At 63.2% G+C, this 57671-nt stretch carries 52 protein-coding genes and 3 pseudogenes (2 of these 55 cut by a window edge); 43 read left to right on the forward strand and 12 right to left on the reverse strand.

The features are described from left to right. The 3 genes from M1D93_RS00565 to M1D93_RS00575 all read left to right on the forward strand — a co-directional run. Positions 1–113: the 3' portion of a dipeptide/oligopeptide/nickel ABC transporter permease/ATP-binding protein gene (locus tag M1D93_RS00565; protein WP_461173267.1), read on the forward strand. Its footprint begins 1966 nt before the window's first position; the window shows 113 of its 2079 coding nt (coding positions 1967–2079); its start codon lies beyond the left edge, outside the window; it ends in the stop codon at positions 111–113. Next, positions 110–1120, forward strand: coding sequence for an oligopeptide/dipeptide ABC transporter ATP-binding protein (locus M1D93_RS00570; protein ID WP_461173268.1), 1011 nt, complete (start codon positions 110–112; stop codon positions 1118–1120). Before M1D93_RS00565 ends, M1D93_RS00570 begins: the two co-directional genes overlap by 4 nt. Positions 1121–1185: 65 nt before the next feature. After that, positions 1186–3477 carry an alpha-L-rhamnosidase gene (locus M1D93_RS00575; protein WP_461173269.1) on the forward strand — a complete coding sequence of 764 codons (2292 nt, stop codon included), beginning with the start codon at positions 1186–1188 and terminating at the stop codon, positions 3475–3477. Positions 3478–3553: 76 nt separating this feature from the next. Here the strand turns inward: M1D93_RS00575 and M1D93_RS00580 are convergent. Further along, positions 3554–4837 (reverse strand): annotated as a pseudogene (locus M1D93_RS00580) (MFS transporter). A gap of 418 nt (positions 4838–5255) precedes the next feature. Between M1D93_RS00580 and M1D93_RS00585 the strand changes: the two are divergent. Continuing rightward, on the forward strand, positions 5256–5843 hold the full coding sequence (locus M1D93_RS00585) for a hemerythrin domain-containing protein (RefSeq protein WP_461173270.1): 588 nt from the start codon (positions 5256–5258) through the stop codon (positions 5841–5843). Positions 5844–5903: 60 nt separating this feature from the next. Here M1D93_RS00585 and M1D93_RS00590 read toward each other — a convergent pair whose 3' ends face one another. Beyond that, the gene (locus M1D93_RS00590) at positions 5904–6734 is read right to left on the reverse strand and encodes an IclR family transcriptional regulator (protein WP_461173271.1); all 831 of its coding nucleotides are present in this window, start codon (positions 6732–6734) and stop codon (positions 5904–5906) included. Positions 6735–6883: 149 nt separating this feature from the next. Here M1D93_RS00590 and M1D93_RS00595 point away from each other — a divergent pair, with 149 nt between their 5' ends. From M1D93_RS00595 to M1D93_RS00605, 3 genes are read left to right on the forward strand one after another with little or no spacing between them, the layout of a single operon-like run. After that, positions 6884–9625 (forward strand): family 78 glycoside hydrolase catalytic domain, encoded by a 2742-nt coding sequence (locus M1D93_RS00595; protein ID WP_461173272.1) that lies wholly within the window; start codon positions 6884–6886, stop codon positions 9623–9625. Beyond that, positions 9622–10614, forward strand: a complete 993-nt coding sequence (locus M1D93_RS00600) for an alpha/beta hydrolase fold domain-containing protein (protein ID WP_461173273.1) — start codon at positions 9622–9624, stop codon at positions 10612–10614. Before M1D93_RS00595 ends, M1D93_RS00600 begins: the two co-directional genes overlap by 4 nt. After that, the gene (locus M1D93_RS00605) at positions 10611–11552 is read left to right on the forward strand and encodes an alpha/beta hydrolase (RefSeq protein ID WP_461173274.1); all 942 of its coding nucleotides are present in this window, start codon (positions 10611–10613) and stop codon (positions 11550–11552) included. Before M1D93_RS00600 ends, M1D93_RS00605 begins: the two co-directional genes overlap by 4 nt. Here the strand turns inward: M1D93_RS00605 and M1D93_RS00610 are convergent. Both M1D93_RS00610 and M1D93_RS00615 read right to left on the reverse strand, forming a co-directional pair. Then, on the reverse strand, positions 11549–12370 hold the full coding sequence (locus M1D93_RS00610; RefSeq protein WP_461173275.1) for an alpha/beta fold hydrolase: 822 nt from the start codon (positions 12368–12370) through the stop codon (positions 11549–11551). The two genes, M1D93_RS00605 and M1D93_RS00610, sit on opposite strands and share 4 nt — an antisense overlap. Before the next feature lie 379 nt (positions 12371–12749). Beyond that, on the reverse strand, positions 12750–13001 hold the full coding sequence (locus M1D93_RS00615; protein ID WP_461173276.1) for a hypothetical protein: 252 nt from the start codon (positions 12999–13001) through the stop codon (positions 12750–12752). A 400-nt stretch (positions 13002–13401) separates the two neighbouring features. On the opposite strand from M1D93_RS00615, the gene M1D93_RS00620 reads away from it, so the two are divergent. From M1D93_RS00620 to M1D93_RS00640, 5 genes are all read left to right on the forward strand, one after another. Next, positions 13402–14127 carry a TetR/AcrR family transcriptional regulator C-terminal domain-containing protein gene (locus M1D93_RS00620; RefSeq protein WP_461173277.1) on the forward strand — a complete coding sequence of 242 codons (726 nt, stop codon included), beginning with the start codon at positions 13402–13404 and terminating at the stop codon, positions 14125–14127. Positions 14128–14318: 191 nt separating this feature from the next. Next, positions 14319–15197, forward strand: a complete 879-nt coding sequence (locus M1D93_RS00625) for an alpha/beta hydrolase fold domain-containing protein (RefSeq protein ID WP_461173278.1) — start codon at positions 14319–14321, stop codon at positions 15195–15197. Positions 15198–15248: 51 nt separating this feature from the next. Beyond that, entirely contained in the window at positions 15249–16106 is an 858-nt protein-coding gene (locus M1D93_RS00630) for a fumarylacetoacetate hydrolase family protein (RefSeq protein WP_461173279.1), read from the forward strand. Next, positions 16106–17908, forward strand: coding sequence for an FAD-dependent monooxygenase (locus tag M1D93_RS00635; RefSeq protein WP_461173280.1), 1803 nt, complete (start codon positions 16106–16108; stop codon positions 17906–17908). The genes M1D93_RS00630 and M1D93_RS00635 overlap by 1 nt, the downstream gene beginning before the upstream one ends. After that, the gene (locus M1D93_RS00640; RefSeq protein WP_461173281.1) at positions 17886–19127 is read left to right on the forward strand and encodes a DUF3500 domain-containing protein; all 1242 of its coding nucleotides are present in this window, start codon (positions 17886–17888) and stop codon (positions 19125–19127) included. Before M1D93_RS00635 ends, M1D93_RS00640 begins: the two co-directional genes overlap by 23 nt. Before the next feature lie 83 nt (positions 19128–19210). Here the strand turns inward: M1D93_RS00640 and M1D93_RS00645 are convergent, their stop codons facing one another. Continuing rightward, a complete protein-coding gene (locus tag M1D93_RS00645; RefSeq protein WP_461173282.1) occupies positions 19211–20281 on the reverse strand; it encodes a quercetin 2,3-dioxygenase in 1071 nt (356 codons plus the stop codon). 169 nt (positions 20282–20450) lie between these two features. On the opposite strand from M1D93_RS00645, the gene M1D93_RS00650 reads away from it, so the two are divergent. Further along, positions 20451–21983 carry a carboxylesterase/lipase family protein gene (locus M1D93_RS00650; protein WP_461173283.1) on the forward strand — a complete coding sequence of 511 codons (1533 nt, stop codon included), beginning with the start codon at positions 20451–20453 and terminating at the stop codon, positions 21981–21983. A gap of 352 nt (positions 21984–22335) precedes the next feature. Here M1D93_RS00650 and M1D93_RS00655 read toward each other — a convergent pair whose 3' ends face one another. From M1D93_RS00655 to M1D93_RS00670, 4 genes are all read right to left on the reverse strand, one after another. Continuing rightward, positions 22336–23502, reverse strand: coding sequence for an aldo/keto reductase (locus M1D93_RS00655; RefSeq protein ID WP_461173284.1), 1167 nt, complete (start codon positions 23500–23502; stop codon positions 22336–22338). Positions 23503–24183: 681 nt separating this feature from the next. Then, a complete protein-coding gene (locus M1D93_RS00660) occupies positions 24184–25605 on the reverse strand; it encodes an MFS transporter (protein WP_461173285.1) in 1422 nt (473 codons plus the stop codon). Positions 25606–25945: 340 nt separating this feature from the next. Next, on the reverse strand, positions 25946–26515 hold the full coding sequence (locus M1D93_RS00665; protein WP_461173286.1) for an AAA family ATPase: 570 nt from the start codon (positions 26513–26515) through the stop codon (positions 25946–25948). Continuing rightward, entirely contained in the window at positions 26512–27159 is a 648-nt protein-coding gene (locus tag M1D93_RS00670) for a bifunctional 4-hydroxy-2-oxoglutarate aldolase/2-dehydro-3-deoxy-phosphogluconate aldolase (protein ID WP_461173287.1), read from the reverse strand. Before M1D93_RS00670 ends, M1D93_RS00665 begins: the two co-directional genes overlap by 4 nt. A gap of 147 nt (positions 27160–27306) precedes the next feature. Here M1D93_RS00670 and M1D93_RS00675 point away from each other — a divergent pair, with 147 nt between their 5' ends. The 22 genes from M1D93_RS00675 (at position 27307) to M1D93_RS00780 (ending at position 48989) form a co-directional block, all read left to right on the forward strand. Beyond that, entirely contained in the window at positions 27307–28287 is a 981-nt protein-coding gene (locus tag M1D93_RS00675) for a Gfo/Idh/MocA family protein (protein ID WP_461173288.1), read from the forward strand. Then, positions 28280–29275, forward strand: coding sequence for a LacI family DNA-binding transcriptional regulator (locus M1D93_RS00680; protein WP_461173289.1), 996 nt, complete (start codon positions 28280–28282; stop codon positions 29273–29275). Before M1D93_RS00675 ends, M1D93_RS00680 begins: the two co-directional genes overlap by 8 nt. Beyond that, positions 29272–29856 (forward strand): VOC family protein, encoded by a 585-nt coding sequence (locus M1D93_RS00685; RefSeq protein WP_461173290.1) that lies wholly within the window; start codon positions 29272–29274, stop codon positions 29854–29856. The genes M1D93_RS00680 and M1D93_RS00685 overlap by 4 nt, the downstream gene beginning before the upstream one ends. Next, the gene (locus tag M1D93_RS00690; RefSeq protein ID WP_461173291.1) at positions 29853–30758 is read left to right on the forward strand and encodes a sugar phosphate isomerase/epimerase family protein; all 906 of its coding nucleotides are present in this window, start codon (positions 29853–29855) and stop codon (positions 30756–30758) included. Before M1D93_RS00685 ends, M1D93_RS00690 begins: the two co-directional genes overlap by 4 nt. Then, entirely contained in the window at positions 30755–31753 is a 999-nt protein-coding gene (locus M1D93_RS00695) for a Gfo/Idh/MocA family protein (protein WP_461173292.1), read from the forward strand. Before M1D93_RS00690 ends, M1D93_RS00695 begins: the two co-directional genes overlap by 4 nt. 99 nt (positions 31754–31852) lie before the next feature. Then, positions 31853–33214 (forward strand): MFS transporter, encoded by a 1362-nt coding sequence (locus tag M1D93_RS00700; protein ID WP_461173293.1) that lies wholly within the window; start codon positions 31853–31855, stop codon positions 33212–33214. Positions 33215–33332: 118 nt separating this feature from the next. Continuing rightward, a complete protein-coding gene (locus M1D93_RS00705; protein WP_461173294.1) occupies positions 33333–33575 on the forward strand; it encodes a hypothetical protein in 243 nt (80 codons plus the stop codon). After that, positions 33575–34558, forward strand: a complete 984-nt coding sequence (locus tag M1D93_RS00710; RefSeq protein ID WP_461173295.1) for a Gfo/Idh/MocA family protein — start codon at positions 33575–33577, stop codon at positions 34556–34558. Before M1D93_RS00705 ends, M1D93_RS00710 begins: the two co-directional genes overlap by 1 nt. Positions 34559–34693: 135 nt before the next feature. Next, on the forward strand, positions 34694–35443 hold the full coding sequence (locus M1D93_RS00715; protein ID WP_461173296.1) for an SDR family NAD(P)-dependent oxidoreductase: 750 nt from the start codon (positions 34694–34696) through the stop codon (positions 35441–35443). Positions 35444–35829: 386 nt separating this feature from the next. Continuing rightward, positions 35830–36294: a VOC family protein gene (locus M1D93_RS00720; RefSeq protein ID WP_461173297.1), complete on the forward strand. Its 465-nt coding sequence runs from the start codon at positions 35830–35832 to the stop codon at positions 36292–36294. Positions 36295–36603: 309 nt separating this feature from the next. Further along, positions 36604–37785, forward strand: a complete 1182-nt coding sequence (locus M1D93_RS00725; protein ID WP_461173298.1) for an extracellular solute-binding protein — start codon at positions 36604–36606, stop codon at positions 37783–37785. A 163-nt stretch (positions 37786–37948) separates the two neighbouring features. After that, positions 37949–38698, forward strand: a complete 750-nt coding sequence (locus tag M1D93_RS00730) for a carbohydrate ABC transporter permease (RefSeq protein ID WP_461173299.1) — start codon at positions 37949–37951, stop codon at positions 38696–38698. Further along, on the forward strand, positions 38695–39537 hold the full coding sequence (locus M1D93_RS00735) for a carbohydrate ABC transporter permease (RefSeq protein WP_461173300.1): 843 nt from the start codon (positions 38695–38697) through the stop codon (positions 39535–39537). The genes M1D93_RS00730 and M1D93_RS00735 overlap by 4 nt, the downstream gene beginning before the upstream one ends. 21 nt (positions 39538–39558) lie before the next feature. Next, the gene (locus M1D93_RS00740) at positions 39559–40374 is read left to right on the forward strand and encodes an SDR family NAD(P)-dependent oxidoreductase (protein ID WP_461173301.1); all 816 of its coding nucleotides are present in this window, start codon (positions 39559–39561) and stop codon (positions 40372–40374) included. Between the two features lie 34 nt (positions 40375–40408). Then, on the forward strand, positions 40409–41398 hold the full coding sequence (locus M1D93_RS00745) for a Gfo/Idh/MocA family protein (RefSeq protein WP_461173302.1): 990 nt from the start codon (positions 40409–40411) through the stop codon (positions 41396–41398). Further along, entirely contained in the window at positions 41395–42216 is an 822-nt protein-coding gene (locus M1D93_RS00750; RefSeq protein WP_461173303.1) for an IclR family transcriptional regulator, read from the forward strand. The genes M1D93_RS00745 and M1D93_RS00750 overlap by 4 nt, the downstream gene beginning before the upstream one ends. A 25-nt stretch (positions 42217–42241) precedes the next feature. Next, positions 42242–43177, forward strand: a complete 936-nt coding sequence (locus M1D93_RS00755) for a dihydrodipicolinate synthase family protein (RefSeq protein WP_461173304.1) — start codon at positions 42242–42244, stop codon at positions 43175–43177. Positions 43178–43259: 82 nt separating this feature from the next. Beyond that, positions 43260–43766 (forward strand): MaoC family dehydratase, encoded by a 507-nt coding sequence (locus tag M1D93_RS00760; RefSeq protein ID WP_461173305.1) that lies wholly within the window; start codon positions 43260–43262, stop codon positions 43764–43766. Further along, positions 43763–44683 (forward strand): fumarylacetoacetate hydrolase family protein, encoded by a 921-nt coding sequence (locus M1D93_RS00765; RefSeq protein ID WP_461173306.1) that lies wholly within the window; start codon positions 43763–43765, stop codon positions 44681–44683. Before M1D93_RS00760 ends, M1D93_RS00765 begins: the two co-directional genes overlap by 4 nt. Beyond that, entirely contained in the window at positions 44680–45900 is a 1221-nt protein-coding gene (locus tag M1D93_RS00770; protein ID WP_461173307.1) for a CaiB/BaiF CoA transferase family protein, read from the forward strand. The genes M1D93_RS00765 and M1D93_RS00770 overlap by 4 nt, the downstream gene beginning before the upstream one ends. Positions 45901–45949: 49 nt before the next feature. After that, complete coding sequence (locus M1D93_RS00775; protein ID WP_461173308.1) at positions 45950–47026, forward strand: glycoside hydrolase family 88 protein; 1077 nt, start codon at positions 45950–45952, stop codon at positions 47024–47026. A 445-nt stretch (positions 47027–47471) separates the two neighbouring features. Further along, on the forward strand, positions 47472–48989 hold the full coding sequence (locus M1D93_RS00780; protein ID WP_461173309.1) for an aldehyde dehydrogenase (NADP(+)): 1518 nt from the start codon (positions 47472–47474) through the stop codon (positions 48987–48989). A 234-nt stretch (positions 48990–49223) separates the two neighbouring features. Here M1D93_RS00780 and M1D93_RS00785 read toward each other — a convergent pair. Next, a protein-coding gene (locus tag M1D93_RS00785; protein ID WP_461173310.1) for an IS3 family transposase occupies positions 49224–50437 on the reverse strand; the annotation gives its coding sequence in 2 pieces (ribosomal slippage) (positions 49224–50176 and positions 50176–50437; 1215 coding nt in all). Between the two features lie 256 nt (positions 50438–50693). Here M1D93_RS00785 and M1D93_RS00790 point away from each other — a divergent pair. Then, a complete protein-coding gene (locus M1D93_RS00790) occupies positions 50694–50882 on the forward strand; it encodes a hypothetical protein (RefSeq protein WP_461173311.1) in 189 nt (62 codons plus the stop codon). Positions 50883–51234: 352 nt separating this feature from the next. Beyond that, the gene (locus tag M1D93_RS00795) at positions 51235–51414 is read left to right on the forward strand and encodes a hypothetical protein (protein ID WP_461173312.1); all 180 of its coding nucleotides are present in this window, start codon (positions 51235–51237) and stop codon (positions 51412–51414) included. Between the two features lie 413 nt (positions 51415–51827). On the opposite strand, the gene M1D93_RS00800 is transcribed toward M1D93_RS00795, so the two are convergent. Next, positions 51828–52799 carry a phytanoyl-CoA dioxygenase family protein gene (locus tag M1D93_RS00800; RefSeq protein WP_461173313.1) on the reverse strand — a complete coding sequence of 324 codons (972 nt, stop codon included), beginning with the start codon at positions 52797–52799 and terminating at the stop codon, positions 51828–51830. 359 nt (positions 52800–53158) lie between these two features. On the opposite strand from M1D93_RS00800, the gene M1D93_RS00805 reads away from it, so the two are divergent. The 3 genes and pseudogenes from M1D93_RS00805 (at position 53159) to M1D93_RS00815 (ending at position 53963) form a co-directional block, all read left to right on the forward strand. Then, positions 53159–53317 carry a hypothetical protein gene (locus M1D93_RS00805; protein ID WP_461173314.1) on the forward strand — a complete coding sequence of 53 codons (159 nt, stop codon included), beginning with the start codon at positions 53159–53161 and terminating at the stop codon, positions 53315–53317. 168 nt (positions 53318–53485) lie between these two features. Then, a pseudogene (locus M1D93_RS00810) lies at positions 53486–53614 on the forward strand (fumarylacetoacetate hydrolase family protein); the annotation flags it as partial. Positions 53615–53729: 115 nt separating this feature from the next. Next, positions 53730–53963, forward strand: a complete 234-nt coding sequence (locus M1D93_RS00815; protein WP_461173315.1) for a fumarylacetoacetate hydrolase family protein — start codon at positions 53730–53732, stop codon at positions 53961–53963. Positions 53964–55009: 1046 nt separating this feature from the next. Here M1D93_RS00815 and M1D93_RS00820 read toward each other — a convergent pair. After that, a pseudogene (locus tag M1D93_RS00820) lies at positions 55010–55183 on the reverse strand (fructose-bisphosphatase class II); the annotation flags it as partial. A 362-nt stretch (positions 55184–55545) separates the two neighbouring features. Between M1D93_RS00820 and M1D93_RS00825 the strand changes: the two are divergent. The 3 genes in view from M1D93_RS00825 to M1D93_RS00835 are tightly spaced (at most 34 nt apart) and all read left to right on the forward strand, a layout consistent with a single transcriptional unit that may run on beyond the window. After that, the gene (locus M1D93_RS00825) at positions 55546–55968 is read left to right on the forward strand and encodes a YybH family protein (RefSeq protein WP_461173316.1); all 423 of its coding nucleotides are present in this window, start codon (positions 55546–55548) and stop codon (positions 55966–55968) included. Between the two features lie 34 nt (positions 55969–56002). Continuing rightward, positions 56003–57403 carry a purine-cytosine permease family protein gene (locus tag M1D93_RS00830; RefSeq protein WP_461173317.1) on the forward strand — a complete coding sequence of 467 codons (1401 nt, stop codon included), beginning with the start codon at positions 56003–56005 and terminating at the stop codon, positions 57401–57403. After that, positions 57400–57671, forward strand: the beginning of a protein-coding gene (locus tag M1D93_RS00835) for a cyclase family protein (RefSeq protein ID WP_461173318.1). 373 nt of this gene lie beyond the right edge of the window; only the first 272 of its 645 coding nucleotides appear in the window; the start codon lies at positions 57400–57402; its stop codon lies off the right edge, out of view. The genes M1D93_RS00830 and M1D93_RS00835 overlap by 4 nt, the downstream gene beginning before the upstream one ends.

Genomic DNA, 57671 nt, shown 5'->3' on the forward strand with positions numbered 1-57671 from the left:
TCAAGGCGGACGAGCTCGCCGTCGAAGGCCTGGACTGGGTGGCCACCGACGTACCCGGCCACCACGTCCTCAACCTGGTGAAAGCCAGGACTGCCGAAAAGGATCACGCATGAGCACCGCAACCTCGGTCCGCCCGGAAGCACCACTGCCCGCTGCCGCCCAGCCCCTGCTGGAGGTCAAGGACCTGGTGGTCCGCTACGGACGCGGCCGCAAGGCAGCCGCCGCTCCCGCCGCCGTCGACCGTGTCAGCTTCAGCATCGCCCCCGGTGAAACAGTGGGGCTGGTGGGGGAGTCCGGTTCGGGCAAGTCCACCATCGGCAAAGCCATCCTGGGCCTGCAGAAGGTTTCGGGCGGGTCCATCACCTACCAGGGCAAGGACATTACCTCCGCCGGCACGTCCCAGCGCCGGGCTTTGGGCGGGGAGTTGCGGGCCGTCTTCCAGGACCCCAACTCCTCCCTGAACCCACGGAACACGGTGGGCTTCTCACTCGCGGAGCCGCTCCGGCTCCGCGGCGTTGGGGCGGCCGAAGCCCGGCAGCGCGCGGAGGACATGCTGGAACGCGTCGGCCTGCCCCGCGAGGCGGTGGACCGGTACCCCAGCCAGTTCTCGGGCGGCCAGCGCCAGCGCATTTCGGTGGCCCGCGCCCTGATTTGCGATCCCAAGCTGGTGGTGTGCGATGAAGCCGTCAGCGCCCTGGACCTCTCCACCCAGGCGCAGGTGCTGAACCTCCTGGCCGACCTGCGCGACGAGCGCGGCCTGGGCTACCTGTTCATCGCCCACGACATCGCCGTGGTCCGGTTCCTCGCCCAGCGCGTGGTGGTGCTCTACCGCGGGCAGGTGATGGAAAGCGGACCTGCCGCGGCCGTCACCGAGAACCCCAAGCACCCCTTCACCCAGGCCCTTGTCGCCGCGTCCCCTGTGCCGAGGCCCGCGGAACAGGCAGCCCGCAGGGCGGCCCGCGAGTCCCTTGGCGTCCGGACGGGAGCGGCCACCACCCCCGGTCCCGGAGGGTGCCCCTTCCGGCTTCGGTGCCCGCTGGCCACGGACCTCTGCGCCGCCGAACGGCCCGCCCTGCGCACTGTTGGCGGGTCCGACGTCGCCTGCCACTACGCTTCGTAACCTTCAACTCCTGAACCTTCCCCGCCGTCACTCGCCGGCGGCCACTAAGAACGGACTCCCACCCCATGCCACTGGCACCCTGGCACGCAGCCATGATCACCCCGACCGAAGACTTCGACGGCGCCCCGCTCCTGCGGAAGGAATTCCAGGTGGCGGAAGGACACGGTGCCATGGTTAAGGCATCGCTGCGCGCCACCGCCTTCGGGGTCTACGAGACACTGATCAACGGCGTTCCGGTGGGTGAGGATGTCCTGAGCCCCGGTTGGAGCTCCTATGAGTGGCGGCTCCGTTACCGCAGCTACGACGTCACCCACCTGGTGCAGCCGTCCTCTGTGATCGGGGTGTCGCTGGGCAACGGCTGGTACCGCGGACGCCTGGCCTGGCACGGCCTGTCCAACCTCTACGGCGATCAGCTGGGTTTCTTCGGGCAGCTGGACATCGAGTTCGAGGACGGGCACGTCCAGAGCATCGCCTCGGATTCCTCCTGGCAGTCCGGGCCTTCAGCCACCACCGCAGACGACCTCTACGACGGCCAGACCATCGATGCCCGCCGCAACCAGCCCGGCTGGGCCGAGCCGGGTTTCGACGCCGGTGCTTCTGCTGGCGGTGCTTGGGCGGGAGTGCACACACTGGAGTTCGACGCCGGGCGGCTGGCTGAGCCGGTGGGCCCGCCGGTGGTGCGTGCCGGCGTCGTCAAGCCCCAGCGAATCTTCACCTCGCCCAGCGGCAAAACTTTGGTGGACTTCGGCCAGAACCTAGTGGGCTGGGTCCGGTTTTCTGTCCAGGGCGAAGCAGGGCACGCCATCACTGTGCGGCACGCGGAAGTGCTGGAAGACGGTGAACTGGGCGTCCGCCCGCTGCGCTCCGCCAAGGCCGCGGACACCTTCATCCTCTCCGGCGCAGAGGACTTCTTTGAGCCGACCAAGACCTTCCACGGCTTCCGCTACGCCGAGGTTTCCGGCTGGCCCGGCACCCTCACCGAGGATTCGCTGGAAGCCGTGGTGGTCCACTCCGAGCTGGAGCGCACCGGCACCTTCGAGTGCTCCAACGAACTGGTGAACCAGCTGCACCGCAACATCGTCTGGGGGCTCCGCGGCAACTTCCTGGACCTCCCCACGGACTGCCCGCAGCGGGACGAGCGGCTCGGCTGGACCGGCGACATCGCGGTTTTCGCGCCCACCGCGGCGTTCCTGTATGACGTCAAGGGCTTCCTGCAGGACTGGCTCCTGGACCTTGCCGCCGAACAAAAAGCGGCTGACGGACTGGTGCCCATTACGGTTCCGGACGCGCTGAAGTACTGCCCCCAGCCTGCCGAATTCCCGTCGCCGGAGTCCTCCGCGCTGTGGAGTGAGGCTTCCGTCTGGGTGCCGTGGGCGCTGTGGGAGGCCTACGGCGACGACACGGTCCTAAAGAACCAGTACCAATCCATGACCTCACACACCCGCCGGGTGGCAGGGCTGCTGTCTCCCACCGGGCTGTGGGACCAAGGCTTCCAGTTCGGTGACTGGCTGGACCCGGACGCCGATCCGGACAAGCCCTGGGACGCGAAGGCGGACACGGGTGTGGTGGCCACCGCGTGCATGTTCCGCACCGCCACCATCACCGCGAAAACAGCAAGACTGCTGGGACACCTTGAGGACGCCGAGTACTTCGGGCAGCTGGCGGCGAAGGTCCAGGCCTCGTTCCTGGAGCACTATGTGGCCACCGACGGCACCATCCGCAGCGATTGCACCACCGTCTATGCGCTCGCCATTGCCTTCGGCATCCTGCCCAGCACCGAACACGTCAGCTTCGCCGGCGAACGCCTCGCCGGGCTGGTCCGGAAAAACAGCTACCGCGTGTCCACCGGCTTCGCGGGCACCCCCTTCATCACGGGCGCCCTCACAGACACCGGCCACAGCGAGGAGGCCTACCGCCTGCTGCTTGAAGAGGGCTGCCCATCCTGGCTCTACCCGGTAACCATGGGCGCCACCACCGTGTGGGAACGCTGGGATTCCATGCTTCCTGACGGCACCATCAACCCCGGCGAGATGACAAGCTTCAACCACTACGCCCTGGGTGCCGTGGCCGACTGGCTGCACAGGAGTGTTGGCGGCATCAGCCCGGCGGCGCCGGGGTACAGCAAGGTCCGGATCGCCCCTGTCCCGGGCGAAGGCATCGAGTGGGCCAGGACGTCGCTGAAGACCCCGCACGGAACTGTCCGCGTCGAATGGAAGCTCGACGCCGGCGCCCTCCACCTCGAGGCGACGGTACCTGGGGGAGTGGAGGCCGACGTCGTACTTCCGGGCCGTCAGCGCCGCAGCGTTCGGGGCGGTACGCACCGCTTTACCGTGGATGCGGGCCTGTTGGTGACGTAGCCGGCACAACCACAAAGGCCGGGGGGCCGGAACAGAACGTTCCGGCCCCCCGGCCTTTGGGTTTGGCGCTGCAGTGTCAGCGGGCAGCGGTTTCCAGCAGGTACTCCTCGTCCTCCGCCACGTTCGAATTCCGGCCGAGGGCCAGGCCCACCATGGTGAGCAGGCACGCGGCGGTCAGGTAGATGGCCACCGGGAGCCAGCTGTTGAAGGCGCCCATCAGGAGGGTGAACATGAACGGTGCCAGCGCGCCCCCGATAATGCCGGCGAACGTGTAGGCCAGCGAGCTGCCGGTGGACCGCAGGCGCGGGCTGAACTGTTCCACCACGAAGGCGGCCTGGGGCCCGTACATAAAGGAGTGGAACACCAGTCCCAGGACAGTTCCGATGATCAGCACCGTGGGTGACTTGCCTTCCAGGACGATGAAGAACACGAAGGCCCATACCGAGGCGCCCATGGCAGCGGTTCCGTACACGAGCCGGCGGTTGATGCGGTCCGAGATGGCGCCGGCCAGGGGCATCGTGAAGAGCTGGAGTGCCGACCCGATCATCACTGCCACCAGTACCTGGCCGCGGTCGAACCCGAGTTTCTGGATGCCGTATGTCAGCGTGAAGACGGTGCACAGGGCGTACAGGACGTCCGGTCCGATGCGGCTCAGGATGGCTGCGGCCAGCGGACGCCGCTGGGTGAGCAGCACCTCCCGGATGGGTGCGTTGGGCTTTTCGCCGCGTGCCTCGAGCGCCTTGAACACCGGGGTGTCCTCCAGCCTCAGCCGGATCCACAGCCCGAACGCCACCAGGACGGCCGAGATGAGGAAGGCGATCCGCCAGCCGAAGTCAAGGAATGCCTGCTCGGAAAGTACCAGGGTGAGGATGGCGAGTGCGCCGTTGGCCATCAGGTTGCCGGCGGGCGGGCCGATCTGGGCAGCCGAGGCCCAGAATCCGCGGCGGTTCGGGTCACCGAACTCGCTGGAGAGCAGGACGGCGCTGCCCCACTCGCCGCCTACACCCACGCCCTGCGCGAACCGCAGGAGGACCAGGGCGGCCGGGGCGATGATGCCGATGTTTCCGTAGGTGGGGAGCAGTCCGATCAGGAAGGTTGCGACGCCGATCAGCATCAGAGTGATGACCAGAACCTTCTTCCGGCCGATTTCGTCACCAAGCCGGCCGAAGATGATGCCGCCCACGGGCCGGGAGATGTATCCGACGGCGTAGGTGGAGAATGCGAGCAGGGTGCCCGTCAGGGGATCCTCGGCGGGGAAGAAGATGATGGGAAAGACGATCGCGGCTGCCGCCGAGTAGACGGCAAAGTCGTAGAACTCCAGCGCGGTGCCGGTAAGGCTGGCGGCGAAGGCTTTTTACATGTCCTTGCGTCCGACAGCAATTGTCGGCTCGGCGGCAGGTACTGGCGTAGTGGCCATTGGTGTCCTCCAGTTGGATGAGGTGCAGTGCGTACGGCTGAAGATGCCGGCAATGGTGTTCCGACGTCGCCGGGCATGCGGTATTGCCGGGCGAAGACGCTGGGTTTTGCGGGGTCTTACTGCTGCGGGGCATCCGCTGCCGGATGCCCACTTCGCGATTGAGGCTGTTGAAACAATCTGAAGTTGTTGAACAATCTAATGTGAAGTGGGCCACTCCGTCAAGGGGTTCCTGATGGCGTCGCCGGATTCCATTCCTTCCGGAGGCGCAGCGCATTTTTCGCCTATGGATCGTGGTGGTGCCGCATGGTACTTTGACCCTCTTACGTCGCTTACCGGAAGCGATCCAGGAGGAGGCCAGCTCATGAGTGATACCAATTCCGCCGGAACGAACGTGGACGTCGTGGACATCCTGACCAGCGATCACCGGGAGATGATTGCACTGATCGGGCAGATCCACAGCACGCCCGATGGAAGCCAGCGCAGGGATCTCGCGGACACCCTGATCGCAGAGATAATGCGCCATGCGGTCGCGGAGGAAATGTACGTCTACCCCGCCATCGAAGACCACGTGCCCAACGGTAAAGAGGAAGTCGAACACGACAAAAAGGAGCACGACGAGATCGTCAAGCTCATGAAGCGGCTGGAGAAGGAGGAGCCTTCAGGCCCGGGTTTCATGGAACTGGTCCAGGAGCTTGAGGCGCAACTGACCCATCACGCCGGCGACGAAGAGACCGAACAGTTTCCCAAGCTCCGACTTCACATCCCGCGTGAAAAACTCGTTGATTTGGGACAAAAAGTAGAGAAAGCGAAAAAGCTGGCACCCACCAGGCCACACCCGAGTGCACCGCATTCGGAGCTGTTCCACAAGACGGTGGGCCCGGGTGTAGGGATGGTTGACCGGCTCCTGGACAAGCTCACCCACCGGCAGACAGGCTCGAAGGACGACTGACACGTGACTTCCCGTTCGCCGCTCTTCGGCAGGTAGGGAAGGTGCGCCAGTGAGAGGGCGTCACCCCTCGGAGTGGGTCCGCACGTCGGGGCTGACCTCGGCGTGGTGGCCCAGGTTCCTGGACACCGCACGCGCCGTGGCACGGACCGCCGGGGCCAGTACGTTGGGCGGGGTGGAGCCGTCGGGCACCACGATGGACAGGGCTGCCACCACCGAACCCTGCGCGTCGAAAACCGGTGAGGCCACGGATACCGTCTTTGACGGGTACGAGCGCCGGATCATGGCAATACCCGTGCGGCGGACATCGGACAAGGTGCGGCGCAGTTGGCCTTCCGGCATGTTTTCCACGCCGGGTTCGTTCTCCGGCGGCTTCCGCAGCGTGGCCTCCTGGAACTGCTGGTCCGCGCCGGCAAGCAGCACCAACCCTACGGCGGTGGACCGCAGCGGGGCCCGCCCGCCCACCCGGTAGGCCACTTCCGTCGCTTCCTTCGAGGAGAGCCGCTCGATCAGCACCGCCTCCTCGTTGTCCCGCACGGCCAGCAGCACATGGTGGCGGGTCACCTCGAAAAGGTCCTCGAGATAGGGCAGTGCGATCTCACGGACGCCGTGGCCCCGGGGCGACAGGGACGCAACCTCCCACAGGCGCACCCCCACGACGTAGCGGCCGTCGTCGAGCCGTTCCAAGGCACCCCAGGCAACCAGCCGGGCGATCAGGCGCAGGGCTGTGGGTGCCGGCATCCCGGCGTGGCGCGCCAGTTCCGAAAGGGTCAGCGCCCGACGCCGGTCGGAAAAGACCGCGAGCAGGCTCAGCGCCCGGTCGATCACCGGTTCGCCCTGCTTGGGCCGCTTCCCGCGGGCGGGGGTTGTTTCAGTGTCCAAAGGGACAGTCATGCGTGGGGTCCTTGCGCCGTCGAGAGTTCGGACCGAAGTCCGTGAGCTAGACCACAATACTATTCCAACCAATGAAAGATGGGTGTGGACGACGGCCAGCCGGAAACGAAGCTGGAACCCCAGCTACTCCACGTTCAGGAGCTTCCTGCATGACCTCCACCAGTCTCGACGCCGGCGTCGGGGAAACACTCCTGGCCCAGCACGCGCCCACCCGGCTTCGTGTCGAGCACCTCCGCGAGGCAATGGGCATCACCAACACCCGGCCGCGCCTCAGCTGGACTCCGCCGGCAGAAGCCATTGCGCATATTGCCTACCGGATCACAGCGACCAACGGCTGGGACACCGGCCGGGTCGAGTCTGCTGGACACGTCCTGGTGCCGTATGCCGGCCCGGCGCTGGACTCGCGCAGCCGGTTCGACTGGCAGGTGTGCACCTGGACAACAAACGCCGATGGCACGGAAACACAAAGCGCTTGGTCCGAACCCATGCCTGTGGAGCTCGGCCTCCTCCACGCCTCCGACTGGACCGCACAGTGGATCGGCCCGGAGGAACCCACAGTTCCCGCTCCCGGAAAACGCCCCGGGTACGCCCTCGAAAAGACCTTCATGCTGGACCCAGCGCCGGAATCAGCCCGTGCCTATGCCACCGCGCACGGCGTCTACGAGCTGTTCCTCAACGGACAACGCGTGGGCGACCAGCAGCTCGCCCCCGGCTCCACCAGCTACAACACCACCCTGCAGGTACAGGCATACGACATCACGGCGCTGCTGCGCCCCGGCACCAACACCATCCGCGCCGTCCTCACTGACGGCTGGTACCGCGGAACCTTCGGGTACACGCGCGACGCCGACATGTACGGCACGCACACGGCCCTCCTGGCGCAGTTGGAGATGCTGTCCGGGGGTAGCAGGACGGTCATCGGCACCGATGCGTCCTGGCTGGTGTCACCAACGGAGATCCTGAGCGCCGACCTGATGGCCGGGCAGCGGGTTGACTTCCGGGTGCCGGGCAGCGCGGCAGCAAAGGGAAACGGCGTACAGCAAGGGTGTGCCGCCGTCGTCCGGAACGGCAATTACGAGACCCTGACCGGCCCCGTGGCACCACCCACTCGAATCGTGGAGGAGCTCGCACCGGTAGCCATCACGCGTCTCACGAGCGGCCATCAAGTGGTGGACTTCGGCCAGAACATCCATGGCTGGGTGCGCCTCGCATGGCTCGGCGTACCGGGGGAGAAGGTCACCCTTGTGTACGGCGAGGCGCTCGCTGCCGACGGCGACGTGACCCAGGACCACCTGCGCCCGCTCGACTTCCGCAACCCGGGGCAGTTCCTGTCCGCCGGGCAGGTTAATGAGGTGACGGCGTCCGGCGCTCCGGGGGAAGTATTCGAACCGCGGCATACTACGCACGGCTTCCAGTACGTCTCCGTGCGGGGCCTTGCAGGGGACCTCGCGCCGGAGGACATCACCGCCTGCCTGGTCCAGACGGATTTGGAACCCCTGGGCACCTTCACCTGCAGCGACGAGCGGCTGAACAAGCTCTACAACATTGTGCAGTGGAGCTTCCGGGACAACGCCTGCGAGGTTCCCACCGACTGCCCGCAGCGGGAAAAGGCAGGCTGGACAGGGGACTGGCAGCTGTTCATTCCCACTGCTGCATATCTCTTCGACGTTGCAGGGTTCTCCCGTAAATGGTTGAACGACGTCCGCGCCGACCAGTGGGAGAACGGCGTCATCGCCAACATCTCGCCGTCGCCCGGTCCGGACGTTACCTCCGCGGATTTCATGGCCTTCGTCAACGGCTCGGCCGGCTGGGGCGACGCCATCGTGATGGTGCCCTGGGAGGTGTACCTAACCACCGGCGATCCCGCCATCCTCGCCGAGAACTGGGACGCGATGAAACGCTGGCTGGAGTTCGTGACGAGCACCGCCGAATCCTCCCGCCACGCGGATCGTGCGGCCGCCAGTCCAACAGCTGCTCCGCACGAGAAATACCTCTGGGACACCGGCTTCCACTGGGGCGAATGGATGGAACCGGACGGTCCGGAACCGGACCTGTTCGCCGCCCGCTCCGCCGACCACGGCATTGTGGCCACCGCCTACTACCGGAACACCGCGGCCCTGATGGCGAAGATTGCCGGCATCCTGGGCCACGCAGAGGAAGCCGCAGCGCTCGCCGGACTCTCCGAGAACGTCCAGCGCGCCTGGGAAACGGAATACCTTAACCAGGCCGGGCAGGTCACCCAGCCCAGCCAGGCCAACTGCGTGCGTGCCCTTGCCTTTGACCTCGTCAGCCCGGGGCAGCGCGCCGCCGTTACGGCCCAGCTGGTGTCGCTGGTCAGGGCCGCCGGCACCCATGTGGGAACCGGCTTCCTGGCCACCCCCTACCTGCTGCCCGTCCTTGCCGACAACGGTGAACTGGAGCTGGCGTACGAGCTGCTGATGCAGGACTCGGAACCGTCCTGGCTGGTGATGGTGGACCGCGGTGCCACCACCATGTGGGAACTCTGGAACGGCATCGATGCCGACGGCAGCCCGCACCAGTCACTGAACCACTACAGCAAGGGCGCAGTGGTGTCCTTCCTGCACCGCTACACGGCCGGTCTGCGGCAGGCTCCGGGCAGCGCCGGTTACGAGCGGATCATCATTGAACCCCGCCCGGGCGCCGGGCTGACGTCCGCGGCCACCTCGCATCAGGGACCTCACGGCCTGATCGAGGTGCAGTGGAGAACGGACGACGGCGGGCTGCAGCTGCGGGCGACCATCCCGCCCGGCACCACCGCCGAGGTCCGCCTTCCCGGTCAACCTGCCCTCGCCGTCGGACCCGGAAAGCATCATTTCACCGCCGGCGGCGGAACCGTCCCACAACCCGAGCTTGTAAGGAGCGCACCATGAGTGTCAACGAAGCCACCGAGGTCTATGAAACCGAACCCCTGGATCCTGCCCGGCCGGGCGGTGTGGATGTTCCGCCGTTCCCGGTCTTTGACGCCCCGGGCGTGCCACAGGACGTCTCCAGCGTTTCCGCTGTGCACCGCGAAGTCACGTACGCGCGGGCCATCGGCTTCCGTCCGCTCAAGATGGACATCTGGTGTCCGCGCCAGGCCACCGGACCGGTGCCGCTGGTGGTGTGGGTCCATGGCGGCGCCTTCCAACTGGGTGACCGCCGGGAGCTGCCCCCCACCTTCGCGCCCGATTCGGTGTTCCGGCTGCTCAACGAGGCAGGAATTGCCTGCGCCACCGTTGATTACCGGCATTGCCTCGAGGCCCCGTTCCCGGCGCAGCTGCACGATCTGAAGGCGGCCGTCCGGTACCTGCGGGAATACGCAGGGGACCTTGGCGTCGATCCCGCACGGTTCGGCGCCTGGGGCGAATCCGCCGGCGGCCATCTCGTGGCACTGCTGGGCCTGACCGGGGGCCGGGAGGACCTGCACGGCGGGCTCGGGGCGCAGGCGCATTCCAGCGGCATCAGCGCCGTCGTCGATTTCTACGGGGTCTCCTCGCTCGTGGACATCCCGCCCATGAACACCCCGGAGGGCCTGTTTCCGCCCGCTTTGACCGCGGCCGTTCCGGCAGGAATGCCCCTGCAGCCTGAATACATGCTGGTGGGCGGCTCGAACGATCCGGCTCTCCTGGCCGCGGCCAGCCCGGTCAGTTATGTGACCGCTGGCGCGCCGCCGTTCCTGCTGATCCATGGCGACAGGGACGGGCTGGTGCCGAATGCGCAGACCGACCTCCTGGCCGCCGCGCTCGCGGCCGCGGGCGTGGAGCACGAGGTGGTCACCATCAAAGGGGGGGACCACTGCTTCTTCGGCGCGGAGGACCAGCTGGACGCCATCCTTGCGGCCGCCGTCGGCTTCTTCTCGGAGAAGCTGGCCCGGCCATGACGGCCCGGCAGCAGGGGGCAGCCGCCCCTGCCGGGCACGGGACGCTCGCTGCCGACGCAGGCTTCGCCGAGTACCTTGCGGCACCGCTGGGACTGGAAGCCCCTGCCGGACCGGTTGGTCCGGATGTTCCCAGCCGCTCCGTCACGGTTGACGGCCGGCACGGTTCCGTGGCCATCCGGATCTACGGCGGGCCGGCTGCCACGGCCGGACCGGGGCTGGTGTGGTTTCATGGCGGCGGCTTCGTCAGCGGCAGCCTGGACATGCCGGAGTCGGACTACCTGGGCAGGGTACTGGCCTCTCGGGGGACACCGGTGGTGGCGGTCGATTACCGGCTGGCGCGCGACGGCGTGCACTTCCCCGTGCCCCATGAGGACGCCTTGACCGGCTGGTTCTGGGCGCGCAGGAATGCCGCCGAACTGGGACTGGATCCGGATCTGCTGTGTATGGGCGGCGCCGGGGCCGGCGGAAACCTGGCCGTGGGCGCCGCGCTTTACCTGATCGACGCAAGCAAGCCGCTCCCCGCGAAGCTCCTGCTGGCCTATCCCTTCCTCCACGCCGAATTGCCCGCGCCCGCGGGCGGACTGGACGAGGACGTGATGGCGGAGCTCCCCAGGCACCTTCGCTTCACCCCGGAAGACTGCGTGCGGCAGGCGGAAAACTACGTGGGCGGGCCGGTGAGCATGGCGTCCTCGTATGCCATGCCCGGCTACGCCGACCCGTCCGGGCTGCCGCCGACGGCCATCGTTGCGTGTGAATACGACGACGTCCGTGGCTCCTCGGAGCTCTTCGCCGCCAACCTGGAGCAGGCCGGTGTTCCGGTGTCCTTTTTCCTGGCCCGGGGCGCGCTCCATGGCCACCTCAACCATGCCGCGGGCAGCCCGGAGGCGCAGCCCGTCCTGGATTTCCTGGCGAAGGAGCTGGCGTCCGCGAGGCCTTAGCTGACGGCGAGTTCCAGAATGCCGGCGGAGGTGCGGGCAGCCGCGCCCTGCTGGACTGCGTGCGGTGTTCCCGGGATTTCCAGGAAGCGCCCGTTGGGGGCGGTGGCAACCAGCTTTTCGCACCAGGGCCTGGGGGCCACCGGATCCCGCGAACCGCGGACCACCAGGACGGGTTGGGCCACGAGAGCCACCTGCGCCTGCAGGTCGTAGGCCATCATGACGGGAAGCTCGGTGAGGTACCAGCGCAGCCCGGAGCGGGCGTAGTCGCTGAGAACGATGGCAGTTCGCAGGGGGCTTTCCCGCAGCCCGTCAAGACCCAGGGCCAGGGTTTGTTGACGTACGGTGCGGCGTGCGGGGTCCACCACCGGGCCCAGGAGGACCACGTGGGAGACCATGTCGGGGTATTGGACCGCCAGTTCGGTGGCGAACTGTGTGCCCATGGAGTGCCCGATGACCACGGCACGGCTCACACCCATTTTTTCAAGTGTTGCGGCGATGTGGCCTGCGTAGTCGGCGATGGAGAGCTGCCGCTCCGGAATAGGTGTTCCGCCGAACCCAGGCAGGTCGATGGCGTGGGTATCCCCATGCCGGGCCAATAGGACCTGAAGCCGCCGGTAGTAGCGGTGGGACATGCCGATGCCGTGCAGCAGCACAAAGACCGGGCCTGATGATCCGGTAGGGCCGGCCAGGGAATGCACGTGCGAGGTCAAGGACCTGGTGGTGACGATCCTGGGCGTCAGCCGCGGGCGCCGCCCGGGCAGGAGCCCGCTGTACAGCGTTGATTCAGTGTCAGGCAGATGTTCGGACGCGGCGTGCAACGTTTTCCTTTGCAATACGGTTTTCCAATGGGTCTATTAACCCAAATTGGCGAGGGCGGCTGGTGCACATTCGATGGTGGCCAGCGTTAGTCCGGGCCGGATTCCTGCTGTTCACCTGCGTGGTATTCCTTACAGTCGTGCCGGGGGCAAGCATGTGGGAGGGCTGCCATGTACTCCGCTGTGGTCTCCAGTACCCGGGACCGGCGGCACTTGGAACAATTGACGGCCACCGCGAGGATGCCTGCCAGCCGGCCCGGCACGGCCGGTGATTCAAGCAACAGATGCGCGTCAGTGTCGCAGCCTGCACACCAGGGGCGTGTTCCACGCGGCTGATGGGCGTACCTGGGGATGTAGCTCTTCGAGGTTGTGGCGGTGGGGATCAAACCACGGCCGGGTAGCTGGACAGAATGTAGTCGGCAGCCGCCGGTCCCTTCATGCGCAGGCACTGAGCAGGATTGGCGCGCTGGCTCATGGCAGCCCAGAAGACGTGTTCAAGTTGCGGACTCCGGTGGGTCACATAGCACCAACTGGTGTAGAGGCCGTAGAAGGTGTCCGCATCAAGAGTCCAATCGGACTCCTGGTCGGGGTAGGTGGCTTCCTGGAGGAACTGGTCGAACTGTGAATGCGCCATGGTGGCTCTTTTCAACGAGGTGCAATTGTCCGCCGTTCGGCTACAGCGGGCGCAGACCCAGTACCCTGCACGGGGCACTGAGAGGAACTGCCGGTGCACCTCTGCAGGTGCTGTAGGCAGACTGAAACGTTGGGATAGCGGGGTGAGCCTAAGGCCACCCGTCCCCGGGGGCCGCGCCAGAATCAGCGAGTTTCGGCGCTCATTCTGAAATGTGTTGAGATCGATTTTCCTGAGATAACGGTGCGAGCGGCCATCGTGGCCTTGCAGACTTTGATCCATCTACTGAAATCATGTCGACAACCTCTCTACATCGTAGACTTTAGGCGTAGACTACCCAATAAGCAAGCTTACGTATCTCCCAAATGGGTGGGCCTGACGCAACGACCAGGATGGACTCACCATGGCTTCCCCGGAAAAATTCCAACACGAAACGACGCCCCGCAAGGCGCGCCTGAGCAGGGACCTCGTGCTCTCCGCCGCGCTTGCGCTGGTGGACGCCGAAGGCCTCGATGCCCTGACGATGCGGCGGCTCGGCCAGGAACTGCAACGGGACCCGATGAGCCTCTACCGCTACGCAGCTAACCGGGCCGCTCTGCTGGACGGCGTCGCTGAAACGGTCCTGAACGAACTGGCCATTTTTCCGAACGACCCGGATTGGCAGGCACAGCTGCGCAGAATTGCCCACGACCTCCGGCTCCTGGCCCTGCGACACCCCAACGTGGTGCCTTTGTTGGTCACCCGGCCGCTCTCCACACCCCTGGGCATGCGGCCGCTGGGGACGCTGCGGCCACTGGAACAGATCCTGGCGCTCCTGATCGAAGCAGGCTTTGCCCCCGCCGATGCCCTTCACGTCTACCGGGCATACTACGGATTCCTCTACGGACACATCCTCAACGAACTCCAGGAGTACATTGTGGACCCCGAAGAAAACGAAGCCATCCTGCGGCTGGGCCTGCACCGCCTGCCGGCGAAGGACTTCCCCCACCTTCGGACGCTGGGACCGGTACTCGCCGAATACGACGGCGCCGCCGAACTCGACCAGGGACTGAGCATCCTGCTCACCGGCCTCGCCGCCCAACTGTCTCCCAAGCACCGGCAAGCACCCGCCTCCCAGGGGCCGTCGTAGCAGCCTGACCCCGGCGGCCGTTGAGCGGGACCAAGGGCGGACCACTTTTGCCGGCGGTCCCGAAGCTGTTTCATTCAGTGAAACCAGCCACGCGGAGCGGACTCTTGGTGCGCCAGAGTTGAGTAGTGACGCGGTCCACAGTGGTGGCCCGGCGCATGAAAGAAACGGCGCGGTAGGACATGGACTCAACGATGACGGCAGGGAAGGTTCTGAAGGGGATCGAGTTCGCTCATCCCGAGGGGTCACCCCCGCTGCTGCTTGATCTCCACCTCCCCGCGGCCCTGAAGCAGTCCGGCGCTTTGCCCGCAGTGGTCCACTTCCACGGCGGCGGCTGGCGCGTCGGCGGCAGGTCCTCCCTCGGCCCGCACGTGGATTCCCTGCGCCTTAGCCCGATCGAGCGCCTGGTGGACGCCGGTTTCGTGGTGGCCTCCGCCGATTACCGGCTGAGTTCGGTGGCCCGTTTCCCGGCCCAGTTGCTGGACGCGAAGGCGGCCGTCCGCTGGCTTCGGGCGCATGCCGCGGACTACAACGTGGACCCGGGCAGGATCTACGCCTGGGGGGATTCGGCAGGGGGCCACCTGGCCAGCCTGGTGGGCCTCACTGCCGGGTCCAGGGAGTATGCCGATGATGCCGCTGACAACACAGGCATCAGCGACGCCGTGGCCGCGGTCGCCGCCTGGTATCCGCCCACCGACCTCCTTCGGATGGGCGAACAAGCGCTGCCCAATGCGCTCGCCGGCGCTGACGATCCGGGTTCACGCGAGGCACTGCTCCTCGGCGCCCAACCTGCCCAAGCGCCGGAAAAGGCGGCGACTGCCAGCCCGATCTCGTACGCCGGGAATCACGCCCCTCCGTTCTTCCTGGCGCATGGCACCGGTGACCGTTTTGTTCCGGCGGCCCAGTCCACCACGCTGGCCGCGGCGCTGGAAGCCGCGGGCGCCGACGTCGAACTTTTGCTGATTGAGGACGCTGACCACATGTGGCAGCTGCCGGGGGAGGACCCCGCTGCTGCGACAAAAGCCACAGACGCCACCATCGATTTTTTCCGCCGCCAGGCGCGCAAGCCCTGACCCAAGACATCCCGGGCAGTCCAGCCCGGGCAAGACCTGAAAGGCCCTCTTATGCAGTTTGTTGGCATTCATCACCAAGGCGAATCGTGGGCCGCGGCCCTGGTGGATTCGCACCTTTTCCCGCTTGCACCGGTTTCCGAATTTTGGGCTGATCCCGCCGGCTGGCAGGACAAGGCTGTCACCCTGACGGCCGACGCCGGCACCTCGCTTGGGCGCGGCAGCGTCACCGAAGTTCCGCTCGTCCCCGCCTCCGCACGCGTGATCTGCGTAGGGCTGAACTACAAGGCGCACGTTGCCGAGGGCAGCTACAAGGACCAGGACCTGCCGCCGTACCCCACGCTGTTCGGCCGCTGGACGGCGTCGCTCTCCGTGGGCAACGTCCCCGTTCCCGTGCCCGCCGGGGAAGCCGGGCTGGACTGGGAAGGCGAAGTGGCCGCGTACATCGGCCGGCGCGTGGAATCCGCGGACGAGGCCGAGGCCGCGGAATCGGTCTTTGGCTACTCCACCTTCAATGACCTCACCGCCCGCCGCGCCCAGAAGCTGACCACCCAGTGGACGCTGGGCAAGAACGGCGACTTCACCGGACCGCTCGGCCCGTTGGTCAGCCGGGACGAGGTGGGGGACCTCCGGGACGGCCTGCAGGTGCGGACCCGGGTGAACGGCACCGAGGTCCAGAACGGCAACACCCGGGACATGATCTTCTCCGTCCCGGCCATCATCGCCCTGATCAGCCAGACCCTGACGCTCCACCCGGGGGACGTCATTGCCACCGGCACCCCCGAAGGAGTGGGCTACGCCCGTACCCCGCAGTGGCTGCTCCAGCCCGGCGACACCGTAGAGGTGGAGATCGACAAGCTCGGCACCTTGACCACCCCGGTGGGCCAGCTGTCGCTGCGGAGCCGTGCCTGATGGTCACCCATCGTTTCGCCTCCCCGGACACGCTGCCGGCGGAGACACGAGTCCTGATCTCCGGCGGCGGACCCAGCGGCCTCTTCCTGGCACTCGACCTGGCCTCCCGCGGTATCCCGAGCCTGGTGGTTGAACCCCGGGATGCGGTGGACCACGCCCGTCCCCGTGCCAAAACCACCAACGCCCGCACCATGACGCACCTGCGCAGGCTCGGGCTGGCGGATGCACTGCGGGCCGCATCGCCGCTTCTCGTGGACTACTCACAGGATGTCAGCTTCTGTACCGGCCTCACCGGGCCTGGTGCCCATGAACTGCGCAGGTTCCGGAACGCCTTCCAGCTGGTGCCCGGCCGCTACGGTCCCCAGCCGGAGTGCGGCCAGCAGGTCCCGCAGCCCGTGCTCGAGGAAGTGCTGCGTGCTGCCGTTGCGGAGTCGGAACTCGTGACGATGGTGACGGGCTGGAGCGTGAAAACGCTGGAGGCAACAGGCTCCGCGTCCCAGGGGGCTGGCTACGCAGTGACGCTGTCCGAGGGAGCCGGCTACTCAGTGGCGCTGTCCGACGCTTCCGGCACCGGGCACCGCATCGAAGCTGACTTTGTGATCGGAGCCGACGGCGCTTCCTCCGCCGTGCGCCGCAGCCTGGGGGTCCGCCTTGAGGGTGGCTCAGCCGCGCTGTCCAACATCAGCATCCTGTTCAAATCCAACGCACTCGCCACCGCCGTCACGCTGGACCCGGCCGTGCAGTACTGGGTGGTGGGCGCGGACACCTCGGGAATGGTGGGACCGATGGACCTCGACGGTACGTGGTGGGCCATCATCCAGGGCGTGGACCCGCAGGAGACGGTGGATACCGGCCAGGCTGCCGCGTTGGTCCGTTCGCTGGTGGGTGCCGAGGTGGATTTCGAGGTGCTGGCCACCGATCCGTGGACTGCGCGCATGCTGCTGGCCCCGCAGTACCGCGACGGGGGAGTGTTCCTGGTGGGCGACGCCGCGCACCTTAATCCGCCGTGGGGCGGGCACGGTTTCAATACCTGCGTGGGGGACGCCGCCAACCTGGCCTGGAAGCTCGCCGCCGTGTTGGCAGGCTGGGCAGGCGCGGACCTGCTGGACAGCTACGAGGCAGAGCGCCGCCCGGTGGCCGCCCGTACCATCAGCGACGCAGCCTCCAACGGCAAAGCGCTCGCCTACCATTTCGCGGATCCCGCGCTTCTGGCCGGCGGCAATGCCGGCGCCGCCGCCCGGGCAGCGGCGCACGAAGCCCTGGCCGTGAAGCGGAGCGAGTTCGACTCCTTGGGCCTCGTTCTTGGCTACGCGTACGGGGACTCGCCCGTGGTGGTCCCGGACGGGTCGCCGGTTCCGGTGGAGGATCCCGTGGTCTACGTTCCGTCGGCCAGTCCAGGGGCCTTGCTTCCGCACGCGTGGCTTGATGGGACGTCGTCCGTCTACGACCTGTTGGGCAAGGGCTTCACGTTGCTCGTTGATGCTGCGGGGCTGGCCGGCAGGACGGCCGACGAGGTCTTTGCTCCCGTGGCGCAGGCCGGAAGCCGGAATGGCATCCCGGTGGCGCTTGCCGCCGTCGGACCTTTCGACGACGGGAGGGAACCGTCCGAACTGTGGGGCGCCAACGCCGTGCTGGTCCGTCCGGACCAACACGTTGCCTGGCGGGGGAGCTCGGCAGAAGCTGCAGCGGCTGCCCTCGCCGTGGCAGCCGGCCGGCCCCTGTCGGAAGACCGGCAGCAAGAGCAACAGAGCCAGCACATCGAGGAGGAAGGGAAGGCCCGTGTCCGCGTCGTCGTTCCGTGATTATCTTTTTGCCCCTGACCACCCGCGCGTGGCGGACATCCGCGGCCTGACCGCGCGGGAGTACGCCGAGGCGGCCACCAGGGATTCCTTCGCCGGGCCAATGATCGAGGGCTGGAAGGAGCTGTATCCGCAGCCGTTCAAAGGCATCACGAACGACGGCGTCCTCCGGCCCGGGCTGTATCCGCTTGCTCCCGCGCGTGCAGGGGAGGAGGCACCCACCGCAGGGATGGTGGCAGCGGCCCGCAAGCTTTTGGACGCCGTAACCCTCGAGCAGGCATCCCGGCTCAGTTACACCGTCGACGCACCCGAGTGGCAAAGCTGGGCGAACCCGGAGTTCATGCAGCACGATACCGGGCTCCGTCTCGACGAGCTGGAGGGCCCGGTGCGCGACGCTGTGTTCGCCGTCGTGGAAGCGTCACTCAGCCCGGAAGGCTTCGAGCTGGTGCGGAACCTTCTGCGGATCAACGGGTTCCTCGGTGAGCTGGTGGAGCTGCCGCTGCTGATGAACGAGTACAGCTACAACTTTGCGCTGTATGGTGACCCGTCGGAGACGGAGCCGTGGGGGTGGCAGCTGTTCGGCCACCACGCCGCGTTGAACTGCCTGGTGGCCGGGACGCAGCTGGTGATTTCACCGGTGTTTATGGGTGCCGAGCCGGATGTCATCGACGCGGGGCCGTATCAGGGGGTGGCAGTGTTCAAGGAGCGCATCGCCCTGGCCCGCGAACTGATGGCGGCGCTGCCTGCCGGATTGCGGGCCGACGCCACGATGTATGAGGCCATGGTGGACCCCGCCATGCCCGAGGGCCGGATCCACGCGGGCGACGAGCGGCACCTCGGCGGGTGCTTCCAGGACAACCGGGTAATCCCCTACGAGGGCATCCTGGTGGCGGACATGCCGGCGGAAGCCCGGGCCATTCTGGACGCGGTGGTGGACGACTTCATCGCGTACCTCCCGGACGGACCCAGGGCTGCCCGCCGCCGCGAGATCCAGGAGCACTACGGCGAGAGCTTCTTCAGCTGGATCGGCGGGTGGGAGGGGCAGGAGGCCTTTTACTTCAGGCTGCAGAGCCCCGTGGTGGTGCTGGAACTGGACCACCACACAGGCGTTTTCCTCAGCAACGACGAGCCGGCGCCGTTCCACATGCACACGGTGGTGCGTACTCCCAACGGCAACGACTACGGCCGGGAACTGGTGAAGCAGGCGCTCGCCGGCGGCTAGGGTCAACGCTGGCGACTGGACGCTGCAAACAGATGGCCCGGACTTCCTTTCGGAAGCCCGGGCCATTCTTTGCTCCAGGAAGGCTAGGAGATTTCCAGGGCGATCCGGCGCTGCGGCGGCGGGCCCACAACGGTGAGGTCCATCTCGGCCTGGGCGCGGCCGAAGCCTTCCATGTCCATGTAGGGCTGGCCGCCCTCGGTGTACATGTAGTCCTCGGTGGGCTTGTTGAAGTATTCGAAGAAGCCGTTGAAGACCGACGGCGTGAGGAAGCCCAGCATCTGGGTGTTGTGCGAGTCCAGCGCGAAGGAGTGGATGGTGCCGGCCGGGGCATGCACAAAGTCGCCCTTGGTCAGCAGCATTTCCCGGCCGTTGGCGTAGAGCCACATCCGGCCTTCGGTGACCAGGAAGTTCTCGGTGTGCTGCTCGTGGAAGTGCAGCGGGATGTATGGCGTCTTGGCGCCCTTGGTGTGCACCGCGAAGTAGTTCGAGCCGGTGTTGGCGGGCCGGGACAGGTAGGTGAACATGGTCTGGTAACTGACCAGACGCTCGCCTTCGTGCGCGCTCAGGAAGTAGGGGCGCTGCGTGGGCGGCAGGCCGGCGTCGTGCTTGAAGGACGGCTCCACACGCTCAACCTCCGGGAAACTGATGCCGAACTCGGCACCCACCTCTGCCTGTTCCTGGACGCTGGCGCTGTGGCCGGCGCGGACAGGCGGGATGTGGGAGTCGATGGGCGTGCCGACGCGCTCGTAGTAGGCCTCGGCGCCGCCGGGCGTCATCCAGTTGAGGAAGCGCGTGTAGTGGCTGGCCATCCGGTAGGCGTGGGGTGTGTTGGGCGGGATGACCACCGAGTCGCCGGGGGTGAGGATGCGGCTTTCGCCGGGGAGCCAGACGTGAAGGATGCCGTCGAAGACATAGAGGGTTTTGTGTTCCACCTTGTGGCTGACGAACGGCGACTCCGCACCCATGCCGCCGGAGATGTACGCGGCGCTGAAGATGCCGCCGGTGTCCGCCGCGCGGGCAATGACGGTGACCAGTTGGCCGTTGATCTCGTACCGCGCGCCTTCGCCCGACGCCATGTAGTAGGGGACAGCTTCACCGGGCAGGGTGTTGGCCACCGGCAGCTGCTGGTTCATTTCCTCCACGCTGAGGGACATGGTTCCTTCTTTCCAGTCGTCCGGCTGCGCCGGAATGTGACCTCCATCATTGCTTGTGCTTGCCCCGGCAAGGAGTGGGCATTTCAATGGATGAAAGGCCAGTGTGGCTGATCCTGATGGAGCTGGGATGCTGGCAGTTGTCCCTACGCCACCAGGAGTTTTTGCCGGCATGAGCCTTTCTCCCACTGTCACCGTCGCTGAGGGAAGCGTCCGCGGCACCGCTGTGTCCATTGCCGGCCTCGAAGTTCTCCGCTTCCTCGGCATCCCTTACGCAGGCTCACCCGCCGGGGAGCGCCGGTTCCTGCCGCCGGTCCCTGCAGGGGGCTGGACCGGTGTGCGCGACTGCACCGCGCCGGGGCCCGCGGCGCCGCAAAATCCGGAAACCCCCGCCCCTCCGGGCCGGAAGCCCCGCGTGTGGAGCGAAAGTGAATGCCTGAACCTGAACGTCTGGGCGCCTGCTGTGGGCGGCGGGCCGTTGCCGGTGATGGTGTGGATCCACGGCGGCGCGTACCTGTATGGTTCCGGCAGTGACGGGATGTACGACGGCGCCAGTCTCGCGGGTGCCACCGGCACCGTTGTGGTGACCATCAATTACCGGCTGGGTGTGTTGGGCTTGCTGCATTTGGCTGAGCTGTTGGGTCCGGAGTATGCGGACTCCTCCAATGTTGCGCTCCTGGACCAGCTTGAAGCGCTGCGCTGGGTCAGGAGGAACATCGCCGCCTTCGGCGGGGACCCGGGGAACGTCACGGTTTTCGGGGAGTCGGCGGGCGCTGCCGCCGTCGGTACCCTGCTGGGAATGCCGGCTTCGAGTGGCTTGTTCCGCAGGGCGATTATGCAGAGCGGCACCGCGGAAAGGTACCGCAGTGCGGAGGACTCCGCCCGCATCAGCCACGAATTCCTGGAGCTGTGCGGGCTGGACGGCGGCAGCGCTGCGGGGCTCCTGACGCTTCCGGTGGAGCGGCTGCTTGAGGCGCAGGAGAAGCTGGACCAACGGGTGGGGGCGGAAACGTTCGCGGTTTCGCTGCCTTTCCGGCCCACTGTGGGGACGCCGTCTCTCCCGGTGCCCCCGCTTGAGGCGGTGCGGAACGGCCTGAATGCTGAGGTTGACCTGCTGGTCGGGACGAACCTGAACGAGGGGTCCTTTGCTGTGGAGATGCGCCCGAAGAACCCGTCAGATCCCTCGTATGAGCGCCGGGCCGCCTCGTTGCTGGCGGAGGCCGGCGCGCCGGGGCGCGGGGCCGAGTATACCCGGGCCCTTGCCTGCACTCTGGGTGTGGACCCGATCGGGAAACAGCTGTTGGAAGCGGCCATTTCCGACGTCGTGTACCGCCAGCCCAGCAATCGGCTGTTGGATGCCCGGCAAGGCGCCCCAGGGAAGGACTTCTCCTATCTCTTCACGTGGCGGAGTCCCGCCATGGGCGGGAAGCTGGGCGCGTGCCATGCACTGGACGTTCCTTTTGTGTTCCGGCAGCTGGGGAAGCCTGAGGCGGAGTTCCTCACGCGGGGGAGGGCGCCGCAGGGCCTGAGCGACATGATGAGTATGGCGTGGGCTGCCTTCGCGGCTACCGGCCGGCCTGCGGCCCCTGGTTTGCCCGGCTGGCCGGTCTACGCGGCGGGGCGCGCGACGATGGTTTTGGATGAGCTGCCGCGGGTGGAAGAGGACCCGCGCCCGGAACTCCGGGAATTCTGGGCAGGCGGGTAAGCCGCCGGGGTTCTTGTGACGCGGTTTCTTAGCGGCCGTCCACCTTCGCGCGTCGATCCGGGTCCTCGGTAGTGGCGCCTGCGCCAACGGGATGGTCAACGCGGAACTTCCCAGCGTGGGGGTGCTCTACCAGTGGTGGGTGACGGGGGAAGTGTCAGGGTGAAATCTAGGACTTTTCGAAAGGCATGTCTTTAAACAGGACATCGAACCCTATTCTGACGCTCGTTGGACTGGTGCCTGACGTCAGGTTGGGGTGTGCCCTATGCGGATAGCCTCTCTTGGCTGATGATGCCCATCCCTAATCCACAGCTTCCACCGGTGATCAAGGCCGGTTTGCCTTTCAGATCGATATTCATTTCGCTGGGTCCGGGGAACTAGCCAGTTGCGGAGCGGGCCGGCGTCTGGCCTCTGGGGCCAGCCATGGCGGTTGCCAGGCACGATCAAGAGGGTTTAGCGTTTCTCCAGGCCTTACGCACACATCTATGGCGTCCAGCGTGGCTGCATCCAAACGGAGATCGATACTCTCCAACAAACTGGTCATCTGTTCCTCGGTTCTCGGCCCAATCAGGACAGACGAGACGGCCGGATGCTCGGCGGCGAAGGCAATGGCCATATTGGCCAGTGACATGCCCGCTTCAGCGGCGACGACATTGAGTTTATCGATGACGTCGAATTTGCGCTGGTTCTCGGCAACGGACGGATCGAAACGCGCTGCCGTTACTGGCAGGGTGTTTGCCCTTGCATCGGCAGGCGCAGCAACACCACGCTTGTATTTCCCCGTCAGCCAGCCGCCAGCAAGAGGGCTGTAAGTAATGGCCCCCATGCCCTTTTGCAAAAGCACCTTGAAAACATCTCGCTCGTTATGCCGGACCAGAATGGAGTACGGCAACTGCTCCGCCACGAAGCGCTCGAGCCCTCGTTGCTCAGACAACCACGCGCATTCGTTTACGTGAAACGCCGGAAAAGTCGAGCTGGCGACGTAACGCACCTTACCCTGCCGAACGATATCGGTGAGAGCGCGCAACGTTTCGGAAATGTCAGTCTGAAAATCCGGGCGGTGAATGTGCAGGAGATCGATGTGGTCAACGCCCAAACGCCGCAAGCTTTCCTCTACTGCTTTGAATATCCAATAGCGGGAATTGCCCGATCTATTTATCGGATTATTGATCGCGACTTCACCAACGGGGAAGTGGACTTTTGACGAGAGAATAACATCATGGCGACGTGAACCTAGAGCGCGGCCAACAATCTCCTCGGACCGACCGTCAGCATAGTGGTCTGCGGTGTCAATAAGATTGATCCCGGCATCGAGGGCTTGGTCGAGGATCCTCTTGCATGACTTCTCATCGGTGTTGCCGCCGCCGAACATCATCGTCCCTAACGAACGCGCACTCACCTTGACGCCGGTATTGCCGAGCAGCCTGTATTCCATGGGATTCTCCCTCTTGATTTCATCCGCGATACATCTTTCGATGCTGATCTCGACGACTTCACCTGGGTCACGGGTGCCACCAATCATCAGCCGGAAATATCTCGACTCCGATTGCCCCCGAGTGGCCCGCAGCTTCAACCCACGAGCGGATAGCGTGCAGATCGATTATGCCGTCGCCCATCGATGGGCCAGCAGGTTCCGCATCGGGCGCAAGCCAGTCAATAAGTACTGCCCCCAGCCGTACGGACATACTGTGGCAGGGTAGATGTTAGCAATCGGTCTCAGCAATCGATCTCATCCGCTAGGGCAACCTTAGCAACCGGCATTATTCATTGCAACGGATTCAGTGATCTATCTCGCTTTTCGGGGGAAGGGACTTCATCGGCGGGGCCGAAAATGCCTTAGTGCGATGAGCGTGTTCGGCCATATCTGGCCTGGGCTGACCTTTCGCCAGCGGAAATCCAACTTAAAAACAGACGGTCATCGTAAACGGCGTGGACCCACCGTGGCGACTTCCAGCATTTAACAAAGAGACTACAAAGGCCGCAACGTCGTGGAACGAGGCTTTCAAGCAGTTGCGCCCTGGCAATGAGCTACGACAAACCCGCGCTCACCTACCGTGGCGGAACCGTTCTTACAGCCGTCAGCATCTGGCTGACAGTTTAGGAGACGCGCCCTGGGAGCGGGCACCAGCAAGGAGAGGAAAGCCCTCGACCGGAGCGGGTCGAGGGCTTTCCTCATGTGCAGTGTTGTGGAGGAGAAGGACGCCTACGGCTTGGGACCATTCGTCTGGGTCCCGCCGTGTGGAGTATCGAAGAGCAGGTGCTCGCCTTCCAGCACTTCGGGGTCTGTCGGTGCGACGGTGGCACGCGGGCCCCTGCTGCCTGTCTCGGGGAGCGTGAAGTAGACGATGAGGGAGAGGGCGACAATGGCGATCATGTAGTACGCGACGAACATGGGCTGTCCGGCGCCGACGAATGCAGCGGCGATAAGTGGTGCGGTGCCTCCGAAGACGGCGATGACGATCTGGTGTGCGAAACCGATGCCTGCTACCCGGACTGAGGCCGGGAACAGTTCGGCCTGGATTGTCGGGTAGACGGCCTGCCAGATACCGAGAACTACCCACCCGGATGCCGAGACCAGAACGTAGACCCAGAAGCCTGGCTGGTTCAGCAGCAGGAGGAGTGGGTAGAACAGCACGATCATGCCGATGGCGCCGATGATGGGGAAGATCTTGCGGCGGCCGAGGCGGTCGGAAAGGTATCCGCAGACCGGCACGATGATAACGAGCAAGGCCAGGCCGATAACGCTTCCGGCAAGGGTGGAGGACAGGTCCCGGCCGGTGGTCAGCTTGGCATAGGTGGGGAGGAAGGTGGCCCAGGTGTAGTAGGCCACGGCCGGGGCAGAGAGTGCCGCTGCCTGGAGCAGAGCCTTCGGGTGTTCGCGGAGCAGGTCCTTCAGGCGCGCCCAGGCGGACTTTTGATCGACGAGGGCAGCTGCCTCAAACTCAGGGGTCTCATCCGAGCGGGCCCGCAGGATGAGACCGGCGACGCCGAGGACGCCGCCGATGACGAACGGGATGCGCCAACCCCAGGCTGCGAGTTCGGCGGGAGCAAAGGATGATGTCACGATCGCGGCCGAACCGGTCGCTGCGAGGGTCGCGAGGCCGCTTGCCATGTTGGAGAACGAGCCGAACAGGCCCCTCCGGTTAGCGGGAGCGTGTTCGACCATGAACGCGATGGCGCTTTGCTGCTCGGTGCCTGCCGAGATTCCCTGGAGGATGCGTGCAACCAGGAAGAGAACAGGTGCTGCGTAGCCGATCGTCGCGAATGAAGGGGTGAGGCCGATGATCAGAGAGCCGAGCGCCATCCCGGAGATGGACAGCGTCAGGATGAGCCGGCGGCCGTAGCGGTCGGCCAGCGGCGAAATGATGATTCCGCTGAGCGGGCGTATAACAAAACCGACCGCGTAGGTGAGCAGCGCTGCGACAAGGGACGCGAACGGGTTCTCGCTTGGGAATATCTGTCCCGCGAACACCGCTGCCAGCAGCCCGTAGATGTACCAGTCGTACCACTCCACAAAGTGGCCGATCGTGCCGGCCACCATGTTGACGGAGCGCCGGGGCGGCTCGGGCACTTCCGGAAATTCAGAAGGGCCCGAGCTGTCGAGCGCATCTTTTGAGGTCTTCATTGAACTCTCCATATTTTCACGTTTGCTGAGGAGGGGTTAGGGATTGAACCGGAGGCAATCGGTCCTCCGGCTTTTCACCGGAGCCAATAAGATCGATTCCTGAGATCGGTTGCTGAGATCGGTTGCAACAACAGTAAGGGCGACAAAAGAGGCTTGTCAACGTCTGTTGTGAGCCGCCTCGCAGGCTCTGGGCGTTGCGCTTCCGTGCGAGGGTGATCCGCTTTGTGCGCTGTACGCACACGCGCTGCCGCGACCGGGTTAGGAGTCCGTCCCATTCACGCTGCGGGAGTAAGGCGCTATCAGGATAGAACCGACGAACTGACCTGCTCTGGTTCAGCCATCACCCCTCTGCAGGAAGGGGTGTTTCATTTGCAGGAAGGGGTGTTTCGTTGTTGAAGTCCAGGTACTGCACGCCGGACCACGCGCATTCCAAACTCCCGTAGACGGACCAGTACTCATCCCAATGGGAAAGTTTCCACTGGTCCCGTTCCAGGCCGCGGCGGGTGATCCGGTCCCGCAGAAGGTCCTGGGGGACCCTCACCCGCACCACCGTGGTCTCAGAAGGTGGCCACTGGAACTTTTCTGCCGCGCGCGTCAGAAAATCCGGTTCGTCGAAGTAGGCTCCGAAGGGGGCGTCGAGCACGACGGACCGGCCCAGGCGAAGGTTCGCCCCGGCGACGTCCATGAGTGTCTCGTACTCGAGGGGCAGCAGGTTGTCGCGATAGTAGTCGTTGGATTCCCGGTCGGTGGGGTCGTGTCCGGTCGCCTTCAGCGCGAACTCGACAAAGCGGCCGCATACCCGGTCCTTGTCCAGGTATGCCGCGTTGTGTTCTTTTGCTGTTTTCTGCGCGACCGTCGTTTTCCCTGAGCCGGCCGGGCCAATAACAATGAAGACGCTGGGCACCGTCATCGGCGAGCCTCTGCCACCGCTGACAAGAACTCCCCGGCGGCCTTGGTGACGCGGCTAAAGTCGCCGTCCGGCTGCCATGCTTTTGTTACATAGCTGCCGACACCGACACCTGCTACGCCCGCCGCGAACCATTCGCCGACGTTCGCCACGGTTACGCCGCCTGCCGGCATGATCGGCAGGTGTGCGAGCGGGGCGAGTACGGACTTGGCATAGGGGATTCCGCCGGCCTCGGTGGGGAAGAGCTTGAGGATGTCAGCGCCCGCCTCGGCGGAGTTAACAAGCTCAGTGGGTGTGTAGGCCCCACTGATCGTCGGTATCTGGTACCGGTTCGCTGTCCGGATCATCGCCGGATTCAGCTGGGGACTGACCAGGAATTCAGCGCCGGCGCGGATGCACTCGTAGGCCGAGTGCTCGTCCAGCACCGTTCCGGCGCCGATCGCTACTCCATTGGCCCCATGCCTGGCAGAGAGCCGACGGATCACGTCTACAGCACCAGGGATCGACAGTGTGATTTCAAGGGCGCGGAAGCCTCCGGCGATGGCAGCTTCGGCAACGCGTTCTGCCACGTCGGCGTTCTCGAGGCGGACGATGAGGACGGCGCCGGATTCATCGATGGTCTGCAGGGTGCGAAGTTTCTTATACATGGCTGGCCTTTCTCGGGGCCCAGGCGTGTTGATGCTCCTTGTTACCTGGGCCACTGTTGAAGTGTCGTTGACAAACTCTCCCACCATCCATACTGTTATTGCAACCGATCTCAGCAATCGATCTCATACTTAGCAAAGGGGCTGCAGATGAGTGGACCACGCACGATTATTCTTGGTGCTTCCCATTGGCACACTCCGCTCTACGCGAACGCCATCGCTGAAGTGCACCAGGTCGTCGGCGTCAGTGACGAGGACGTGTCCCTCGTGCGGGGGCTTGCCAATGGCTGGGGAGTTCCGGTGGAAGCTGACTGGCGGAAGCTGGTTGACCTTCCTGATATTGGGCTGGCGTACGTTTTTGGCCCCCATGACGGGATGGCCGAGAAGTGTCATGCCCTGATCGAACGTGGTATTCCGTTCGTGGTGGAAAAGCCGCTGGGAACGTCCCTTGCCGAACTATCTGCGGTGCGCAAAGCCGCCGAGGCAGCCGGTGTGCCCGCCACTGTCCCGCTGATCCAGCGGGGCGGCCCCGCCGACCGGTGGCTAGCCAAAGCAGGCCGGCCGACATATCAGCGGATCTCATTTATTGCCGGACCGCCGTCCCGCTACCTCGATAACGGCAATCCGTGGATGCTGGACCCGGGCAGGGCGGGCGGAGGGTGCCTAGCGAACCTGGGTCCACACTTCGTGGACCTGTTCCTGCAGGGCTGTGACGAGACCACGGTTCGTGTGCAGTCCCGGCTTTCGTCAACGTTGCACGGCGGAGACGTGGAGGACCACGCCAGCCTCATCATCACTACGCCGGAGGGACGCGAAGCCATCGTGGAGGTCGGATACGCCTTCCCTGGCTCGCCGCTGAAGCGCTACTGCAGCTACACGTCGGTTGGTGAGGCAGGATACGCCTCCGTTGACTCTGATGGTTCTGCTACTTTCACCGCAGCCGATGGGACCACAGAGTCCGCCAGGATCGACGTGGACAGCGACCCTCTCTACGATCCGTTCGTGCGGCGGGTCGCCCGGACGCTGGAAGATGGATTCCAGGGCTTGCCTACGCTGGCCCAGCTCGAAGACGTCATGCGCCCCATTTGGCAGGCCTATGACGACCAGCACGGAGGAAGAGAACATGCCTGATCTGAGTATCGACGTCGTCGCGAAAGCCGCCGGTGTCCACCGGTCCACGGTCTCCCGGGCATTCTCCCGCCCGGAAGCGGTAAGGACTGAAACCCGCGAGCACATCCTCAGGGTCGCCGAGGGGCTGGGCTACACGATGAGTCCACTGGCCCAGGCGCTTCGGACAAAGACCAGCACCTTCATCCCGCTGATCGTCCCTGACATCACCAACCCGTTCTTTGCCGAACTTGCCAAGACGATGACTCAGGCCGCGGACGAGCGCGGCTACCAGCTGCTGCTCTGCGTCACCAATGGGGACCCTGCCAAAACTGAGGGATACTTCATCGCCATGCAGGCCCTGTATGCCCCCTTCGGTATCGTCGCGCCCTCCACGAAGGTCGATACCGCGGCGCTGAAACGCTTCGATTTTGGCCACAAGGTGGTCGTGATCGACCGGTTGGAAGGCGACGATGCGGTCCCAACGGTCACCGTCGACAGCCGCCGCGGAATCATGCTCGCGCTGGACCACCTGCATTCACTGGGGCACACTTCGATTGGCTATGTTTCCGGCATCGCCGGAACGCACACCGCCCAGGACCGGATGGACGCGTATCTGGAGCTGTCCGCCGAGAGCGGCAGCGCACCTGTGGTGCTGGACAGCGGGTCGGATCTGGATGCGGGCACCCGCGGGGCAGAGCATTTCCTCGAGATGGAGAAGCCGCCGACCGCCATCATCGCGGCCAATGACATGGTGGCCTTTGCGGTCATCTCGGCCCTCGGCCGAAGCGGCGTGCGCGTACCGGAGGACGTGTCGGTCATCGGCTTCGACGGCCTGGCCCTGGGGGCCCGGTTCAACCCTCCCCTGACGACCATCCGGCAACCCATCGCCGACATGGGACACATCGCCATCGAACTGGCCGAGAAGCAGAACATCGACGGCTCCGTGGACCACATCGTCCTCGAACCTGAACTTCTGATCCGTGCCTCCACCTCAGGACCGCGCAAATGACCGCGCAGAGTAACGGCGCCCCGGCAGGAACACTGCGGCGGTTGCCGGGGCTCCAGCACACGGACCACGTCGGCCTGACCGTCCCCAACCTTGAGGAGGGTATCCGGTTCTTCGTCGACGTGCTCGGGGCCGAGGAACTGTACCGCTCAGAGCGGGGTCCGGACGAAGAATTCATGCCCACAAACTTCGACGTCCCGGCAGATGCGAAACTCACGCTCGCCATGCTGCGCCTGCCCCCGAACCTCAATATTGAGCTCTTCGAGTGGAGCAGTGCTGACCGGCGCGACACCCCGCCGCGGCATTGCGATGCCGGCGGACACCACCTGTGCTTCGTCGTGGACGACGTCGATGAAGCGATCGCCGTGCTCCAGGAAACCCCCGGGGTACGGGTGCTGGGTGAGCGCAAAGAAGTCGCAGGCGACAGCCCGCGCGTAGCCGGCAACCGCTGGACCTACTTCCTTACCCCCTGGGGCCTGCTGATGGAGATCGTCGACCGGTCCCGCGTCGCCGCCCCACCCCGGCTGGTCGGTCCTGCGGACTGGGCAGCGGCTCCAAACACTTCCAGAAAGGACAACCAATGATGCGGCTTGCAGGTCACACACTCGGAACCCCGGACCACACGGTTCCCCAAGCACTGGCGCTCTTCAAAGCCGCCGGCCTCGACGCCGCGGAAGTCATCTACCAGGACGACTACACCTCAGGGTTGCCTCTGGGGGACCGGCGCGCCGCGATGGAGGCGTTGAAGGCTTCCGACAGCGAAGGCGTGCCGATCGTAGGCCTTACGCCATACACCACAGCCATCAACTCCCTCGATGACGTGGAGTGGCGCGGCGCGGTCGATGAATTCCGTGGCGCCATTGAAACCGCGCACATGGTCGGGGCTGACCGGGTTCGTGTCTACGCCGGATCCTGGCATGCCGGAGACTCCGACCATGCCCGGCGGTGGGCAAAACTCGTGGATGCGCTGCAAACCCTTGCACCTGAAGCTGAACAGGCAGGTGTGCGGCTGTGCGTTGAGAACCACTTCGGCACAATGACCCAGTCCGCGGCCGAAACCGCAGCCCTGGTCCGCGAAGTCGCGCACCCGGCCATCCGCGTTCTGTACGATCAGGCGAACCTGACATTCACCCACGACGAAAAGTTCGAACAGGCCCTCGCCGTCCAAGGTGACCTGATCGGCCACGTGCACGTGAAGGACCTTGTCTTCACCGATCCCAATGCCGCCTTCCGCGCAACGGAAACAGCGCGCGTTAGCGCTTCCGAGCGGGCCGTGCGGTCCCGCGTTGTAGGAAGCGGCGTCGTGCCCTGGCCCCAAATCCTCGCCGGGCTGGTGCAGCACGGCTACGACGACGTGCTCAGCATCGAACTTGAATACCGCTGGCACCGGCAAGACCTTCCCAAGCCCGAGGACGGATTCAGGGAATCAGCCGACGTCCTGCGCGCCATGCTCTCTGATCCCGCCCATGTAAGGAACGCCCGATGAACACCAACCGCCTCCGCGTCGGCGTCATCGGCGCCGGAAACATCGCAACCATTGCCCAGCTGCCCACACTCGTACAGCGCGATGACGTTGAGCTGGCCGCACTGGTATCCCGCCGTGAGGATCCGAGCAGCCTGGTCCGACGCTGGGGCTTCGGCTCCGCATACAAGTCGGTCGAGGACATGCTGGATTCACAGGACCTGGACGCAGTCTTCGTCCTGACGCCCCGATCCGAACATGCCCACGCAGTCCAACTGTGCCTCAGCCGCGACGTCGATGTCTTCTGCGAGAAGCCGCTCGCTCCGGCCACAGAGGAGGCAGAACGTTCGGCGGACCTGGCCGACGAGCGCGGCCGCATCCTGATGGTCGACTTCAACCGCCGCTATGCCCCCGTCTACACCGCCGGCCGTCAGCTGTTCGGCGCGAAAGGCGCCACCTTCTGCGTCGCGCAAAAGAACCGCCCGGGATCGGAATACCGCGCAACGTTCGAGAACGCCATCCACATGGTCGACCTGCTCCGCTGGTACTGCGGCGGCGAACCCGTGGACGTGGCCGCACACGCCGCCGGTGATGACCCGTGGGAAGAAGACGGCGTCGCAGCCATGATCCGCTTCAGCACCGGCAACACCGGAGTGCTCATGGCAGCCCGGACCGCAGGTGCCTGGAACGAAAAACTCGACGCCTACGGCGACGGCAAAACCGTGGAAGTCAGGGCACCGGAAACCGTCTCGACCACTGTCCAGGGAGTCACCACCTCACGGGAGCTCAGCGCCGAGGCGTACGGCTGGGCAACGGCGACAGCCACTCTCGGATTCTCCGCCGCCGTCCACCACTTCCTGGACCGGGTCGCCGACAGGGCGCAGCCACTGACCTCCGGCCGCGAAGCCGTCTACACCCAAAGGCTGCTTGACCGGATTCTCGCCGCCTCCGGACTGCCCACAGAAGAACAAGAAGGCCGGCAATGGGCAAGCCACGCCACCAGCGGCAACAGCAACTGACCGGCAACGGCAACGTCTCTCCGGCACGTGCTGAGGACTGATCCGGGCCCAGCAGGCGAGCACTGCAATTTGGAGACCGGATAGCCCGAAAAGATGGAGGTGAATGAGATCGCCCTACTGCGCCTCCGCCAACGGAAACCGCACATCGGGGCGGAGGGGAAGCAGTCGCTGCGGGGCCGGAAGGCGGCGCTGATCGGGATCCTGCTGGTGGCGTTCAGTGCCCGGCAGGCGGTTTCGGCAGTATCCCCGCTCCTCCCCGCGATAGGCGATGACCTGCCCTTCAGCGCAGTGTCGGCAGGGGTTCTTGGAATGCTGCCGACGGCCGGCTTCGCCCTGATGGGATTCCTGGCCGTGCCGCTTATACGACGAATTGAACTTGAGCATCTGCTGCTGGTTTCGATCGTACTGGTCACACTGGGCCAGGTCGGCCGGGCGCTGGGATGGACAATCCCGTTGTTTTTGCTCCTCACCGGGATTGCCATGCTCGGCCTGGGCTTGGTGAACGTCGTAATGCCGCCCTTACTGATGAAGTACTTTTCAGATAAAGCCGGGGTGCTTGCAGCCCTTCACGTGACCCTCCTTGGCGTCAGTACAGCCCTTGCTGCCCAACTGGCCATTCCTCTGGCCGGCCTGTCCGGCTGGCGATTCTCGATCGGCGTCTGGGCCGGCGTCAGTGCCGTTGCGGCCATTCCCTGGATGGTCCTCCTTGCGCGCAGACGCAGGGTTACCCGCATCAAGTGTCCACCCCCCAGCATCCAATCATCACCCCGCACGCCCCGGATCAAGCCCTGGAAATCATCAATCGGTTGGGGAGCCGCATTGGTCTTCGCAGGTTGCTCGAGCAACACTTTTGCAGCAGTCACCTGGCTTCCGACCGTTCTTGTCGACAGAGGACTGAGCCAGGAAGCCGGTGGATCGATGCTGGCGCTCTATTCGATCATTGGGCTGCCAACCGGCCTCATTGTGCCACTGATCGTCGTCAGCATGCAGCGGCCGCTGCCCCTGGCAGTCCTGTTCGCAGTCCTGTTCGCTGCCGGTTATGGAGGAATCATGTTTGCTCCACCGGCCAGTGCCGCCATCTGGGTCATCGTTGCCGGACTGGGCCAGGGAGCCTACTCATTTGCCTTCACGATGATCAACAAGCGCGCACGAACGCCCGGAGGCTCTGGTGCCCTCTCCGGCTTTGCCCAGGGGGTGGGTTATACGCTGGCGTGCTTGGGCCCATTGCTCTTCGGGCTCCTGCATCGTGCAGGCGACAACTGGCTCCCGTCGTTCGGGATGCTCGGGGTTTGGCTCTTGGTGCTGATAACAGGAGCCATGTTGATCAACAAGCCCCGCGTCCTCGAAGATACTCTTCAGCGCCCGAATACCGAGTCCCAGCTCGGGGGGCCTGCAGCTGCCTCTGGCGCAGCCGGCCGAAACGAGAGCCCCAGCACCCCGGGCGAGCCCTTTCCCGACTAACCATTGACATCCCCCTGCAGCGATCCTATGTTTATTGCAACCGATCTCAGCAATCGATCTCAATGGGTACTTTTTTCCCTACACGACGAAATGCAACCGATCTCAAAGGAGAGATGCAATGATCAGAACCGCAGGCAGCTTGACTGCAGTCGCCCTTGCCGCGGCACCGCTGACCGTCCTCGCAACAGCGGAAGGCTTGAAGACCGTCCATAACGACACCGTCCCCCACATCTCAACCGGATTCGGTAACTTCTGGGCCTCATTCGGCGTCTTCGTCCGCGCCTTCATACCCTTCTTGGGCATCTTTGCCGCATTCCAACGCTGGTTCATCGCCGGGCTGACTTCCGCTGGTGCGAAATAGTGACCGCAACGACATCTGCTCCGCGCGTCGCCATCGTAGGAGCAGCCGGCTGGGCCGGATCACGACACGCAAGAGCATTCACCGCAGCCGGCGCCGATGTCCTCTTCCTTGTCGAAAAGGACGACCGCGCCGTCCCTCTCGCCCAGGAGTTGGGCGCAGCCTTGGTGCCCAACACTCGAACGCTGCGCCCCGAACTGCTGGACCTCGTAGTCGTTGCCCTCCCGGCCACCATGCAACCGGCTCTCTGCGCAGACCTGCTGAATAGGGGATTCCGTGTGCTGAGCGAAAAGCCGGTGGCCGCCGATGCAGAAGGCGCCGCCGTCATGGTTTCGGCATACGGCGTAAACGAGCGCCTAATGGTCGGGTACACGCTCCACCATCATCCCGCTGCCCGACTTCTATCTTTGTGGGTCAGGGATAACGACGTGATAGCAGTGTCCGTCCGCTCCGTGGCCCATAAACAGCGCGTCGACTCATGGCGGGCTGACCCGAGGGAGGGCGGTGTCGCCGTCATAAACGGCATTCACGCCATCGAGTTAGTGTCCTCCTGGTTCGACGGCGCCCCGAAAGTCCTGGCCACCCGCGCCAGCAGCAGCCTGTACGGTTCGCCGGTACCCGAGCACGTCCTCTCCACCCTCGAATTTCCTGGCGGCGCGGTGTTTAACCTCCAAAGCTACTGGTCGCCGTGGCAGGAGCCTCGAGGTCTCAACCAAGGTGACTGGAGCTTCAGCGTCGATGTCCTGGCAAGCGCCGGCCGGATGTTGTGGTCCAACGATTCCCTGCACGTGTGGGAACGGGACGGTAACCACTACGAGAAGGCCTTCGACCCCTTTGACCTCTTCCTTCGCCAGGCAGAGGCAGCACTGAAGTTTTGCAAAGGTGAAACCCCGGCAGTCACGTTCGCCCAGGCACTCCGCGCCACAGAAATCGCCGATGCGGTCCTGGCGGCAGCTTCCGGAGCTGAGGACGTGGTCGCCCCGTAGCATCACCAAAACCTGAACTTAATGCGACCGGCCAAAGCGAGCAACTTCAACTAAGGAATTGAATATGAAGCGAGCAACTCACGCTCCAACTATAAGAGAACCGCGGTGCACTCACGTCCAGAGCGGCAAGATCAAATGAGCCTCAAAGACCAGGTGGTTCTCGTAACCGGATCGAGCGGGGGAATAGGCGATGCCGCTGTCAGCGCACTCACAGCCGCAGGCGCGATCGTCATAGGCGCTGATCGCTCCCCTAAAGAGGACCAGCCCTTGGAGGCGTTCTACCGCCTCGATATCACCTCGGAACAAGAATGCGCAGCTACTATCCAGGACATCGCGTCCAAACACGGCCGTCTTGATGCCCTCATCCACGCAGCGGGAGTACTCGGCAGCACCCCCGACATTATGGAGACAACAACCGACGAGTTCGACTCCATCCTAAGGATCAATGCCTCCGCGACCTTCACGATCGTACGAGAGACAGCCAAATCGATGCTCGAGTCCGGAACGGCCGGCGCCATCGTGGTCCTGTCCTCCGTGGCGGCCAAAGAAGCACGGCTCAACTACCTGCCTTACAACGCGAGCAAGCTGGCCGTGCTGCACATCATGTGGTCATTCGCTGAATTGCTTGGGCCCAACGGCATTTCGGTCAATGCCATCGCACCAGGTCCAGTAAATACGCCGATGTGGGCACAGTTCGCCAAAGATTCCGGGCCGGACGCCGCCGCCAACCGCGCGAAGCGAGCCGCGCAATTGCCCATGCGCAGGTTTGCCGAACCCGACGAAGTCGCCCGCGCCATCCTTTTCCTAGCTGATCCCGACAACCGCTACATCACAGGAGTATCTCTCGACGTGGCAGGGGGAGCGCATCTGGGGATTGGAACTTGAACCATCCTTGACGGGGTCTCACGATCGCTGAGGCCCCGTCACACTCGTCTAGTGCGGGAGAAGGAGACCCCTTTTGCCCAGGCCCCAAGGCGCACCCTATATCGATACTTCAAAGCTGCTCGCATCCTGGTTCCTAGCCGAGCAAGCGAACAAGTACGAAGCCGTTGAACTACCAAGGAGACACCGACATGTCCATCGTGTTTACCCAACCGCCTGCAGCTCCAGGGACTGCTGTTCCTGCCGACGTTTCTCCCCGGCGCAGCAGCCGGAGCAGCGGCGCCCGGACGCCATCTTCCGTTCAATGTGCGGAGCTGACGCACGAGGTCACCGACAGCGATCGAGCCAGGTTTCTGGTCAGGCCTCTTAGGAACTCATAGGTGGGCGATATGGGAACCGCAATCCGACATCATCACACTGCCTTGCACGTCATGGATCTAGAGCGCAGTGCACGGTTCTACACGGACGGCCTTGGACTAACCCATCTGGACGCGTGGACGTCGGGACCATACATTGGCGAACTTTTCGGCCGTCCTAACGTACAGGTCAAAGCGTTGATGCTCACCACTGCTGACGGAACCTTCCGGCTGGAACTTGTCCAGGTCGAGTCTCCGCCACCGGCCGTCAACCCATCAGAGGCGCAGCCGGGCACGGCACACCTTGCCTTTACCGATATAGACGTACGCAAGGTTTACGCCAAAATGACGGCGCTCGGGTACGGGGCCTTGTCCGAACCCGTCACGCCGACCTCAGGCCCGAATGCAGGCGGCTTGCTGATCTACCTACTCGATCCAGACGGAAATCGGGTCGAGCTCATTCAGGCGCCCGACTGGCAAAGTGCCGACAAGACCTAAGCCACTTGCCCTTAAGCCACCGTCCCCGCTCAACTCCATATTCGTCGCGCGCTGCACCGAGCTGCTCTCAGAACGACATGGAGCCCCAAGTTCTAAGGCGCTTGGGCATTGACAGCTAGAGGGATAGAAAATACTGTGTCTATATATAAATACACCCGTTCGGGTTTACAAACGGAGGAAAGCATGTCGGAAGGAATTCAGCGTCGAACCTTTCTTAGTGCGGCTGCTGCCCTAGGCGGGACCGCACTGCTGACGGCCTGTAGCCCCAGTGGCAGCGGAGGTGGCGGCGGTGGCACGGGGCGGGGAACTGTGGTTTACAACACTTTCCTGGATCCCGCCAGCGCGAGCGATCCTCGGGCGGCTGCCCAGACGAAGGCGATCAAGGCCTTCCAGGACGCGAACCCCAACATCGAAATCAAGGTCAATGTCGACCCCGGCGGCGCGAACGTTCCCAGGGCCATCGCTGCTAAGACCGGGACGCCGGACGTCTTCCGGGTCCAGAACCTCAGCACGCTGCAGTTCGTCAAACAGGGTGGTCTCGCCCCGCTTGACGAGTACCTTGATCGTGACGGCATCGATCGTAACGACTGGCTCTTGCCGCAGAGCTTCAATCAGGTGGCGGGCGAGACGTATTTGATGCAGCAGGACTACCGCATCCCGGTCTTTCTCTACCGTGCGGATGCCTATAAGGAAGCCGGTATTAGCGCCCCGCCGGCCACCTTCGAGGACGTTTTGCGCAACGCCGGCAACGCCGGGGGGAAGATGACATTCCCCATTGGATTCGGTGCGAGCGGTGGTTTCTTCGCCGGCCAGGCTTTCCTGGAGTTCCTTGGCGGGCCCATGTTGGTCCAGGCATCCGGTGGCAAGTTGTTCGCCGAGAACGGCCTTGAGCCGGCCTTCTCTGAGAGTGCGGTGGCAGACTGCGCCGAGGTAGTCAAGGAAATGATTGCGCGAAACGCGTCAAACACCTCTGCCCTCAACTGGGGCTTCACGGAGACGCATCAGGCTCTTCAGACGGGAAGTGCCATCAGTGCCAATTTTGGACTGTACCGGTATTCCTCGCTCAAGGCTGCCGGTGCGCAGGACTTGGCGTGGGCTCCTCCTCCAGCATCATCAGCGAACGGGACGCAGACGATCTACGGTCAAGCCCTTGCGATAAACAGCAAGTCGGAGAACAAGGATGCGGCCTGGGAGTTCGTTAAGCACATGACCAGCGCCGAGACGCAGGCGGCTCTGGCCCAGGGCGGCGAGGTTGTCGCCCGGAAGTCGGCGTACGAGGACCCCTACTTCGCGACTCCGGAGGCCGCGAACCTGGTCGAATGGAAAGACCTCGTAGTGCAGCGCGGCGCGCCCGTCTCGTACTCACTGCAACAACCGAAATTCGGGGAGATCGTCAGTAGCGCCATGACCAGGATGATTCTGGAGAACAAAGCACCGGCCGCGGCCGCAAACGAGATTATGAGCCAATATGCCGACGCTATCCGCAGCTAACCAGGTAAAAGACGAGCCGGGCGGGAGGGGTGCCGGACGGCCTTCGAGTTCCACCCGCTTGCGGCGGACACGTGTCCTGCCTTTGGTCCTGCCTAGCGCGGTGCTCGTGGCTTTGGTGTTCCTTATCCCCATTCTGATAGTGGTTTGGGTCAGCCTGCATAGGATGGAGTTTTTTGAGCTGGGCGCCTTTGCTGGGTTTGACCAGTATGTACGCCTCGTTGAAAGCCCTGCTTTCTGGCAGCAGTTAGTTACCACGTTGGCGTATGTTTTCGGTAGCTTGGCGTTATCCATTGCCGGCGGGTTAATTACCGCGCTGCTTCTGCAGCGTGCGGGCTGGCTCAGGAATGTCTTCAGGCCCGTGCTTCTTCTGCCGTGGGCTCTGTCCCAAGCGACAGTAGCCATCGCGTGGGTGTGGATGTTGAACCCCTCGTACGGACCCGTGACGTTCCTCTTGCAAGAGCTCGGGTTCGCCCCGTCGCTGCTACTGGGAAGCCCCGATTTAGCACTTCCGCTGCTCATTGCCATTACGTCATGGTGGGCGATGCCGTACGCGATGGTGCTTCTCGACGCTGCGCTGCAGTCGATGCCTTCTGAGCTATACGAGGCTGCGGCTCTCGATGGCGCAAATTCGCGGAAAGCCTTCGTGCACCTAACCCTACCGTTGATGAAACCGACTATCGCCGCGACTGCTACCTTCCTCGCCATGCTGTTCTTTGCGATGGTCACGCTGCCGCTGGTCTTAACCGGTGGAGGACCACTGGATAAGACAGAAACACTTTCGCTGAACGTATTCACTGAGACCATCATCAGCGGTCAAAATGTCGCTGGAGGAGCGGCCGTTGCGATTCTCATCTTGCTCGCAAACGTGACGTTCGGCCTCCTCATGCTCCGATACGGTAAGGACGCAACATGACTAAAGTAGCCGTCGACGGCAATCGGCCACGCCTGGTTCCGACGCTAGCGCTATCCCTCATAGCGTTCATTGCTCTCGCCCCGTTGCTCTGGCTCGTCGCGACGTCATTCAAGCCAGCCGAGCAGACCGTCAGCTTCCCGCCTCAGTTCCTTCCCGAGTCGCCAACATTTGCGGCCTACAGTGCCGCACTAACCAACCCTGTGTTGATTCAGAGCTTTCTGAATTCGGCCATCTACTCAGTCGGTGCGACGCTACTTGCCATCGGCGTAGTGCTTCCCGCCGGCTACGCCGTCGCGCGCTTGCCCTTCCGAGGTAAGCCCATTCTCCTCATCAGCCTGACGCTCGCCAGCATGATTCCTGCCATTGCGCTGCTGCTGCCGCTGTACTACATGGCGGACCGCACCGGCATCATTGATACGTATCTGGTCGTTCTCGTCGTCTATGCGGCGCAGTTCCTTCCTCAAGCGCTTTGGTTTACGAGAAATTACATTCAAGCCATTCCCGAAGACCTCGAGCACGCAGCGATGATCGACGGCTGCAGCCGCTCCCAGGCATTCCGCCACATCACGTGGCCGCTCATCAGGCCGGGCCTGGCAGCAATATTCGTCCTTGGAGTGATGTTCGTATGGAACGACTACATCATAGTCGCGGCGCTTACCCGCAGCCCCGAGATGCAGTCCGTCCAGGTCCAACTGGTCAACCAACTGCTCAATTCCATCGGCATATCGTGGGCCACCGTGTGTGCCTACGTCACACTGTCCATGCTCCCGATCGTGATCTTCTTCGTGTGGATGCAGCGCTGGTTCGTGCGAGGAATCGTTTCAGGAGCAGTGAAATAGCGACTATGGAGATACATACTAATGACTGACATCAATGGGATCCGACCCGACACGACCGAAAGCAAGCCTCTGACCGGACGAGTCGCCGTCGTGACCGGCGCCGCTGCCGGCATCGGAGCAGCAATCGGGTCCGCGCTGGCCGCTGAGGGGGCGACCGTCGTCGCCATGGACCGCGACGGCGAAGGCGCAGCAGCCACTGCCAAAGAGTGGGGCCCGACGGCGTTGTCGATAGCAACGGATGTGAGCCAAGAGCAGAGCGTCAGAGAGTCTATGGACGAGGTGGCGGCTCAAACCGGCCAGATCGATATTCTGGTCAACGCAGCTGGAGTGTTGGGCAAGACCAGTGCCCTGCTGGACGTCCCCGTGAGCGAATGGGACCAGATCTTCGCGGTCAACACGAGGGGCAGCTTTCTGTGCCTTAGAGAGGCGGCAAAGCACATGGTCGCCCGTGGAAGCGGCGGGTGCATCGTCAACGTTGCGTCCATCGCGGCAAAGGAGGGCCGCCTTGAATTTGCGCCCTACGCAGCCAGCAAGGCCGCTGTACTGAGCCTGACGTGGTCCTCCGCGGTGAGCCTTGCCCGGCACCAGATCCGCGTTAACGCGCTCTGCCCTGCCGCCGTGGACACCGAGTTCTGGGATCGGATCGAGGAGATCAAACAGGGCCAAGGTGCAGTGGCCGGAGCAACACGGAGCGCCAGGGCAGCGGCCATTCCGTTGGGACGATTCGCAACGCCTTATGAGGTGGCAGCCGCCGCCGTCTACCTCTCGTCCGACGCCGCAGCTTACGTGACCGGCACGAGCATCGACCTCACCGGCGGGGCACACACCGGCTCATGATCCACAAACACGGTGTCTTCAAGAGGTGGTCGGCATGACGGCGAGGTCTGCGGGACCTGCCAAGATCGCGATCATTGGTGTGTCGCATTGGCATCTTCCGTTGTACCTCCCCGGCTTCGAGTCCGCCGATGTCATAGGTGTGTGGGACTCCGACTGGGATCGCGCGAATCAGGTGGCCCAGATCGTCCAGTCGACACCGTACGACTCACGCGAGGCGTTGCTCGAGCAGGACATTGACTTGGCGTTCATCTTCGGTGATCCGTGGGACATGCTGAACAGTGCACGGGAGTGCGTGCGTCGGTCCATCAACTTCTCGGTCGAGAAACCGGCCGCGCCATCCCTGGGAGAGCTGGAACGGCTCACGGCTGATGCTGAATGTGCAGGGGTCAGGGCGTTTGTTCCACTTGTTCTGCGAGCAGGCGCACTGCCGGGGCTGATCAGTCAGTTGGGTCAGGTCCTGGACATGCATGCGCAATACCTCACCGGACCAGCTGACCGGTATATAGCGGAAGGCGCTCAATGGGCGGTGACGGAGTCCGTCCTCGGGGCCGGCTCTGTCGGAAACCTCGCCCCGCACTTCGTGGATCTCTTTTCATTGGCAGTTGGAGTCCGTGATCATGCCGTCCAGTTCCTGACCGCGTCGCATCCAGGGAGGGGAGAAGCTGATGACAGGGCGCACATAGTGCTCCGATCATCCGGCGGCGTTTCAGCGGCGATCAATGTCGGCTACACGACTCAGCACAGTACGTTCTGCGTTGGACCGCGGGTTGTTCTAACGGGTACCCGTGCAACTCTGGTCGTCGATGAAGTTGGGGCAGAGCTGCTGCGCCCGGACGGGTCAACGACCCGGGATTTGGGTCTGCAGTGGCGCCTGCTTTACCCGGCGTACGTTCGTGCGCTGCTGGCGAATGCGGATGGGGAGGGGCAACTGCCACTTCTGTCGGAGCTCAGGGATACTTATCGCGTCCTACAAGGGACATCGATCAGCCCTGACGGGCTTGAACAGGTTGAGGTAAAAAAATGAGCTCCCCAGACGAAAACGGCGCCGTAAAGCGCGATTACCACAGTCAGACGACCCATCGAACGCTGGGCGTTCTACGCCACTTATCGACGACGAAGGGCGCCGTGTCCCTGGCCGACCTTGCCAGGGCGCTGCAGATGCCAAAGGGGAGTCTGTACCCCATAGTCGCCACGATGCACGCAGACGGCTTCCTTAACCGTGACCCGGCCTCAGGCCACTATTCCTTGTCACCGATGATCCTGACGCTTTGCAAGGACTACTTGGCGCAGACCGACTACATTGATGAATTCAATGCCGTGAGCGCCTTGATGACCGAACAAGTCGACGAGACCATGCAAATGGCCGTTCTTAACGGCACGGAAGTCGTCTACGTCGCGCGAAGGGACAGCACGCAGCCGGTGCGCCTCGTCTCCAACGTTGGACAACGGCTTCCGGCGCACGCAACCGCCTTAGGAAAGTGCTTGCTCTCTGAACTTACCGAACAGGAGTTGGAGAGTCTTTACCCTGCCGCACAGCTTGTGCAGGTAACCGAGCGGACTATCAGTTCACGGGACGAGCTGATCTCCGCTCTCGCCAAGGCCAAGGCGGTCGGCGGAGCGGATGACTGGGAAGAGATCGCGGCGGGGCTCTGTTGTACCGCGGCCCCGGTTCGGGACGCTTCCGGCCGGATTGTCGCGGCCGTGAGCTTCTCGTGTCCCGTGCCCCGCGCTGACGCGGCTAAGTGGGATCTCATGCACCAGAAAATCAGGGAGGCCGCCGCTGCAATTTCTCAGCGCGTCGGCTTCAGCGGCTCACATCGATATTTGAATCTCGTCCAATGACGGACACGTTTACATAGGAGACACATTGAAATACAACAAGAGCGCCTTCCGAGGAATCATCCCCGCCGCTTTTCTCCCAATGACTGGGCAAGGGGACATCGACTGGGACACCCTGGGCAGTTACACGGAATGGCTCGTCGGGTGCAATCCGGCCGCGGTCGCCTTCAACATGGAGGCAAGCGAAGTCGCCGCGCTTGACGTCGATGAGCAACTTAAGGTTACGGCGCACGTTGCTGAGCGCGTGGCTGGACGGCTCCCTGTCGTCAGCGGATTGGTGGCCGGTTCTACCCGCGCCGCGAGGAACCTGGCGCGAGAACAGGTTTCTGCCGGTGCTGACGCACTCGTTGTCTTCCCTCCACTGCCCACCTTCCTCGGGCAGCCGCTTTCCTCCGAGATGGTTTATGCCTACCACGCCGAGATCGCCGATGCAGTACCGGATACGCCACTCATCGCCTTCCAGATGCCCCTCTCGTATGGCGCCTACTACGGGCCCGAATCGCTGGGGCGGCTGAGCAGCATTCCAACGGTCGTTGCCATGAAGGAAGCCTCCTTCGACCCCGCCAGCTTCGGGGAAGCGCTTTCCGCGACCCGATCCGAGTCCGACCCGATCGTGCTCCTGACAGGAAGCGACACAGCGATTCTCGAGTACTTGATTCTCGGTGCCGAGGGTGCACTCATCGGCTTCGCCGCGATTGCCACAGATCTCAATGTTGCGATGTGGCGGGCCTGCCGCGACGGTGACTACGCGAAGGGCCGTGAGATCTGGGATCGACTGCGGCCATTGGCGACGCTGTGCTGGGGCCCGCCGATTCGGGACATGCGGCCCCGTATGAAGGAAGCTCTGGTACTCGCCGGCATCTTCCCCGAAGCGACGGTTCGCGCGCCGCAGCTGGCGGTGTCAGCCGACGAGGTCGAGGCAATCCGACTGGCGATGAAACAGGGCAATCTCCTGCCTGGCTAGGCCATTCGGACGGCACGACAAACACGGTGGGGCGTACACCCTGCCACGCTACGGGAAGCATTCACGAACGGAGATATGTGTGATGGACCAAGCCGCAAATCACAAGGCGGTCGACCTGATGGGCGAGTCACTCGCTGACCTGGTCGGGAAGGAGACGTTCTTCCGGAAGACGGTGTCGGAATCGGACGTCTACCTCTTCGCTGGAATCACTGGGGACCTCAGTGAGAACCACGTCAACCAACAAGCCATGGAGGGCACCGAGTTTGGGGAGCGTATAGCGCACGGCATGCTTGTCTTGTCGTTCATGACAACAGGATCAACGCGCCTCATCGAAAGCACGGACGGTTTGGCGGTCTCGTACGGCTATGACCATGTCCGGTTCGTCCGCGCAGTTCGGTTCGGCGACACCGTAACCGTCCATTACAAGGTGACCGGCTTTGACGCTGAACGGTCCCGCACCTTTGCAGACGTGCGAGTGACGAATCAGCACGGGGAGACTGTGGCGGTCGCTGACCACATTTTGGCCTGGCGTAAGCGGCAACAGCCGTCCCAGCTTGCAGGGGTCGCAGGGGAAGGTGGCAAGCGGTGATCGGCCAGGCGCTCTGGCGCGTTTCCACACCAGAAGGGGTCCGCATCGCCCGCGGCATGCTTACAGAGGGGCCAACCGACCTGCTGCCTGTGGCGAGCATTGATGACTTGCTATCCACGGATGGCCCCTCGCTCGTAGATGCCTTGCACATGGATTCATCCGGCCCCGTCCCGGACACCGCAAAATTGCTGGCACCGGTCGAAAACCAAGAGATATGGGCGAGTGGGGTGACCTTCGAGAGGTCGCGTGCCGCCCGCAACGAAGAGACCACCACAGCCGACGTCTATGATCGCGTCTATGATGCCGACCGTCCTGAACTCTTTTTCAAATCACCAGGTTGGCGGGTCTGCGGCGAGGGGGAATCCATCGGGATCAGGCCCGACTCGGGCTGGGACGTTCCAGAACCCGAGTTGGGGATGGTCGTCGACGCGCGCGGAACCCTGGTTGCCTATACCGTCGGTAACGACGTCACCTCGAGGAGCATAGAGGCCGAAAATCCGCTTTACCTTCCGCAGGCGAAGATCTTCCATGGAGCCTGCGCTGTAGGTCCGGCTCTCGTTCCCGTCGAGTGCGCCCCGCCATTTCAGGACCTCGCCATCCACATGACGGTCACGCGCGCAGGACGGACAGTCTTCGAGGACCGTGTAGGCCTGTCGAGCATGAGACGCAAGCCCGAGGAACTAATTGATTGGGTGTTCCAGGCACTTGATTTCCCGGTCGGCTTCGTCCTCCTTTCGGGCACTGCCATCGTGCCTCCCGCTGAGTTCACCCTGATGGATGGGGACGTGGTCGGGATCTCCATCCCTGGCGTGGGCGTCCTGACGAACCGGGTGACAGCTTCCGGGAAGGCTACCCCCGATCAGCGCCGGGAAGAAGTGCTCGAAGCGGCAGCAACCGACTCAAGGGAACAGCTGTGAAGCCCCTGAACATCCTGTCGGGAGTCCGCATCGTCGCGTTTACTCAGTTCCTTCTAGGCCCCGTCGCCGTGCAGTACCTTGCGGACATGGGTGCCGATGTCATCAAAGTGGAGACGCCAGGAACCGGGGCCTGGGAGCGTTCGTGGTCTGGAGCAAACACGTTCGTCAACGGGGTCAGTGAGTTCTTCCTGCTCTCCCATCGCAACGTTCGCAGCATCGCTTTGGATTTGAAATCCGAAGCAGGCAAAGACGCGGCACGACGACTCATTGCCACAGCCGATGTCGTGGTGGAAAACTTCCGGCCGGCTGTGATGGACCGCCTGGGTTTGGGGTTCGAAGACGTCCAGCGGATCAAAACTGACATCGTTTACGCTTCCGCATCGGGATACGGGCCCGACGGACCCGGTAGAGATTTGCCAGGCCAGGATCTGTTGCTGCAGGCGATGTCCGGGCTTGCCGCAGCCACTGGACGGGCGGAGACTGGCCCGCTGCCCGCTGGAGCGCCCGTCGTAGACCAGCATGGAGCGAGCCTGCTGGCCATGGGCATTTTGGCGGGGCTCCTGCATAAGGAAAGGACGGGCCGCGGCCAGCAAATCCAGGTAAACATGCTCCAGGCAGCCTTGGATCTGCAGCTCGAGCCTCTGAGCTATCACTTGAACGGCGGTCAGCTGGCAAGCCCCGAGCAGGGAATGGGCTCCATGTTCCATCCAGCCCCGTACGGCATCTACGCTGTGCGGGACGGGCACATCGCGTTGTCGCTCTCTCCTCTGAGACTGCTTTCCACGTCCCTTGGCTCACCCCCAGAACTCCAGCAATACTGTGCAGGCGATCAAGGACTTACGCATCGTCGTGAGATCACCCGGGTGGTCGCCACGCTGCTCGCAGACCGACCGATGGCCGAGTTGCTTCAGACCCTCCGAGGCGGAGGTGTATGGTGCACGGCGGTCAATGACTACGCCAGCGTGGAAACTGACCCAACAGTTGCTCATGTCAACGCCATTGGCGAGTTTGACCATCCACGTGCGGGCAGGGTGCGTACTGTGAACCATCCCATCAACTTCTCCGGAGCGAGCCCCGAACTCCGTTATCTACCACCAGAGGTTGGCCAACATAGCACCGACCTGCTCGCGGAACTGGGGTATTCGCAAGCAGATATTGACAAGCTCCTGGAGTCGGGGGTCATTTCCCGCCCGGACGAAATTCCAGAGAAAGAGTAGGTTACCGTTGATCCTCCCTGAATCGTTGTCGGCGGCTTTGAGTTCATGTGTGGCCAACGCCGATAAGTTGTGCCAGCTGACGGACTTTCCCTACGCCACGAAGGATGGCAAGTGGCAGACGATCAGTCCGGACGACACGGGCTTCATGCCCGCGCATGGAAGCTGGACCGTCGGTTTCACTCCTGGGCTCCTGTGGCTGACCTCACGGCTCACGGGTGAAAGCCGCTACGCCGACGCTGCCCTGGACCGCTGCCGCCGCTTTATAGAACGGCAGAATGACAGCACCACACATGACATCGGATTTGTCTTCATTCCAAGTTTCGTCGCCGGCTTCCAAATCACCGAAGAGCCATGGCTTCGCGAAGGCGCTCTGCAGGCGGCATCCACTCTTGCGAAGCGGTTTAACCGGGACGGAAAATTCCTGCGTACATGGGGTCCGTTGGGAAGCCCCGAACGTGCCGGTGAGACGACCATCGACGCAATGATGAACCTGGAGCTCCTCTATTGGGCCGGCAGCGATCCCACCCACGCCGAGCTGGCCGGTGTCGCCACCCAACACGCTGAGACCTCAGCCCAGTTCCTTGTCCGCCCCGACGGTTCGACGTACCACGCCTTCGAATTTGATCCGGAAACAGGCGCTCCCATCCGCGGCTTCACCCACCAGGGACTACGGGACGCCTCAACATGGACGCGCGGCCAAGCCTGGGCGATCTATGGGTTTGCGCGCGCCGCGCGCTGGTCGGGCCGTGAAGACTTCCTCACGACGAGTGGCAGGTGTGCAGACTATTTCCTTGCTCATCTTCCCGAGTCCGGCGTCCCACCATGGGACTTCGACGCTGATGACATCAACCGCCGGGATTCCTCTGCCGGTGCCATCGCCGCTGCAGGGCTCCTCGAGCTGGCCTCCCTGCAAACCGATGATCAGCGCAAAGAACACTACCGCGCCGCCGCAGTCAGGTTACTCGTAGCTCTCACGGAACTCTGCGGCACAGCTGGTAATCCTGCCCATGACGGCCTGCTTACCTCCGGCATTTGGCATTTGGGAGCTGGATTTGCAGTAGATGAGGCGCTGATCTACGGGGATTACTACTACATGCAGGCACTCACTCGACTTCAGGAGCTCTAAGGCATCTGTCAGCTGCCGAGACCCGAAGGGAGCGGCAGTTTTCGAAAACAGCAGATACACACCCTGCCCGCGTTCCCGTAACCGGCTGGGATGAAAGGGCCATCTCCACAACTCAAACAGAAAGAACAACCACGGGATGGACTGGCGCCTCTTGCGCTGGCCCACCCCCAAATATCCCAATTGCTCCCAATCACTGTGTCGAACAGAAAGCCCTGGATCACAACCCGCCGCAGCTATCCGCCCGCAAAAACCAGAACGGACAAAGGGCAAGGAAAACACCTGAAACACGTCGTCATCCCACTGGTCCCGGAGCTAACATTCGCAGCCGCCAAAACAGCCCTCCAATGATGCCGGGCCATCGGCACCTCTTAGCCAGAGAGTAGGCCGTATCAAGGCACAGTTCCTGTCCACCGATGTCTCCTGAAAGGCCAAGGATCCAAAGACTATGACCAGCATCGCAGGTACCAATCCCTACACCGGCGCACCCCTTGACCCTGTCGCCGACGAAACCTCCCCCAAAGATGTGGATCGCATCGTCCAGGATGCAGAAAAGGCAGCCGCATATCTGGAGGGCATCGGCAGAAAAGGACGTGCCCTCCTTCTCCAAGCCATCGCAAACAGCCTTGACCGCAACGCCGAAGCGCTCATCAAGGCCGCCGATGAAGAGACCGGAATAGGCCCCGTCCGGCTCGCCGGGGAACTCAAGAGATCCAGCTACCAGATGCGATTCTTCGCCGAAGTCATCCTTGAAGGCAGCTACCTCGAAGCCGCCATCGACACACCGGGAGACACCCCCATGGGTCCGCGTCCGGATCTGCGCCGTATGCTCCAACCCATTGGGCCGGTGGCGGTCTTCGGATCGAGCAATTTCCCCTTCGCATTTTCGGTTATCGGCGGGGACACAGCCTCAGCGTTGGCGACAGGCTGCCCCGTCGTTCTCAAGGCACACAGTTCCCACCCCCATACTTCCAACATTTCCTATGAAGCCATGAGCAGGGCGGCGATCGAATACGGGGCCCCCGAAGGGACTATCGGCATTGTCTTCGGGCAAAAAGCCGGAACTTCCCTGGTCAGCCACCCTCTCATTCAGGCAGTCGGCTTCACCGGCTCCCTGGGTGGCGCCGATGCACTCATGAAAGCAATCAGCCGTCGATCGCAGCCCATTCCCTTCTACGGCGAACTCAGCAGCCTCAACCCGCTAATAGTCACCCCGGATGCCGCAGCAGAACGAGGCGCGGACATCGGGGCAGGCCTCGCAGCTTCAGTTACTACCTCCGCCGGTCAGTTGTGCACCAAACCGGGCGTCGTCTTCGTCCCGCAGGGGCGCGAGGGGGACGTCGTGGTTTCCAGCCTCGCAGAACAGTTGGCATCAAGCACGGTTGCACCGCTGCTCAATCGCAGGATTTTCGAGAGCTACGCTGCGGTCACAAATGCTTTGAACGATCATGACGACGTTGAGCGGATTGCCGTGAGTACGACCACGAGCGGAGGTGGCTTCCGGGTCGCGCCAGCCATCTACGGCATCGATGCCGGACGCTTGCGTGAAGGAATCGTGGAGGAATGTTTTGGCCCCTCCGCGACCATCGTCCGCTACGGCACCTTGGTGGAGCTCGAAGCGGCACTGTCGACGGTCCCGGATTCATTGACCATGACCATCCATCTGGGCAAAGACTCCGACAACATGGCACAACGGCTCACCCAGCTGGGGCGAGCCAGAGCGGGACGGATCATCTATAACGACTTTCCGACGGGCGTAAGCGTCAGCTGGGCACAGACACACGGCGGCCCCTGGCCATCCACGAACTCGCTTCACACGTCAGTGGGCGCTACTGCCGTCCGCCGATTTCTTCGCCCAGTCACTTACCAGGATGCCCCTGCAAACGTCCTCCCGGACGAGCTCAGGGACGGCGAGCTCATCGTACCCACCCGCATCAACGGACGACTGACGTTACCGGAAAGCTAGGGGTGGCATCACCCCTTTCAAAGAAACCCAATGCCGGGTTCGCCGGCGCCATTACTCGGTATGCCGGGCCTGAGCGAAGGCGTAGGGGAGCGCTCGACCGGCTATTCCCCCTTCGGAGGGAAAATCCGTATCGTCGTGCAGAAAGGAACGACGAGGAAGGGACGAACAGTGCGCTTTCCACGGGCCACAGACTGCGGTCGTCAAGTTTTTGAGACAGGTCGTTGTTGTTGTTGGTTAGGCGGCCAGGGGTTTCTGGGCGCTGGCTTGGTGGTTGGTGTGGGCGGTGGCTGGTGGGACGCCGCCGGCTCTGCGGTTGGGCCGGCGGCGGTTGTACCAGCCTTCGATGTAGCCCATGACGGCGCTCCTGGCGGCGAGCCGGGAGCCGAAGCGGTGGTGGTGGTAGAACTCGGTTTTGAGGTGGGAGAAGAAGTTCTCGGCAACTGCGTTGTCCCAGCAGACCCCGACCTTGCCCATGGACTGGGTGAGCCTGTGAGTGCCGCACCAGGTCTGGAATTCGTCGGAGGTGTACTGGGTGCCGCGGTCGGAGTGGAAGACCACAGAGTGCTCGTTGAGGCGGCCGTGGTTCCGGGCCATCTGCAGGGCCGCGGTGCACAGGCTGGCGCGCATGTGTTCGGCCATGGCCCAGCCGATGACCATCCCGGAGAACAGGTCGATGACGGTGGCCAGGTAGAGCCAGCCCTCGCCGGTGCGCAGGTAGGTGATGTCGCCGACCAGCCGGGTCCCGGGCACGCTGGAGGTGAAGTCGCGTTTGCCCTGGCCATCAAGCATGTGGTTTTCGATGTGGGCGGTCTTGGCCTGGGGGTCCTGGACCGTGGTCCGTTTCCAGGCCTGGGTGCGGATGGCACGCAGGCCGTTCTCACGCATGATGGCCCCGACGGTCGGGGCCGAGACCTTGGTCCCGGCCGCGTTCAGCAGCAACGTCAGCTGATCCCGCCCGGCGCGGCCCTCTTCCTTCTCGTACAGGCCGGTCACCGCACTGGTCAGGTCCTCATGCCGCACGGCGCGCGGTGAGGGCCTGGCGGGGTTGCGCCACCGGTAGAACGAGGCCCGGGAGACCTTCAGCGCCCGGCACAGCCACACCACGGAATGGTTGGCCTTCTCCGCTTCGATAAACTCGTAGAAGTCCTCTACTTTTGCTTCGCGGCAAAGAAGGCGCTGACTTTTCCCAGGAACTCAACCTCAGCCCTCAGCCGGGCGTTCTCGGCCAAGGCCTTTTGGTGCTCGTCCCACGCCACCGGGCCCCGGTCCTCAGGTGCAACAGAAGCGTTTGGTTGACGTTCCCGATGCCGGTGAAGCCAGTTCCCCAGCGTGCTTTCCTTCACCCCGATCTCCTCAGCGACCTGCTTCACCGAACGGTTCGTGGACAAAACCAGCCGCACTGCTTCCTCACGGAAAGCGGCATCATATTTCCTTCTGGGCGTAGTCATCTGAAGCGAAGCTCCCATCAAGCTGTCTCAGAAAACCATACGGCCGCAGACTCGTCATCGGCGCGATTGTCGCCGGACGGTCCAGGGCATTGGCTGCCTTTCGGAGATTTCGCACCTAGCCGATGAATCCCGGCGGAATTGGAACCCGCCTCTTTTCTGCGCTGATTCCTCCTCCACGAGAACGGAAATCAAAATGCCGCTGCACCTTCAACACGAATGGCAGCCCCTTATCGGCTAAGAGATCGAGATACGCCACATGGCAGAAGCGTCCGGCGTGGGCCTCGTTGACGCTGCCACCAGGGATGACCGCATTCTCTGGCTCGCCCAAAACGGAGCAGAGCGATTTCAGCTCTTCGACAGGTCCCAGGGATTCGAAGCCTGGTTTGACTACTCAGGGGACTATCCAGCCCATCCCGGGAAACGAGTCCGCGTCTCCAGACCTTGATCACTAAGCAGGGGTTGAGCTTGGCAACGCTTCACGACTGACTCCCACCTTCGCCTTGGCGGGAGCAGACCTCCGCAATCAGCGTCTGGCTCACAGCTTCAGGCGACACGTTTTAGTCGCCTTTGTGCCCGCGTGGCGCCTGTATGAGTTCCACACGGTTGCCGTCCGGGTCAAGTAGATAGACCAGTAGGCCAGCCTGCGTTAGGACCGGTAACAGGGTGGGACACGGCCGCATACCCTTGGTGCCGTCATCTCGTTGAAGACTTCCAGTACCTCGCTGCCGGAAAGGGCCAGGTGGGCCGTGCCGGGGCGGAGGCCCTGACGGATCGACGGCGGGTGGCGGAGCACCGACTTGTACAGAGTTCCAGTCGAAACGATCCGTCACCGCTGCGAGAAGCAGCGCCCTTACCTTCACGCCGGCACGGCCGAACAGTTCGCCGATATACGATCCGGACGTCCCCTCATCCACGCGGCCCAGTTCCAGTCCATCAACGTAGAACGTGACGCTGCCCTCGAGGTCCAAGACGTGTAGGGCACTGTGATGGTGTCGGATGGCGCTACCCATTTGTCTCCGCTGCAGATGAACGATCGCTTCACGCCTTCGCCACCATGCAGGAACACGAAGAGGAAAGCAGGAAAGGCAGAAGGACGGGTGCGAACATCCACCGCCGTGGTTTCGACGCCCGTCCTCTCGTTGGTCCTGCCTTGTGTGCCCCCTACCTGACGGGGGACACACACGACCGCGTGCCCGCCACGCGCTAGGTAGAGCACGTTCAGGACTGCAGTCGACGAAACCTATCCCTCATGTGAACCACGAGGGGCGAACGCCGTTGAGCACTCAGCGCGCCACGCGCACTCCCGCCGCCTGCAGGAGGCACTGGCCAAACATGGAGTCTGCGTTTAGGAATTCTTACTTCCCACTCCGCAGGCACTCCTTGTTTTGGTCTAGGCGCACAGCGGTGAGTTGGGATCCCAGCGGTTAAACACGGGAAGCTCTTCCTTGGCGAGACGGGTTCGAGCCTCTAGCCAACCCTTTATCCACTCTGCCGGATCAGTGATCACCAACTCGGGATGACGTTGGCTTCGGACCACAAAAGTGGGAAACTGCTCCCGACCGCTCGGCTGCCCGGTCGGCTGGTACCGCAGATCGAGGCTGATCCTGAGCCGATCAGCGGTACGGTTTGGCAGTGAATCATGAACCGTTCGGGTGTGCAGCAACAGGATGCTCCCGGCCGTCATCGGCAACGTTATCCCAGCCGACGGGTCCACCTGTGCGTCCGGGATGTGCGCTCCTTTCACCGGTGAAGGACAGTGGTTGGCGAGCTCAGCGCTTCGGTCGGTCGGGATGACTCGCATGCAACCGTTCTCCTCGTTGGCTTCACCCAGCGGGATCCAGACCGTCAAAATCTCGGTCTCGTCAGCTTCATCCAGAACGACGGCGCCGTCCTGGTGCCAAGGGGACTTGCCCATCATTGGGTCCGGGTTGTCCCCGAGGGCGTGTGCGGGCAGTTTCAGGCGAACATGCTGTACAGGGTTGACGGAGATTTCGGGGCCAAGGATTTGCTCGACGACATCAAGTACAGCCGGGCAGGTGAGCAGTTTGAAAACAGCTTCGCCAAGGTGGATTGGCGTGTCCAACGCAATATATTTCTGCGGAAGAGTGATGTCGAAGTGTTGGGTATGTGTAGAGCCGCTCTCCTTGGCAATCTGAATAAGCCGCGCCTCGAAGGGCAGGTCGTCGTAGCTCCTGCTGATGGCACCCGATTCGACGAGGTCGCGAGCTAGTCCGTCAAGGACGCCCGCGTATTCATCGCGGACTGGCTGGATGATGTCATCGGGTTCAATAACATCGGGTATGACGACATAGCCCTTGCGGAAAAGCTCATCTCGCAGGGAAGAGGAAACTGTGACGGTCATCGGCTAAAAGCTCCTGTTCTTTACGTTCGGCATACTCGGGGCCTTTGAGCCCAAGCATGTCTTCATCTAAGGGTTCGGTTTGTCGTGGTGAAGTCCGGCGGCGAATTGCTCGTATATACAAACACCCACTTTAATATGCGACCGTATCAATACTAAGTCTTGAACCGTGGGCAAACAAGAGGTTGAGTACGGATTGCCTGGACGTCACGAGGACAACCTTTAGTCACCACAGTCCAAAAAGGACTTGACGCCCTCACCGACCAGTCCGGAGCCATTTTCCGGGCGATGTCGGGATTTCAGGCCTGCCACCACACCGATGGCGGGCAGCACAACCACCCCTACTGGAGAAAAGAAACCACATGAGACTCGTACGACTTGGAGCCGCGGGCTCTGAAACCCACGGTGCACTGATCGACGAGGACACCTTCGTTGACCTCTCAGACGTCGTCGGCGACTTCAACGAGGCCTTTTTCGAATCGGGCGCGATCGCGAACCTGCCTGACGTTGTGGCTTTCTGAATCGCAGACGGGCGTGGCGAGCCGCTCGACGGACGCCAGATTCAGTGCACCGATTGCACGGCCCCACCAGATTCTCTGCATTGGCCTGAACTACCGCGACCACGCCGCAGAGGCGGGCAGGCCGTACCGAGCGAGCCCATCCTCTTCACGAAATCGCCCAACACGCTCATCGGCCCCAATGACGACGTCCTCATCCCGCGTAACTCGGAGAAAACCGACTGGGAGGTCGAACTCGGCATCGTCATCGGACAGCGCGCCTCCTACCTCGCTGGCGAAACAGAAGCCGTCGCTGCCATCGCCGGGTACGTCCTGGTCAATGACGTCAGCGAGCTGGCATGGCAGCTCGAACGAAACGGACAGTGGGGCAAAGGAAAAATCTGCGCCCACTTTCAATCCCGCGGGGCCCTACCTCGTGACACCCGACGAGATCGAGGACGTACTGAACCTGGACATGTGGCTCGACATCGACGGCGTGCGCCGCCAGACCGGCTCGACCTCGACGAGGATCTTCAGCCCAACCTTCATCGTCCATTACCTCAGCCAGTTCCTGGCGCTCGAGCCCGGCGACCTTATCAACACCGGAACGCCCCCCGGCGTGGCATGGAAATGTCACCCCAGGTCTTCCTGTAAGGCGGCGAAACCATGACGCTCGGCATCACCCGGCTGGGAACCCAAGCGCAGCAAGTGATCGGCAACTGACGCGCACTTATGCTCGTCCCAGCAAATTCGCGTACGAAATCCCGGAAAACCTCATTCTCACCGCCCCCGTCGAGCCCTCCGGCAACTCCCTCCGAGCAGTGTGCGCCGCAACTCTGCTACCCGGGCAAAAACTCCTCGTACTCGGCTCCGGCACCATCGGGCTCCTCGCAGCGCTATTCGCACTCGCGGATGGGAGTCGAAGTCCACATCGGCGGCGTACGCGAAGAATCACTGGTCCTAGCGTTCACTGGGCGTGAAGCACACGTGGCAGTTCGACGAGCTCACGGAAGACCGCTCCGACGAATTCGATGCCGTGATTGAGGCGACGAGAAAGCTGACACGCCTACTCTCACCGTTCGCTTCACAAAGCCGGCCGGACGAGCCGGTCTACACTCGGCTTGTCCTTAAGCCCCAGGCAGGTCGACACCTGCGAGATCGCACTGAAGGACTTCCTAGCAGTCGGAATTCTTTCGGCTTCCCCCGGCCTGTCCCGAGCAATTGCAGCCACTTCTACTCCCGCGCTGTAAGAGCCGATAACGGATATTCCGTCAACTTGCCCTCGGCCGGGCAACCCGTGCTTTCTGATCACGCGGCCGGAACTGGTGGTGACACTGATCCGTCCATGGCTGGGGTCAATTCAGGTCATCCAGGGCTGGGATTGGGAGCCGTTGGGATAGCTCCCTGGCAGCAGTAGCGGTGGATGACCTATGCGAATTGTCCCCGGCTGTGGGCGGGCGGACCCGACTTCTCGTTCAAACGTGGATCAATTCCCGTTGCTCGGAGGACCGGGCAAAGGAACCGTGTGCAGCTTTGGGTGTGCTCCACTCCGGCATGGAGGGTTGAGGGAACGCTGCGATCGGTGGGTATGTTATCTGGGGCATCGGTACGGGAGGCCTCAGGTGGCATACACAGTGAAGCGTTCGGAGCATCGAAGGCGAACGGCACGCCTTCAGAAATGCGATTGTGCGGCGTTCGGTTATCGGCGGCTGTAGTCTCCCATTTGGCAATCTGGTGCTCGCCATGGACGAAGCGGATGGTCCATGACTTGGACCGCATCACGATGGATTGGGTATGGATTCTGTCGCCGTTCTAGCGGACCCCGGTGAGGAAGTCGCTATCGGTGGTGCCGCTGGCGACGAAGTACCAGTTGTCGCTGGTGACCAGGTCGGTGCCGGCGGGAAAGCTGCGATCTCGCCGTGCGCGCTTTCCCCAAGAGGGTCATCCACTAGGGCTGGGGGTCAATGTGGATTACCACGGCTTGTAGCTGGGAGTGGTTGGGGGTGGCTCCCTGGCAGGAGTAGCGGTGGATAACCTCTGAGAATTGTCCCCGGACGCGGGTGGCACACCCCCTAGGTCAAGAGGAACGTTGTGGGCCTCGGGCAGCAAGTCGTCCACCCAGCCAAGTTTCCGGCGATTGTTTCCTTGAAGAACGCTCAGAGTATGTGACCGTTGACACTACGTTGTACTCTAATGTTCAACAAAAGTTTCTCCTGAGACATAAACCGTATGCCCTTTAGCTAGGATGCGACATGCATTTATCCGGCCTTGCCGTTGTACCAACAGATGAAGAAGTGCTAGCAGCAGCATCCGCCATTGTGGAGGCTTTCGCTGCGACTGATACAGATCGCTACTTTGCTCTTTTTGCTGAGGATGCGACCTTCGTGTTCCATAGTGAGCCGACGGCATTAGGCAGCCGCAGCGATTACGCGGAGCTGTGGCAGGGGTGGCTGGCCAGCGGGTGGAGGGTAGTTACGTGCCAGTCGACCAATCCACTGGTGACGGCTTTTCCCGGCGGTGCCGTCTTTGTCCATGAGGTAGCCACAACCGTAGAAACCGGTGAAGGCCAGGCGTCATACAAGGAACGTGAATCGATTATCTTCGCCCGGATCGAAGATGGCAGCCTGGTCGCAGTGCACGAACACCTTTCCCCGTTCCCGGCTGCAGCGCCGTAGCCGGAACCTCTCAGCTCCTCCCTTCAAGGACCCCATGAACATGTACAAGCGCCTCGATGCGCACCTCCAGCAGAACGCGGACGGCTTCGGGCCAATCCGCGGTTCCTTGTCCACCCGTCGAATCGGTATGATCTGGCTCGCCGCCAACTTCGTCGTCACAACGCTCCTGACCGGAACCCTTTTTGTTCCAGGGGTCAGTTTCACCTCGGCCCTGGCAATGATCGTATTAGGCACCGTCATCGGCGCTGTTGTGCTGACACTGATTGGCAATATCGGAACGCGTACCGGCCTGCCTACCATGGCCATCACCCGCGGCGCGTTCGGGACACGGGGCAGCCTATTGCCCGTCGCGGCCAACTTCATCATCCTGATGGGCTGGAGTTGGGTGCAGGCCATGCTCGCGGGCGTGACCGTCAATTACCTGCTTGAACCGGTGACCGGATTCTCCAGTCCGATCCTCTTTGCAGTGCTATGCCAAGCAATTGTCGTTTGCCTTGCGATCCTGGGCCATGAGGGCATCGCCAAGGTGGAGCCCTGGCTTGCGGTGGTGATCCTGGCGATCATGACCTATGTCTTCGTAACGGCCTTCACTACCTTCAATCCCGCCGAGTTCGTTGCCCTGGACGTGGACGAATCCCTGGGCTTCACGAACTTCACAGTGCTGGACATCGTTGTTGCCACGGCCATCTCCTGGACCGTTCTCTCCGCCGACTTTAACCGCTTCGCCAAGTCAAGCCGGGCCGGGATAATCGGCTCGGGAATCGGATACACGCTGTCCACGATACTGTCCATGACACTGGGCGTTACGGCCCTCGGTTTCGTGATCCTCTCCGGCCAGCCGGCAGCGCCATTTGATCCCACGGTGATTGTGGCTGCCTTTGGAACACCCTTGGCCATCGTGATCTTCATGTCGGTAATGGCGACCAACACCATGGTGGTTTACGGCATGGTTACGTCGGTGGTCAACGCCCAGCCGCGCTGGAAGCTGCGCTTCCTGCCCACGGCCCTGGTGGTCGGAGTGATTTCGGTCCTAGGATCTACGTGGATGGCGCTGCTGAACCAATTCACTGATTTCCTGTTTGTTATTAGCGCGTTCTTCGTACCGGTGTTCGCCATCATGATTGTGGATTACTACATCATCAAGCGCAGCAGCTACACCCGTGACATTTTGCGCGAGCGTGGCGGCAGCTACTGGTATGCCGCGGGAGTCAACTGGTCTGCAGTAGCAGTGTGGGTGGTGGGGGCGTTGGTTTCCTACGTCCTGACCTACCTGTGGCCAAGCCCGGTGGGGGCTACGATGCCGGCATTCGCCATCAGTTTCCTGCTCTATTTTGCTCTTACCATCAGGGACCGTCGCCGCACCGGCGGCCGGCCAAGCAGGCACCTGACAATTAGGGACGAAGCCGAGCTCTCGGCAGGACAAACCCGCCCGTGACACTCATAGACCTGACTCATCCCGTCACCTCAGGAATGCAGGTTTTTCCAGGAGATCCGGACGTACAACTACCTCACGCGCTTTCGCTGGACGAAGACGGGGTGGCCGTCACCAGTATCCGGATGGGATCACACACCGGCACCCATCTCGATGCTCCCAGCCACACTATCGAAGGCGGACGCACTACCTCCGATGTGCTGCTCGATGAACTCATCGGCGAAACCCTTGTACTGCACGTTCCCGGCTTGGCAGCAGGAGAGGACATAAC

The sequence above is a fragment of the Arthrobacter sp. Z1-9 genome (genome assembly GCF_054792695.1).

Excerpts from the sequence above, each read along its gene's own strand:
- M1D93_RS00570 (WP_461173268.1), top strand. The coding sequence starts at position 110 with ATGAGCACCGCAACCTCGGTCCGCCCGGAAGCACCACTGCCCGCTGCC.
- M1D93_RS00575 (WP_461173269.1), top strand. The coding sequence starts at position 1,186 with ATGCCACTGGCACCCTGGCACGCAGCCATGATCACCCCGACCGAAGAC.
- M1D93_RS00585 (WP_461173270.1), top strand. The coding sequence starts at position 5,256 with ATGAGTGATACCAATTCCGCCGGAACGAACGTGGACGTCGTGGACATC.
- M1D93_RS00590 (WP_461173271.1), bottom strand. The coding sequence starts at position 6,734 with ATGACTGTCCCTTTGGACACTGAAACAACCCCCGCCCGCGGGAAGCGG.
- M1D93_RS00595 (WP_461173272.1), top strand. The coding sequence starts at position 6,884 with ATGACCTCCACCAGTCTCGACGCCGGCGTCGGGGAAACACTCCTGGCC.
- M1D93_RS00600 (WP_461173273.1), top strand. The coding sequence starts at position 9,622 with ATGAGTGTCAACGAAGCCACCGAGGTCTATGAAACCGAACCCCTGGAT.
- M1D93_RS00605 (WP_461173274.1), top strand. The coding sequence starts at position 10,611 with ATGACGGCCCGGCAGCAGGGGGCAGCCGCCCCTGCCGGGCACGGGACG.
- M1D93_RS00615 (WP_461173276.1), bottom strand. The coding sequence starts at position 13,001 with ATGGCGCATTCACAGTTCGACCAGTTCCTCCAGGAAGCCACCTACCCC.
- M1D93_RS00620 (WP_461173277.1), top strand. The coding sequence starts at position 13,402 with ATGGCTTCCCCGGAAAAATTCCAACACGAAACGACGCCCCGCAAGGCG.
- M1D93_RS00625 (WP_461173278.1), top strand. The coding sequence starts at position 14,319 with ATGACGGCAGGGAAGGTTCTGAAGGGGATCGAGTTCGCTCATCCCGAG.
- M1D93_RS00630 (WP_461173279.1), top strand. The coding sequence starts at position 15,249 with ATGCAGTTTGTTGGCATTCATCACCAAGGCGAATCGTGGGCCGCGGCC.
- M1D93_RS00635 (WP_461173280.1), top strand. The coding sequence starts at position 16,106 with ATGGTCACCCATCGTTTCGCCTCCCCGGACACGCTGCCGGCGGAGACA.
- M1D93_RS00645 (WP_461173282.1), bottom strand. The coding sequence starts at position 20,281 with ATGTCCCTCAGCGTGGAGGAAATGAACCAGCAGCTGCCGGTGGCCAAC.
- M1D93_RS00650 (WP_461173283.1), top strand. The coding sequence starts at position 20,451 with ATGAGCCTTTCTCCCACTGTCACCGTCGCTGAGGGAAGCGTCCGCGGC.
- M1D93_RS00655 (WP_461173284.1), bottom strand. The coding sequence starts at position 23,502 with ATGATTGGTGGCACCCGTGACCCAGGTGAAGTCGTCGAGATCAGCATC.
- M1D93_RS00660 (WP_461173285.1), bottom strand. The coding sequence starts at position 25,605 with ATGAAGACCTCAAAAGATGCGCTCGACAGCTCGGGCCCTTCTGAATTT.
- M1D93_RS00665 (WP_461173286.1), bottom strand. The coding sequence starts at position 26,515 with ATGACGGTGCCCAGCGTCTTCATTGTTATTGGCCCGGCCGGCTCAGGG.
- M1D93_RS00670 (WP_461173287.1), bottom strand. The coding sequence starts at position 27,159 with ATGTATAAGAAACTTCGCACCCTGCAGACCATCGATGAATCCGGCGCC.
- M1D93_RS00675 (WP_461173288.1), top strand. The coding sequence starts at position 27,307 with ATGAGTGGACCACGCACGATTATTCTTGGTGCTTCCCATTGGCACACT.
- M1D93_RS00680 (WP_461173289.1), top strand. The coding sequence starts at position 28,280 with ATGCCTGATCTGAGTATCGACGTCGTCGCGAAAGCCGCCGGTGTCCAC.
- M1D93_RS00685 (WP_461173290.1), top strand. The coding sequence starts at position 29,272 with ATGACCGCGCAGAGTAACGGCGCCCCGGCAGGAACACTGCGGCGGTTG.
- M1D93_RS00690 (WP_461173291.1), top strand. The coding sequence starts at position 29,853 with ATGATGCGGCTTGCAGGTCACACACTCGGAACCCCGGACCACACGGTT.
- M1D93_RS00695 (WP_461173292.1), top strand. The coding sequence starts at position 30,755 with ATGAACACCAACCGCCTCCGCGTCGGCGTCATCGGCGCCGGAAACATC.
- M1D93_RS00705 (WP_461173294.1), top strand. The coding sequence starts at position 33,333 with ATGATCAGAACCGCAGGCAGCTTGACTGCAGTCGCCCTTGCCGCGGCA.
- M1D93_RS00715 (WP_461173296.1), top strand. The coding sequence starts at position 34,694 with ATGAGCCTCAAAGACCAGGTGGTTCTCGTAACCGGATCGAGCGGGGGA.
- M1D93_RS00720 (WP_461173297.1), top strand. The coding sequence starts at position 35,830 with ATGGGAACCGCAATCCGACATCATCACACTGCCTTGCACGTCATGGAT.
- M1D93_RS00730 (WP_461173299.1), top strand. The coding sequence starts at position 37,949 with ATGGAGTTTTTTGAGCTGGGCGCCTTTGCTGGGTTTGACCAGTATGTA.
- M1D93_RS00735 (WP_461173300.1), top strand. The coding sequence starts at position 38,695 with ATGACTAAAGTAGCCGTCGACGGCAATCGGCCACGCCTGGTTCCGACG.
- M1D93_RS00740 (WP_461173301.1), top strand. The coding sequence starts at position 39,559 with ATGACTGACATCAATGGGATCCGACCCGACACGACCGAAAGCAAGCCT.
- M1D93_RS00745 (WP_461173302.1), top strand. The coding sequence starts at position 40,409 with ATGACGGCGAGGTCTGCGGGACCTGCCAAGATCGCGATCATTGGTGTG.
- M1D93_RS00750 (WP_461173303.1), top strand. The coding sequence starts at position 41,395 with ATGAGCTCCCCAGACGAAAACGGCGCCGTAAAGCGCGATTACCACAGT.
- M1D93_RS00760 (WP_461173305.1), top strand. The coding sequence starts at position 43,260 with ATGGACCAAGCCGCAAATCACAAGGCGGTCGACCTGATGGGCGAGTCA.
- M1D93_RS00780 (WP_461173309.1), top strand. The coding sequence starts at position 47,472 with ATGACCAGCATCGCAGGTACCAATCCCTACACCGGCGCACCCCTTGAC.
- M1D93_RS00790 (WP_461173311.1), top strand. The coding sequence starts at position 50,694 with ATGGCAGAAGCGTCCGGCGTGGGCCTCGTTGACGCTGCCACCAGGGAT.
- M1D93_RS00800 (WP_461173313.1), bottom strand. The coding sequence starts at position 52,799 with ATGACCGTCACAGTTTCCTCTTCCCTGCGAGATGAGCTTTTCCGCAAG.
- M1D93_RS00805 (WP_461173314.1), top strand. The coding sequence starts at position 53,159 with ATGAGACTCGTACGACTTGGAGCCGCGGGCTCTGAAACCCACGGTGCA.
- M1D93_RS00825 (WP_461173316.1), top strand. The coding sequence starts at position 55,546 with ATGCATTTATCCGGCCTTGCCGTTGTACCAACAGATGAAGAAGTGCTA.
- M1D93_RS00830 (WP_461173317.1), top strand. The coding sequence starts at position 56,003 with ATGAACATGTACAAGCGCCTCGATGCGCACCTCCAGCAGAACGCGGAC.